Below are 44,157 nucleotides of genomic sequence, written 5' to 3'. Positions count from 1 at the left end.
CCCTCATCGCCATGGCCGCCCTCACCCGCGGCGGCCTCTGCCCACCCCTCCCCGGACGAACCTGATCACTCACCCACGGAAACAACACAAGGGCCGGGAAAGCTCTGCCGGTTCTCGATTGCGCCAGACGGCATTCTCGACATGCTCATCTCGCTCTTTCGGACGATAGGGCGATCACGGTGAGCCGTGAAGCGATTACCCAAAGAAGCCGCATGCCTTTCGGACGACGCGGGATTCAGCTGCTCTGACCGGCGTCGTCGACGGTGAGGGTGGTTCGGTCGATCACGCCGGCGCGGTAGGCGGCGCCGCCGATCGTCTGGGCGGTGATCGGCGCGGTGAGCAGTTGGAAGAACGCGACCAGGATCAGCGGGGTGGCGGCCGAGACGGAGCCGGTCTGGGCCGCAACCCCGGCGAGGATCAGCAGCAGCCCGATCGTCTGCGGCTTCGTTGCCGCGTGCAGCCGGGAGTGCAGGTCGGGGAACCGGAGGGCACCCAGGGCGCCGAGGGCGGAGAAGACGGCGCCCGCGGGCAGCAGGACGGCGGTGACGACGTCCCCGGCGCTCATGGGCTCTCCCCCCAGGCCCCCGCCAGGCGGGCGGCGCTGACCGAGCCCACGAAGCCGAGCATCGACACGACCAGCAGAAGCGTCGCGTACGCGGGTTCGCCCCAGTAGGCCGAGTGGACGGCGATGCCGCTGACCAGCAGGACGGCCATGACGTCCAGTGACATGATGCGGTCGAAACTGGACGGGCCGCGTACCAGCCGCGCGGCCGTCATCAGGAACGCGGCGCCCAGCAGCGCCATGGTCAGGATGTAGACGGTGTTCATCGAGGCTCCTCCTGTGGTGGTGCGTCCTCCCATGTCACGAATGCGCGCATCAGTCGCTCCTCCGTGCGGATCACGCCGGCCCGAGCCGAGTCGGCCTCCCACGGGCCGTGGACCGGCATGGCGTGGATGCGCAGGATGGCCCGGTCCAGATCCAGGTCGATCAGGATCGTGCCGGGACGCAGGGAGATGCTGGTCGTGACTCCCAGCAGGATGACTTCCGAGCGGGACCGCAGGTCCACGTCGATGATGGCGCTGCGCACCTGCCGGGGCCTGTACAGCGCGTGCCATCCGATGACCACGCTCGACGCCAGCAGGTCCCAGGCGAACTCGGCGACGGCCATGGCGAGGCGCAGCGGCCGTATGCGCCGGACGAGCGGTACCGCGGGCAGCCGGCTCGTCGCGTACACGCCGACGACGACGACGGCGCCGCCGGCCACGGTGAGCGCGTCGACCCGTCCCCACAGCAGCAACCAGATCCCGAGCAGCCACACGCCCATGAACAGGCGGGAGGCGACGCGGCGGGAGCCGTTCAAGACCCTCCCCCCTCCAGCACGGCGTTCCGGTACACCGCCGGGTCCAGCAGGTCGGCCGCGGCGCGGTGGCTCCAGGACGCCAGCGGCCCGGCGAACACGGCGATGAGCAGGCCGCCGACGACCAGGACGGCCGCCACGGTCCCCATGAGCCGCGTGCTTCCCTCCGGGTAGGACCCGGCGGCGGGGGGCTCGCCGGCCTCCTCGGGGCGGGGACGCCAGAACCCGAGCGTCCAAATCCGCGACATCGCCATCAGCGTGAGCAGGCTCGCCAGCACCGCCACGCCGGTGACGGCGTAGGCGATGTGGCGTCCCTCCCCCAGGCCCGCCTGGAACAGCGCGAGCTTGGCGATGAAACCCGAGGTCGGCGGCATCCCGCTCACGCTCATGGCGGGAATGAAGAACATCACGGCGATGAAGGGCGACAGGCGCGCCAGGCCGCCGAGGCGGCGCAGCGACGTCTCCCCGGTGCGCCCCTGCATCAGGTCGCTGACCAGGAACAGCGCCGCCTGCACGACGATGTGGTGGGCGAGGTAGAGGATCGCTCCGGTGAGGCCGGCGACGCTGTACAGCCCGAGGCCGAACAGCATGTAGCCGATGTGGCCCACCAGGACGAACGAGAACACCCGGTGGATGTCGTCGTGGGTCAGCGCGCCGAGGGTGCCGGCGAGCATCGTCGCGGCGGCGAGGACGAGCATGATCCACGACACCTGGTCACGGGGGAACAGCAGCGTCTCCACCCGGATGAGGGCGTAGATGGCGGCCTTGGTGAGCAGTGCCGCGAACACGGCCGTGACCTTGGTGAGGGCGGCCGGGTAGCTGTCGGGCAGCCACAGGTGCATCGGGGCGATGGCGCCCTTGATCCCGAACACGACGAGGAACAGCAGCCCGAGCGCCGTGCGGGTCCCCTCGGGCAGTTCGGCGACGCGCTCGGACAGGCCGGCGAGGTTCACCGAGCCCGTCGCGGCGTAGGTCAGGCCGATCGCGGCGAGGAACAGGATCGACGACATGAGGCTGACCACGGTGTAGGTCATGCCGGCCTGGAGCCGTTCCGCCGTCGGGCTGAGCGTCATCAGCACGTAGCTCGACGCCAGCATGATCTCGAACGCGACGAAGAGGTTGAACAGGTCGCCGGCGAGGAAGATCAGGCTGACTCCGGCGGTCAGCGTGAGATACGCCGGATAGAACACGCCCGGCTCGTGCCCGCCCATGCCTCCGGCGCCCTCGGCCACGGCGTGCAGCATGATCGCCAGCAGCACGCCGATGGACACCACGAGCAGCAGCGCCGACAGCCGGTCCGCGACGAGGGTGATGCCGAGCGGTGCGGCGAAGCCCCCCATCTGGACGGCGATCACGCCGTCGCGGGCCACGGCGGCCATCAGCGCGCCCGCGGCGGCCAGCGACGCCGTGACGGTCAGCGGGGCGAGGACCCGCAGCCACCTCTCCCGGCGGCGGCTGACCATCGTGAGCGCGGACCCCAGCAGCAGCAGGACGAACGGCAGCGGAACGAGGACGCTCACGCGCCGCCCCCCGTCTCGCCGTCCCCGCGCCCGGCGGCCTCCTGCTCGGCGTCCTCCTCGAACGGGTCGGCGTCGTCGTCCCAAGACTCGTCAGGGCGCTCGGCGTGGATCCGGCGGTCCTCGACGTCGTCGCGAACCTCGTCCTCCCCCAGGAGCATCCGGCTGCGGAACGCCAAGGCCAGCAGGAACGCCGTCACCCCGAAGGTGATCACGATCGCGGTGAGCACCATGGCCTGCGGCAGCGGATCGGCCATCGGCCGCTCGGACTTCCGGCCGAGCAGCGGCGGGGAACCGGCCGCACCGCCCGCCAGCAGAAGGAGCAGGTTGGCGCCGTGCCCGAGCAGCATGAAGCCGATCACGATCCGGACCAGGGACCGCTGCATCAGCATGTTGAAGCCCGCCGCGAACAGCACCGCGGAGGCCAGGATGAGGACGAGAGCGGGCCCCGTCACGGTCGCGCTCCTTCCGCCGTGTCGTTCTCGTCCGGGACGTCCTCTTCCAGGGCGTCCTCGTCGAGGCTCGCGCCGAGTGTGGTGAGGATCGTCAGCACCAGCCCGAGCACCAGCAGGTAGACCCCGACGTCGAAGAACAGGCTCGTGGGGATCTTGACGTCGCCGATCACGGGGAGCTCGGCGTGCAGGACCTCGTTCTTCAGGAAGGCGCCGTCCGCCATGCCGCCGAACGTCCACCCGGCCACACCCGTGGCGGCCGCCAGCCCGAGCCCGCCGCCGAGCAGGACGCCGGGCCGCACGGGCATCGCGGCGGCCAGTTCGCGCCGCCCGCCCGGCAGGTAGCGCAGGACGTACGCCATGGCCGCGACGAGACCGGCCACGAACCCGCCGCCGGGACGGTTGTGCCCCGCGACGAGCAGGTAGACGGAGAACACCAGGATCGCCGGGCCGAGCAGGCGGGCCGCGGCCGCCGCCGGCACCATCGGCGCGCCGCCGAGCGCCGGGCGGCCGGAGGTCGCGAGCCAGCCTCTCCCTCCGCCGGGCTCCCCTGCCGCCTCGCCGCCGGCGGGCTCCTCGCCGGACGGGCGCGGTATGCGGCGGCGGCCACTGAGCACCAGCCCGATGACGCCCATGGAGGCCACGGCCACCACCGTGATCTCGCCGAGGGTGTCCAGGGCCCGCGCCTCGACGAGGATCATGTTGACGACGTTGTCGGCCCCTTCCTCCGCGGCGAGTTCGGCGTAGCCGGGACCGGTCGGCGTGCTGCGGCGGCTCAGCGCCGCCACCACCAGGAACGTCGCGATGAACGCGCCCAGGCCCACGCTGATCAGGCTGGTCGCGACCCTGCCGGAGAGCTTGCGCCTGCGCGGCGGGAACCGTTCCGGGAGCCGCCGCAGCACGAGCACGAGGGTGATCAGCAGGAGCGTCTCGACGACGAGGTGCGTGAGCGCGAGGTCCGGCGCGCCCTGTGCCACGAAGAGCCCGCCGATCGCGTAGCCGACCCCGGCCATCAGCAGCGCCGCCGACAGCCTGCGGCGGGCCAGCATCGCCGCGAGCCCGCACACGATCACGATCAGGCCCAGGACCGTCTGCACCGGATCGTCCCAGCCGTGCAGGACGTAGTCCGCGACGTCGGGGCTCCTCTTGTCCGTCATCCCCGCGATGAGCGCGGAGCCCGGCACCACGAGCACCGTCGTCCCGATCACACCGAGGTAGACGGGGAGCGACCCGGCCTGGAGGCGCTTGGTGACCGCGTGCGCCCCCACGAGGACCGCGCGGACCACGCCGTTGTACCCCCGCTGACCGTCCGGGACGGGCCACCGCACCGGCTTGGCCGGATACGACCGTCCGGCGAGGAGGAACAGCCCGGCACCGGCCGCGACGGCGAGCGCGGACAGCGCGATCGGGAGCCCGAGACCATGCCAGAGCGCGAGCTTGTAGCCGGGATCTCCGCCCAGCGTGTTCGCGTACGGCGCGACCATCGTCTGCACCGGGCCTGATAGGAAACCCAAGGCGAACCCTGCGGCGGCGGGCACCGCCACCGGCACGGCCATCCCCCACGGGTCCGCCGCCCGCGCCCCGCCCCCGCCACCGGCGAAGGCGGCATGGAGGAACCGCAAGCCGTAAGCCGTGGTCAACGCCGCCCCCGCCACCACACCGGCGAGGACGACGGCGTCCAGCCCCCCATGCGCGAAGGCCTTGACGGCGGCCTCCTTCGCCACGAACCCCAGGAACGGCGGCAGGCCGATCATGGACGCGACCGCCGCCGTCGCGGCGATCGCCGTCACGGGCAGCCGCCGCCCCATCCCGGACAGTTCACCGGCGCGGCGCGTCCCGGCCTCGTGCTCGACGACGCCGGCGGCCAGGAACAGCGGTGCCTTGAACAGTCCGTGGGCCAGCAGCAGCGCGGTCCCCGCCAGCGCCGCCGTCCGGGTCCCGGACCCGAGGAGGACCATCAGGAAACCCAGCTGGCTCACGGTGCCGTAGGCGAGCAGCGCTTTCAGGTCGTCCTGCCGGAGCGCGATGACGCCGCCGGCGAGCAGGCTCACCAGCCCGACGCCGATCACCGCCGGGCGCCACAGGCCGGTGTCGGCGAACGCGGGCGTCAGCCGCGCCACCAGGTAGACGCCCGCCTTCACCATGGCGGCGGCGTGCAGGTAGGCGCTCACCGGCGTGGGCGCCACCATCGCGGCGGGCAGCCACGCGTGCAGCGGCATCTGCGCCGACTTGGCGAACGCGCCCAGCAGCACCATCACCAGGCCCGCCTCCGCCGCGGCGCCGCCCGGCGGGTCGACGAGCAGCGCCGAGATCCGGTAGGTCCCGGCGGCCTGGCCGAGCACCACGAACCCGGCGAGCATCACCAGCCCGAACGCGGTCGTCATCAGCAGCGCCTGGGTCGCCGCGCGCCGGTCCTCGGCCCGTTCCGGGCGGGTCGTGCCGATCAGGATGAAGGAGCTGAGCGTGGTCAGCTCCCAGAACACGTAGAGGACGAGCAGGTTGTCGGCGAGCACCAGACCGGTCATCGCCCCCGCGAACGCGACGAGCGTCCCGGTCATCAGTCGTTCGGAACCCTCGAAGTACCAGCCCGCGTAGCAGAGCGCGACGGCGCCCACGCCACCGACCAGCAGCAGCATGACGATGGACAGCGCGTCCAGCCGGAAGTCGAGTACGAGCCCGAGGTCGGCGGCCCACACGAGCTCCGCCGTGAGGTCGTCCCCGCCCGCCCGAGTCGCGGCCCACGCCGCCGTCGCCGCGGGTAGCACCGCCGCCGCGCACGCCATCACGCGCCGGTACCGCCCCAACGCCCAGGGCACGGCGACCGCAACGACGGCATAGGCCAGAAGAAGCGTCACCATGCCGCCCGCAGCCCCCCTCCACCAGGCACGCACAAGCCGATCTACCCGGCCAGCGCCCGCGAAACGGAGGCCCGGATGGGATACCCGGCAGCCCGAACGACGCGGCGTTACCGCGTCAAGGGCAGGGCGCAGCGATCAAGCCACGGAGGCCCCGCCGACCGACACCATGGCGGCGTGCGGGAAGACGGGACTCACCACCGATCCGAGTCGGAGTGTTCGTCGGGCCCGGCGATTAGGCGGACGCCGCAGCATCCGCCCGCACCCCAGAACCAAGAAGCCCGCCCCGAAAGGGGCGGGTGGGCGGGGGGTGGCGGAGGCCCACGGGGGGCTCCGGGGGGTCGCCCCCCGGGCGTCATGACGGGAGCGATCCGGCGAAGACGAAGCGAAGCTCGTCGAGTAAGGGGAGGCAATCGCTCCCGCGACTGGACTCGAACCAGTAACCTGCCGGTTAACAGCCGGCTGCTCTGCCAATTGAGCTACGCGGGATCGTTGGTCCGGCGGGGCCTCGGCCCCTGTCGGCGCCCCTAGGTTAGCGCATGTCGGGGGTTGCTCGCGCACGGTTATGGGTTGGGTCGGCGCTGGCGGGTATGGGGGTTGTCACGAATCCGCCGTCGGCAGGAGTTGGGCATGAAGACTCGCGTGATGTTCATGGCAGGGGCCGCGATCGGCTACGTCTTGGGGACGAAGGCCGGGCGTGAGCGGTACGAGCAGATCAAGAGGATGTCGCAGCAGGTGTCGGAGAATCCGAACGTCCAGGAGACCGCGGGGAGGCTGCGGGCGAAGGGCGAGGAGTTCGCCGGCAAGGCGGGGCATCTGAAGGAGCGGGTGCCGCAGCAGGTGCCGGGTCGCCACAAGGCCGCGGAGGAGCAGCCTCCGCAGGTTTACCCGAATTAGAGGCCCGTCTGGCGGCGCAGTTCTTCGAGGACCTGTTCGGCCTGGGCCCGCAGGCCCGGGTCGGCGGGGTCGAGTCCCGCCTCGAAGACGAAGGTCCAGCGCACGTCGCCGCCCGTGGTGGGGCGTCGGCCGGCGATGCGGACTTTTCCGCCGCCGGGCAGGACGGCCTGGTGGGTGACGGCGATGGTGGCGGTGACGCGTTCCCTGACGGTTTCGGGGACGGAGCCGGGGTCGGTGAGCCCGACGTGGTGTTCGGCGCCGGCGGAGGTCTCTTCGACGTGGAGCCACCCGTCCTTCCAGGTGGCGTGGTCGACGCGTTCCCAGGGGATGCGGGTGTATCCGCCTTCGGGTGCCGGGACGTGCAGCGCGGCCGTGGTGGCGGTCACGTGTGAGCCGCCGCGGGTGGGGGCGGCGGCGAGGACGCGTTCGCCTCGTTCGAGCGCGAGGGCGTCGCGAACCGCGGGCGGCAGGGAACCACGGCGTAGGCGCATGGCCCCACCGTAGGCGATGGGGCGGCGCGGCCGATCAGGCGGCCTGGGGCGCGCGGCGGGCCCCGAGCAGGTCGAGGACGAGTGCGGCGGACCAGGCGTAGTCGTGGCTGCCGCGTCCGGTGCCGTCGAACGGGTCGAAGAATTCGCGGAATCCGGATTGGCGGACGAGCCGCATGGTGGAGCCGTAGAGCAGGTCGGCGACGACGGGGATGCCGTGTCCGAGTGCGCCGTACCAGATGAGCCAGTTCGTGCTGATCCAGGTGGGGCCGCGCCAGTAGCCGCCGCGGTCGAACGCGGGTGCCTGGATGTCGCAGGTGGGGATGGGGTATCCGGCGGCGCCGGCGAACCGCGCCGACAGGAGCAGGTCGACGAGGTTGCGGACGATCGGGGCGGGCAGTTCGGGGTCGAGGAGGGGGCCGAAGGCGCCGACGGTGACGACGGGCAGGAGGCGGTCGTCGCGTAGGTCGCGGGCGCGGAAGCAGCCGGTTTCCGGATCCCAGAGCCGGTCGAGCATGGCCTGGTGGACGCGTTGCGCGTGTTCGCGGTGCGGGACGGGGTCGGCGCCGACGATGTCGGAGATTTCGGCGAGGGCGTGGGTCGAGGCCAGGTAGATGGCGTTGACGAGGGGGTCCTCGACGGCGAACGGGTGCGCTTCGCGGAGGTAGCCGGGCCGGTAGCCGGCCTCGCGCATGAGGGCGGCGAGCCAGACGTAGCGTTCGTAGTCTTCGCCGGTCGGCAGGGTGTGGGTGCGTTGTGCGGGCGCGTACGCGGTGGGCGGGAGCCGGAGGGCGCCGAGGGGGCGGTCCCAGGCGGGGCTGTTGTCGAGGCCCGACTCCCATGGGTGGCAGATGGCGATCAGGCCGCCGGCGTCGAGGTCGCGGGCGCGGCGGAGGTAGCGGTGCTGGGCGGCCAGCATGGGGTGCAGCCGGGTGAGGAAGGCGCGGCTGGTGTCCGCGTCGGGGGCGCATTCGTGGAGGCGGAGGGCCGTGAGGGCGTGCAGCGGCGGCTGGGTGAGGCCGGAGGTGTGCACGCCGTGGGGCGCGTCCGGCTGGTGTTCGCTGCGCCACAGTTCGGGGCCGGGGAAGTACGCGTGCCGGGCGAGGGTGGTGTTGAACACGATGTGCGGGAGCATCCCGTCGGCCCATTGGCCGCGGAACAGGGAGAGCAGTTCGGCTTCGGCGCGGTCGTGGCGGTGGCGGGCGAGGCCCATGCTGATGAACGCCGAGTCCCAGCTCCACTGGTGCGGGTAGAGGCCGGGCGACGCCGCGGTGGCCGTCCCGGTCCAGTTCGCATCGAGAACCCTGGCCGCGGCCTTCCACAGCGCGGTCTCGTCACCGGTCAGACGGGAGCTCATGCGTTCAGGGTGTCTCCTCCTCGGAGAGGGGTTCACGGTGATTGTGACCGCTGAACGCGGCCGCTGCGACCCCCTGCGGCGCGTCGCTTGTCAACGCTCTCCGGGGCGGCGCCGTGATTTTTCGCGCGTGTCCTCTCGCAGAGCCCGGGTCTATGGGGCGGTCGCTTGTTCCAGTAGCCAGTCCGCGATCTCCTGCCCGGCGAGGATTCCGCGTGCGGCGGTGACCGTGGTGGCCGGCGACGTCCAGCCGGTGTCGTGCAGTTCGCCGTGCGCGGGGCGGATGGACCGTTCGGCGGCTTCGAGGAGTTCGATGTCCAGGAGCGAGTCGCCGGCGGCCAGCATCGTGGACGCGCCCGTTCTGCGGGCGACCTCCGCCGCGGCGGCGGCCTTCGTCAGGCACGCGGGCAGGCAGTACACCTTGCGGCCTTGCAGGGACGTCCGCCAGCCGCGTTCGGCGCACCATCCGGTGAGGTCGTCCACCCACCCGGACGGCAGCGCGGCCCGGTCGACGACCGTGTAGGCGAACAGGCCTGACGCGTCGCGCCGTTTGAGGACGAAGTCGCCGCTGGTCCGGACGAGGTGTTCCCGGATCTCCGCGAGCGGCGCGCACCCGTCGGCGACGCGTGCCCGGACGGACGCCGCCCATTCCGGGTCGTCCGCGCCGTCCACGAGGAGGTGCCCGCCGTTCGCGGTGATGGCGTACTCGGCGGGCTTCTCCAGCAGGTTGATGCGCCCGTACTGCTCCGGTGTGCGCGTCGTCGTGGGGACGAACGCCGCGGCCGTCGAGAGGGCCTCCAGCATGCGCGCGGACGCCTCGGTCATGTAGGAGAGCGGCGCGCCCTGGTAGAACTCCACGCACAGCAGGCGCGGCATCGTCTCGTCGGGGCCGTCCAAGGCGAACGCGGCGGCGGAGTAGATGAGCGTGCGGTCGAGGTCGGAGCACACCAGGACGGTCACTGGACGGCTCCCTCGCCGAACCGGGGGTGGATGAATCCCATGCAGGCGTAGGGGAACCGGTCAGGTTCGACGTCGATGACGGGCACCCCGCGCTCGCCCGCGAGCAGCCTGATGTGCGACACCTCGGCACCGGCGTCGGCTCGCACGAGAACCTTCCACGGGACGCGGCGCAGCAGCACCCGGGTGGTCTCCCCGATCCCCGGTTTGACGAGGTTCAGGTCGTCGATGCCGTCGGCGGCGGCGCAGCGGCGGACGGCCTCCCACCCGGACCAGTCGGGTGTGCGGTCGGCGGCGCGCAGGTCCGGCAGGTCCTTCGCGACCCGCTCGGCGACGTCCCCGAACCGGGCGCACACGGTGTCGAGGAATACGGCGGACACGTCGTCGCCGGCGAGGCCGGCGTAGAACTTCGCGCCGTGGAAGTCTCCGGGGCCGATCAGGTCGGCGTTCAGGACGGTCCGGCTCACCAGCCCGGAAACGGTCGAGTTGAGGCAGGCGGACGGGATCAGGAAGTCGTCGCGCGTCCCGAACAGCGATGTGCACCGTCCCGGGTCGGCGAGCACCGCGAGGTCCGCGGGGAACGGGTGCGGGGCCAGCGCGGCGGTCAGCTCCCGCGTGATCGCGCCCTTGCCCGTCCAGCCGTCGACGAACATCACCGACGCCGGGTCGTGGTGCTCGGCGAGGTACCGCAGGGCCACGGTGTCGATGCCGCGGGCCCGGACGATGCTGACCGCGTAGTGCGGCAGGTCCAGGCCGTGCGCGAACCGCGCCCAGCGGCGCATCAGGATCCCGACGGGCGTCCCGGCGCGGGCCAGCGACACCAGGACGGCCTCCGGGCCGCGTTCGGCGAGGATCATCTCGGTGACCAGCCCGGTCGCGTACGCGATCCGCTCGGCGGACGCCTCCAGCGCCCGGTGGAACAGCCGCCGGTACTCGGGGCCCGGCTGGTATTCGACCGGCAGCGACTCGGCGTAGTGGGCGCGGCCCGCCTGGATGGCCGCCTCACGCTCCTCGACGGGCGCTTCGAGCCGCACCCGCGAGAGGTCCTTGAGCAGCCAGGTGACGTCCTCGGCCGGATAGCTGCCGAAGGACGGCCCGCGCAGCGGTTTCATTCGCCCCTCCTGGCGGGGATGGCCGCGACCAGGACCGGCGCGAGGGCGCGCAGGCGCTCCAGGAGCCCGCCGGAGAGCGCCGGGGTGTCACCGATGTCGTCCACCGTGAACACGATCCTGTCGAAGCCGTTCCCGTCCGACGCCGGGGAGACGTTGTAGGCGTACCGCTCCCCCGGCCCGTCCGCGGGGTCGTCGTGCGCCGGGAAGGCCACGCGGGTCCTGATCGCGTAGCCGGGGTCGTCGACGGCGAGCACCGGTGAACGGGTCGTCGTCGAGTACCGGACGTCCACGCCCGGCAGCGCGTCGGCGAGCGCCTCGGCGAGCCGCAGCGGCGCGTACATCAGCTCCTCGAACCCCAGGACGAGGACGCGGGACGCCCCGTCCCCGAGCCCGGCCGCCACGGCGTCGGCCATCCGCGCCAAATCCTTCTCCAGCCGCGTGCGGTGCTCGGGCAGGAATCCGTGGCGTCCTCCGTCCGGCAGCCCGGCGGGCCACTCCAGGGCGAGCCGGGACACCGTGAACCCGGCCGCCGCCTGGTCCGCGGGCGCGGCACGGGCGGTAAGGGCGGCGACGAGCGCCTCCCCCGTCTCCAGGATGTCTCCGGGAAGGTCGACGTGGCCTCCGGCGAGGGCCACGGCGTCGATGCGGGCCCCCAGCCGGGCGCCGAGATCGTCCATCCGGGCCCGGTCGGCGGGGCCGCGCAAGTCGACCAGCGCGGCGAGGACGTAGTGGTCCCTGGGGCGGACGGCGTGCAGGGCCGCGATGGTGTTCAGCACCGTCCGGCCGGTGGAGAGTTCATCGTCCACCAGGACCATCGGCACGTCGCGGTCGAGTGCGGCGGGGTTGGCGGGCAGCAGCAGGTGGCTCGTGGCGTGGCTGTGCTCCTCCTCGAACCCTCCGTACATGCCGAAGCCCGCGACGGGACGGCGTGTGGAGTGCAGGTAGTAGGCGCCGCCCAGAGCGTCCGCCACCGAATGCCCCAAAGCGGTCGCCGTCTCGGCGTAGCCGAGGACGATGGCGTCCACGGGAATCTGCGGCGCGCGCAGACGGTCACGCAGCCCCGCCGCACTCCCCGCCACGCCACGCAAGGCGTCAGCGAGAAGAGACCCGGGCTGGGAAGGCTCTTCACCGCGCAGGCGCGCGCGCACGAGCTCCCCCAGCAGAAGCCCCGACCCGTACACGAGCCGCGGGTCGGTCGGGACGTGCTTGCCCAGCACCGCCGAGACCAGCAGGTGCGCACGGCGCGGATTGCGCCGCACGGCCAGCCCGACGAGATCGGCGAGCCCGACGCCCACCGGACGCGGGCCGTCCGTGAGGCGCACCCCGAGCCGCGACGCCACCCACGAACCGGGCCGGGCGGGCGGGACGGCCGTCACCGGCTCCCCGCCGCTTCCAGCAGTTCGACGAACGTGACGTCCTCCGCCGCCACCCCGAACACCCGGGCGCGCAGCATCAACCGCTGGGCCCACGCGCGGTGCGGCTTGGCCTCGTTCATCTTGTTGGCGTACGCGCTGGCCATCGCCCCTCCCCCGGAGACACCGAGAATGTCGGCCGCGTCGCAGTACTCCTCGTGCGTCACCACCGACAGGGCGTGCACCGCCGCCACATGGCTCGGATGTATCACCGTCTTGCCGATGAGGCCGTTCGCCTTGTCCAGGTGCACCTCGCGGATCAGCCCGTCCAGATCGGACGTGATCAGGCGCTGCCGGAGCGGCGCCGCCCGCTGCGCCTCGAACGGCGACTGCCGCAGCTGCGGCTTGAACATCCGCTCCCCCGCCGAGAAGTACTCCCACACCGGCCCGGTCACGACATAGCCGGTGCCGTCGGCCCGGCCGAGGATGTTGACCACGTCGCAGATCACACCCGCGACGGGCCGGATGTCGTAGATCGTCAGGTCCGGCGGGCGGCGCAGCCCGTACGCCGCGGACATGTCCGTCGCCCCGATCCGGACGGCCAGGACCCGCGGCCGGTGCTTGGCGAGCAACCGCGCCACATCGTGCAGCATGTCCGTCCGGGACTCGGCGTACACCGCCTCCGGGCTCTCGATCACCGGCATCGCCAGCAGCCGCAGCCCGGTCCGGGCGGCCGCGTCCTCCAGCGCGTCGAGGAACGCTCCACCCGACGCCGCCGTGAACTTCGGCAGCACGAACCCGGTGACCAGTCCGGCGGCGTCACCGAGCCGGCCGACCAGGTCGCCGATCTGCCCGGCGTCGCGGACCCGGACGAACAGCAGCGGCACGTCCACGCCGCGCTCGTGGAGCGTGCGCAGCTGCGCCACCAGGTTCGACTCGCCGGCCGCGACCTCGTCGTCGCCGATCGCGTCCTCCAGGCACAGGACCATGCTCATCACGCCGCGGCGCGCCGCGGCCTCGACGTCGTCGGCGATGGCGGGCCGGGTGGACGGGCTGTACAGCGTCGCCCCCAGCGCCACGGCCAGCACCCCCGGATCATCGTGCCGGTCGAACGGCCGCGGCTGCCGGTGGAACAGGAGCTTGCGACGCGCGGCGTCGATGTGGTCGAAATGCCGCATGGACGCCCCGTCAGACGCGCCGTGTCATGAGATCGGGCACCGGGTCGTCGGGCCGGAGTCCCGCGTCACAGGTGCGCCGACACTGCCGGCAGCAGATGCTGGAACGTGCGGCCCGTCGCGGTCGCGCCGATCGCCGTCATCGTCCAGCCGTCGCCGTCCCGCGACACCTTCGCCATGATCTGCGCGTTGTGCTGCCCGGCGCCGCTCAGGTCGTAGCGTGCGATCTCCTGCCCGGTGCTCTCGTCCACCAGCCGGCAGAACGCGTTCGCGATCTGCGTGAAGTCCTGGCCGGTGAAGGAGTTCACCGTGAACACCAGCTGGGTGACGTTGGACGGGACGCCCTGCAGGTCGACGTTGATGACCTCGTCGTCGCCCTCGCCCTCGCCGGTCAGGTTGTCGCCGGTGTGCAGGACGGAGCCGTCCTTGCTGCGCAGCTGCCGGAACCACACCTGGTCGGCGAGGTTCCCGCTCCCGTCGAACAGCAGGCAGGACGCGTCCAGGTCGATGTTCTGGGTCTTGCCCTTGCCGAACAGGCCCTTCTTGACGACGGCGTCCCAGCCGAGGCCCATTTTGACCCGGGAGAGCGTTCCCCCACCGGGTTTGGCCAACGAGACCTTCTGGCCCTTCTGCAGCGAGATGGACATCGTTCGTCTCCTTCGATGATCGATGCTGTCGCGGGTGGGGGGTCAGACCTTACTGGAGTGGAGCTGCTTGCCGCCCTCCCCCGACGGTTCCTCCGGCCGGTCCCCGTCCTCGCCCCGGTTGCGGAGGATGGAGCTGGCGAACGCGGCGATGATCAGGCCGGCGCCGAGCCCGCCGGTGATCCACTCGGGGACGTGGTGGCCGATGCTGATCAGCATGCAGACCGCCAGTGCCCCGATCGCCCAGTGCGCGCCGTGCTCCAGGTACACGTACTCGTGCAGCGTTCCCTTGCGGACCAGGAACACCGTCAGCGACCGGATGTACATGGCGCCGATGCCGAGGCCCAGCGCGATGACGATCGGGTCGGTGCTGATCGCGAACGCGCCGATGACGCCGTCGAAGCTGAACGACGCGTCCAGCACCTCCAGGTACAGGAAGAGGAAGAACCCGGCCTTGCCGGTGGCCAGTGCCAGGTTGCTCGGTCCGCCGCGTCCCCGCTCGGTGTCCCGCGCCGCCTCCTGCAGGGCCTCCCGCGCGGTCGCCTTCGACCCGTCGGCGCCGGCCTCCTCGGCCTCGTCGTCCTCGCCGGGCTCACTCGCCTCGGAGAACAGCTCGCCGAGCCCGTTGACCAGGATGTAGGTCACCATGCCGAGCACGCCGGCGATCATGACGGTGCCGGGGTCCTCGGCGGCCAGCCACGCCACGAACGACAGGGCGCCGCCCGCGACCACCACGGCCAGCTGGTCCAGCTTGCCGATGCGGGCGAGCGGCCGCTCCAGCCACGGCAGCCACTTGTCGGCGCGCTCCTCGAACACGAAGTTCAGGAACAGCATCATCAGGAACATGCCGCCGAACGCCGCGATCGTCGGGTAGGCGTCGTTCATCAGATCGTGGTAGCGATCCGAGTCGTTGAGCGCCAGGTCGAACGCCTCGATGGGGCCCAGCTGAGCGGTGAGCCCCACGATCAGCAGCGGGAAGACCAGCCGCATGCCGAACACCGCGATCGCGATGCCGATCGTCAGGAAGATCTTCTGCCAGAAGGGACTCATGCGGTCGAGCACCTTGGCGTTGACCACGGCGTTGTCGAACGACAGCGAGATCTCGAGAACGGCCAGCACGGCGACCAGGGCCAGCCCGGTCGGCCCGCCGTAGAGCAGGGCGAGGAGCAGGCCGACGGCCGTGACGCCGAAGGACCAGCCGAAGGTGCGAAGAATCATGCGCGTATTTCTGCTAGAGAGGGCGGCCGGACGTGGCGGCCGGGATGCGGGGGCCGGTCGTCAGCCGACGTTCACGCCGAAGTCCATCGCAATGCCGGCCAGACCCGAGGCATACCCCTGGCCGACCGCCCTGAACTTCCATTCGCCGTTGTGCCGGTAGAGCTCCCCGAACACCATGGCCGTCTCCGTGGAGGCGTCCTCGGTGAGGTCGAAGCGCGCCAGCTCGTTGCCGTCGGTCCGGTTGACGATCCGGATGAAGGCGTTGCGGACCTGGCCGAAGCTCTGATGCCGGTTGTCGGCGTCGTAGATCGAGACGGGGAACACGATCCGGTCGCATTCGGCCGGCACCCCGTTGAGGTCGACGTTGATGGATTCGTCGTCGCCCTCTCCCTCACCGGTCAGGTTGTCGCCGGTGTGCTCGACCGAGCCCTCCGGGCTCTTCAGGTTGTTGAAGAACACGAAGTGATGGTCGGACATGACCTTGCCCGTGGCGGCGAGCATCAGCGCGGACGCGTCCAGGTCGAAGTCGGCGCCCGTCGTGGCGCGGACGTCCCAGCCGAGCCCGACGGTGACGGCGGTGAGGTTGGGCGCGGCCTTCGTCAGTGAGACGTTGCCGCCCTTGGCGAGTGATACTCCCATGTCCGGGCCACTCCCTTCCCTGTGAAGCTGATCCCTGGCTGAGGATCTTACTGAGACACGTGCCCGAGGTGACCGGGCCCGCGGTGACCGCGTTCCGCGTGGGCCGTCAGAGGTTGACGCCGAAGTCCATGGCGATGCCGGCCAGACCTGAGGCATAACCCTGGCCGACCGCCCGGAATTTCCACTCCGCTCCGGAACGGTACAGCTCACCGAAGACCATCGCGGTCTCCATGGACGCGTCCTCGGACAGGTCGTAGCGGGCCATCTCCGAGCCGTCGCCCTGGTTCAGCACGCGGATGTAGGCGTTGCGGACCTGCCCGAAGTTCTGGCTGCGGCTGTCGGCGTCGTAGATCGACACGGCGAAGGCCACCCGCTCGGCGGTGGCCGGCATCGCGCCGAAGTTGACCTGGAGCTGCTCGTCGTCGCCCTCGCCGGCGCCGGTGGTGTTGTCGCCGCTGTGCGCGACCGCGCCGTCCGGCGTGCGGAGGTTGTTGAAGAACACGAAGTGCTGATCGGTGATGATCTTGCCGGAGGCGTCCAGGACCATGGCGGAGGCGTCCAGGTCGAAGTCGGTGCCCGTGGTGGTGCGCAGATCCCAGCCAAGACCGACCGTCACCGCGGTCAGCCCCGGCGCCTGCTTGGTGAGCGAGACGTTGCCGCCCTTGCTGAGACTGACACCCACGGAAGGCCTCCAAGATCACATGGCATGGCGGACGCCGACGCGGCGCCCAGACTTATCGACGCTGCAGCGAGCCTATCCGTTCCATCCTCGGCGGACGCATTGCACGAGACCCGTGCCCACCGCGCGAAACCCGGCCCATCTGCGCCAGACTGGGCAGGGACGAAGGGAGGCTGCGTTGCGGGGAGCGGGCGACCAGCGGCGCCGGGGCAGGGGGGCGCAGGCGGCGGCCGGTGCCATCGAGGCCAAGGAGGCGGCGGCGACCGCCTTCTACGACATGGACCAGGCGCAGAAGTTCATCGACGGCCGCGTGACCGTGTTCGAGGATCTGGACGCCGGGGCCGCCGAGCCGGTCCGGCGGGAGTTCACCGGGCTGGCCGAGGCCGCCGACGCAGCCGCCCACGCGTACATCTCCGTCCTGGACGCGCACGACCTCGTTGACCAGGACCGGTCACCGGCCGAGTACGACGCGGCGCGGCGCGCGTTCGTCGCGTCCACCGAGCGGCTGCAGCAGCTCACCCGGAACCTGAACGGGTTCGCCGAGCGGCTCTCCCAGAAGATGTCCCGGCTCGAGGCCGCCCTCGACCAGCTACCGCCCCGGCTGACCGCCGCACGCGACGCCGTCATCGCCGCCGACGCCGCCGTGGCCGCCGCCGGGGAGGCCGGGATGGACGCCTCCGACCCGGAGGCGGAGCTGGCGCGGGCCAAGCGGATCCTGGCCCAGCTCGGTTCCCAGGGCCTCGGCGGGTTCGGCCTGGACGGGGCGATGCGCAAGGCCGACGAGGTCCGCGAGATCGCCGAGCGGGCGCGGGAGGCCGCCGCCGAACTGCCGCAGATGGCGCAGAAGGTCCGCAACTCGCTCGCCTCCGTCCGGACCCGGGTGGACGTCGTCGCGAACCGCGTGGGGCCGGTCAAGGAGGCGATGCGGGTCCTGCTGCGCGGCTACTCGCAGGCGTGCTGGCAGGACCTGAAGGGCGCGCCGGAGTCGATCGAGGCCGCCGCGACCCGGGCCCGCGAGCGGCTGAACGAGGCGTCCGCGCACACCGCCCGCGCCGAGTGGAAGCAGGCGCAGCAGGCGCTCACCGCCGCCCGGACCGAGCTGAACGCCGCCGACCGGCGCGCCGGCCAGGTCACCGGCCGGGTCGAGGAGCTGAAGGCCGTCGCCGCCGACCCGGCGGCGCCGGTGGAGAGCGTCCAGTTCGCCGTGCGGGACGCGCAGCGGCTCGCCATGGCCCAGCCGGGCGGGCCGGCGCCCGAGCACGTCCGGGTGCTCGACTCGCTCGTCGAGCGCCTGGAGAACGCGCCGGACCGCCTCACCGGCGCCCATCCGGACTACTGGGCCTACCTGCAAGAACTCGAATCCATCAAGACCGCCGCCGGCGACGTCGTCACCCGGATCCGCACCGAACGGGCACAGCAGTAGGGTTCCGCGGGCGGTCCGTCCACCCCACCGCCAAGGGGACCGCGATCAGGAACGCGGGCGGTCCTGGAGGCCCATCGTGAGGTTGCGGGCGACCATCGGGGGGCCGCCCGCCTGCGGGTCGCCGTAGGGCGGCATCTGGCCCTGCTGGGGGTGCGGCTGGTGCTGGGGCGCCTGGTCGCGGTGCTGCTGCGCGGGCTCGGCCCAGACGGCGGTGCCGTACGCGCAGACCTCGACGCCGCCGCCGACCGCGGCGGTGTCGAAACGCATGCCGACCACCGTGTTCGCGCCCTTGTGGCGCGCCTCCTCGCGCAGCCGGTCCACCGCCTCGCGGCGGGCGGCGGCGAGGCCGGCCGACGGCTGCTCCCCCGTCACCCGGAACGTGGCGCTGCTCCCGCCGTGCCCGGGATGCGGCGCACCGGTCTGGTCTGCCTGGACGGCCGTCCCGAGGACCTCCCCGAGCACGCTCCTGATCTCGTACCCCGCCACGCCATCAGTCGTCACGATCAGCATGACCACCACGGTAGATCAGGTCCCGGACGAAATGCGCCGCAATGCCGACAGAAGGCGCAGTCTTACAGAAGCCGGGCTCATTGCGGCTGTGCCCACCGGCATGCGACCGCCCTCCCGGCGGCGCGGCCGGGAGGGCGTCGCGATGCGGCGTGCTCGCCTCTCTCAGAAGCGGCCCCGTCAAGGGCCGGCGTTCACTCGAGATACTCCCTGAGCATCTGGGCGCGGGACGGGTGGCGGAGTTTCGCCAGGGTCTTCGACTCGATCTGGCGGATCCGCTCCCTCGTCACGCCGAACTCCCGGCCGACCTCCTCCAGGGTGCGCGGATGGCCGTCGGTCAGGCCGAAGCGCAACTGGATGATGCGCTGCTCCCGTTCCGACAGCGTGCCCAGGATGTCCTCCAGCTGGTCCTGCAGAAGGATGAACGCCGCGGCCTCGATCGGCACGACGGCGTCCGCGTCCTCGATGAAGTCGCCGAGATCGGAGTCCTCCTCGCCGATCGGCGACTGCAGCGAGACCGGTTCCTGCGCGATCCGCTGGATCTCGATGACCCGGACGGGCGACAGGCCCATCTCCAGTCCGATCTCCTCGGGGGTGGGTTCACGGCCGAAGTCCTGGTGCATCTGCCGCTGCACCCGGACCAGCTTGTTGATCGTCTCGACCATGTGCACCGGGATCCGGATGGTCCTGGCCTGGTCGGCGATCGCCCGGGTGATCGCCTGCCGGATCCACCAGGTGGCGTAGGTCGAGAACTTGAACCCCTTGGTGTAGTCGAATTTCTCGACCGCACGGATCAGTCCGAGATTTCCCTCCTGAATCAGGTCGAGGAAGAGCATTCCCCGGCCCACGTAGCGTTTCGCGATCGAGACCACCAGGCGCAGGTTGGCCTCGATCAGGCGTTGCTTCGCCCGCGTACCCTCGCGGGAGAGCAGTTCGAGATCGAGAAGTTCACCGCGGGCGAGGACGGCGGTACGCGCCATCTTCTCCTCGGCGAACAATCCCGCCTCGATCGATTTCGCGAGTTCTACTTCATCTTCTGCCGTGAGAAGCGGTACGCGACCGATCTCTCTCAGGTAGATCCGAACCAGGTCGCTCGTCGGCGCCCGCTTGCCGAGGTCACCCTCATCCGCTCGCGTGACGTCCTCGGTCTCCTGTTGAGACTCGAGGACCTCCACCCCCTGCTCTGCGAGCATCCGGACGACCCTTTCCAGGGAGTCGTCCGGCAAGTCCGAGCGATCGAGCGCGGCAGCGACGTCCTCGACGGTCACACCGCCGCGTTCTCTGCCACGTGCGACGAGGTCCGCCACCTGATCAACCGATGGCGCCTCGCTTGGCAGCACCGAAGGGCCCACGGAGACAGTCTGCGTCAAACGGGGCCTAGATCACAGGACCCATTTTGCGGTCTCTTGACTTACTGTGATCCAAGCCCTCGCTCCCGCAACACCCGTCTCTGCTGCTCAAGTGCGACAAGATCGCCGAAGAGCCGGCGGTACTCCTCGGGGGCCTCGACCGGATTCAGCCGCCCGAGTTTAGATTTCGCGTCGGCGATCATGCGGGTGAGCTGGCGTTCCTGTATTCGGGCGAGCAGTTCGATCGCATAACGGTCGTCCGATTCCTGGGCGGACCGTGTCGGCTCCACGCCGAGTTTCGTGATCAGGTCCCTGACCTGGTCGTTCGGTGCCAGCTCCAGAAGGCCGGCGACCCATTCGGCGACACCGCCCGCGGCCGCCACACCGCCCGCCTCCGCGATGACGGCGCGCACCGCGGCGTGCGGCGGCGCGATGAACGCCTCGGCCGGGACCTCGTCGAACACCGGGCCGACCACCGCCGGGCGCTGGACGGCCAGTTTCAGCAGTTCCCGCTCGCGCTGCACCTCGGGATCGTTCGGGTCGAACGCGGGCCGGTCGGGAACCGCCCGTCCGTCCCGTCCGTCCCGGCCGTTCTCGGCGCGGCCGTTGCCGGCACGGCCATTGCCGGCCTGGGAGCGGCCGTGCTTGCGGGCCGCCAGTTCGCGGACGCGGCGCAGCACGAACTGCTCGTCCATGATGCCGAGCCAGCGGTCGAGGTTGACCGCGTACATGTGCCGGCGCGACCGGTCCTTGATGGCGGCGACGACCGGGGCCGCGGCGTCCAGCGCGCTCAGCCGCCCCTCGACGGTGTCGAGGTCGTGCTGCTCGATCGCGCTGCGCACCGCGAACTCGAACAGCGGCAGCCGGGAGGCGACCAGGTCGCGCACCGCCGCGTCGCCGTGCCGGATCCGCAGGTCGCACGGGTCGAGCCCGTCCGGCTGGATGGCCACGAACGTCTGCGAGACGAATTTCTGCTCGTCGTCGAACGCGCGCAGCGCCGCCTTCCGCCCGGCCGCGTCGCCGTCGAAGGTGAAGATCACCTCGCCGCGGAACTCGTCCTGGTCCATCAGCAGCCGGCGCAGCACCTTGATGTGGTCGTCGCCGAACGCGGTCCCGGACGTCGCGATCGCCGTCGGGACGCCCGCCAGGTGGCAGGCCATCACGTCGGTGTAGCCCTCGACCACCACGGCCTGCCGCCGCCGCGCGATCTCCTTCTTCGCCAGGTCGGCCCCGTACAGCACCGACCCCTTGTGGAAGAGCGGCGACTCGGGGGTGTTCAGGTACTTGGGGCCGTCGTCGTCCTCGTAGAGCCTGCGGGCGCCGAACCCGATGACGTCGCCGCCCAGGTCGCGGATCGGCCACATCAGCCGTCCGCGGAACCGGTCCATCGGGCCGCGCCGCCCCTCCTTGGCGAGCCCGCCGGCGATGATGTCGCGGTCGGCGAAGCCGCGTCCGCGCAGGTGCCTGACCAGGCCCTCCCATTCGCGGGGCGCGAACCCCACGCCGAAGCGGGCGGCGTCCGCGGCCTCGAAGCCGCGTTCGGACAGGAACGTGCGGCCGATCGCACCTTCGGGGGAGGCCAGCCGATCGGTGTAGTACTCGGCGGCCGCCCTGTGCGCCTCGATCAGCCGGGCGCGCAGGCCGCCGTCCTGCCGGGGGCCGCGTCCGCCGCCCTCCTCGTAGCGCAACTGGAGGCCGGCCTGGGCGGCGAGCCGCTCCACCGCCTCGGAGAACGGCAGGTGCTCCATCTCCTGGACGAACTTGATGACGTCGCCGCCCGCCTCGCAGCCGAAGCAGAAGTACAGCCCGCGCGAGGGCGTCACGTTGAACGACGGCGACTTCTCGTCGTGGAACGGGCACAGGCCCTTGAGGTTGCCGCCGCCCGCACTGCGAAGCTGCAGGTACTCGCCGATCACGTCGGCGATGGACGAGCGCTCCCGCACGAGTGCGATGTCCTCATTGCGTATCCGGCCTGCCACGACGAAGGAGTCTACGGCGGGACCCCGACATCCGGCGCGCCGCACCCGAACCGGCCTGGACATGGTCCGCGGTTCCGGAGCCGCGCAGAGCCTGGATCCTCCTGGGGTGACCGAAATTCGGCGTTCCATGGCCGGACTCGGCCGGATCGGCGGTCGGTAAGAGCGGATTCACTCTGGACAACCTGCATCAACAAGCGATGTGATGACAGATCGAGATTTTGCTCACACCCAGGTGGACCGGATGACGGATGTTGTGCTTGACGGCGTCGACAAGGTGTACCCGAGCGGACAGGTCGCCGTCCGAAATGTCCGTTTGCGCATCAACGACGGCGAGCTGTTCGTCCTCCTCGGACCCTCCGGGTGCGGCAAGTCCACCATCCTGCGCATGATCGCCGGGCTGGAGGAGATCACCGGCGGCGACCTGTGGCTGAACGGATCGGTCGCCAACGAACTGCCGCCGCGCGAGCGGAACGTGGCGATGGTCTTCCAGGAGGGCGCGCTCTACCCGCACCGCACGGTCAAGGGCAACATGATGTTCCCCCTTGAGGTGTCGGGCGACGACCGCGCCGAAGCCAGCGCAAAGGTGGTCGAGCTGGCGCGCGCGCTCGGCATCAACAGCATGATCGACCGGATGCCGGGCACGCTGTCCGGCGGCCAGCGGCAGCGGGCCGCGATCGGGCGGGCGCTGATCCGGGAGCCGTCGCTGTTCCTGATGGACGAGCCGCTGTCGAGCCTGGACGCCGGGCTGCGCACCGAACTGCGCGTCGAGATCGCCGCGCTGGTGCGCTCCACCGGCACCACCACCGTCTACGTCACGCACGACCAGGTCGAGGCCATGACGATGGCCGACCGGATGGCGGTGCTGCGGGACGGCGTGCTGGAGGACGTCGGCAACCCCGAGCAGATCTACGAGGACCCGGCGACGGTGTTCGTGGCCGCGTTCCTCAGCTCGCCGCCGATCAACCTGCTGCACGCCACCCTGTGGGCCGTCGAGGGCGAAGGACTGCTGCTCGACTTCGGCCCGCAGCGGCTGAGCGTCCCGTGGAACGATCCCCGGGCGTCGTCGCTGATCAGCCACCACGGCCAGACCGTGATCGTCGGGATCCGCCCGGACACGCTGATGCCGATCGCGCCGGGCGCGCCGGCACCGCATGGGACCGTCCTGTCCGGCCAGGTCCGCGCCCTGGAGTTCCATGGGCACGAGTGGCTCGCCTACGCCGAGGCGGGCATCCCCTGCATCGACGCGACCGAGGTGGGACGGCCGCCGCGGCCCGAGACCCGGCCCGGGCAGCCCGGGCTGCGCGACCGGCTGCGAGACATGCTCGGCAGGCCGGCCCCCGAGGAGCCGGTCGAGGAGCACGCCGGCCACCACCGCCGCTCCGACCTGGTGTTCCGCATCGCGCCCGGCAACCGCCCGAACCGCGGCGACCACGTCGCGCTGAGGGTCGACCTCGACCGCGTCCTGTTCTTCGGCGCCGACGGGCACCGCGTCACGCCCGTCAACCGGTAGGGCCGGACCCGGCCCCCCGGCGGGCGCGGTCATCGGGCACCGACGAACCGGCGCAACCGGCGGAACCCCTCGCCGATCTCGGGCGCCGTGACGGCGCCGTAGCCGAGGACCAGGCCCCGGACCGGTGGGCCGGACACGGCGAACTCCGGCGGCGCCTTCCCGGCCGCCCTGGCGATCAGCTTCCACTTCGTCGACCTGGTCGTCCACGCGTGGGACGTCGCCGCGACCATCGATGTCCCGTGGGAGCCCGGCGAGGACCTCGTCGACGCGTCCCTCAAGGTCGCCGCCATCATCCCCGGCGACGGCCGGGGCCCCGGCGAGTCGTTCGCCCCGAAACGGCGGGCCGCCGCGGACGCGGCCCCCGGGGACCGCCTGCTGACCCTCCTGGGCCGGTCCCCGTCCTGGCGCTGAGCCGTCAGGCGGGCAGGCTCGCGCGGACCTCGCCGCTGTAGAGGCGGATCTTCCACTGGATGTGCTCCTGCTGCTCGCGCAGCCTGGTGATCTGCTCCTCCACCCGGCGGTCGTGGTCCTGCAGCAGTTCGAGCCGCTCCTGCGCCGTCCCGTCGCCGCCGCGGGCCAGCTCCGTGTACCGGAGCATCTCGGCGATCGGCATGCCGGTCTCGCGCAGGCACCGCAGCATGCCGAGCCACTGGAGGTCGCCGTCGCTGAACACGCGCCGTCCGGACGCGTTCCGCGCGATGCCGGGGAGGAGCCCGATCTTCTCGTAGTACCGCAGCGTGTCGATGCTGAAGCCGCTCTTCTCGGCGGTCTCGGCGGGAGAGTAGGCGCTCACGCCCTCCAGGATTTCACCTGGAGGGCACTCCAGGTCAACGCCCGCCGCCCGGCACCGCGTTTGACCCGGAGCGCACTCCAGGCCGCACAGTGGGAAGACCACGAGGTGAACCCGGCATCGAGGAACGAGAAGGATCTGCCATGCGCGTTGGACTTCAGGTCCCCAGCTTCACCTTCCCCGGCGGCCCCGGGCAGATCGGCCCGGTCTACGGCCGTATCGCCCGGGAGGCGGACCAGGCGGGGCTGCATTCGCTGTGGGTGATGGACCACTTCTTCCAGATCGGGATGGTGGGCGCCCCGGAGGAACCGATGCTGGAGAGCTACTCCGCGCTCGCCTACGCCGCCGCGCTGACCGAGCGCATCACGCTCGGGACGATGGTCACCGGCGTGACGTACCGGCATCCCGGCCTCCTGGTCAAGACCGTGACCACGCTGGACGTGCTGTCGGGCGGCCGCGCCTGGCTGGGCATCGGCGCGGCCTGGTACGAGGAGGAGTCGCGGGGCCTCGGCGTCCCGTTCCCGCCCACGGCGGAGCGGTTCGAGCGGCTGGAGGAGACGCTGCAGATCGCCCACCGGATGTGGAACGGCGACGAGTCGGCGTTCGAAGGCGGGCACTTCACGCTGGAGCGGCCGCTGAACTCGCCGCCCGCGCTGAACTCGCCGCATCCGCCGATCCTGATCGGCGGTGGAGGCGAGCAGAAGACACTGCGGTTCGTCGCCAGGTACGCCGACGCGTGCAACCTCTTCGACGGCCCGGAGCTGCCGCGCAAGCTGGACGTGCTGCGCGGGCACTGCGAGCGCGAGGGACGCGACTACGCCGAGATCGAGAAGACCTCGCTGGGCTACTTCGAGGGCACGCCGTCGGTGGACGAGGCCGTGGACACCATCGGGAGCCTGGCGGAGCGCGGCATCGACCACGCGATCTTCTCCCAGGGCACCGGCCAGGACCTGGCGGGCGTCCTCGGCGAGGCGCTGACGCAGACGGGGAAGACCGTCCCGGCCGGACGCTGAGTCGGCCCGGGAGAACTCGGCGATCTCGGCTCTTCCGTCGATCCGCCGAGCGCCCCGGCGCGATCACGTGATCAGGCGGCCACCGGGGTGAAGACCCACTTCTTGTACGACCAGTAGCGGAACGCGGCGCCGAACGCGACGCCCGCCAGCAGCCCGCCGTTGTAGGCGACTCCGCCGTGGAGCCCGAGGGTGTAGTAGGTGAAGCCGGTGCACAGCACCTGGATGAGCAGCCCGACGCCGTTCAGCGCGAAGAAGATCGCGACCTCGCGGCCGGAGCCGTCGCTGTCCCGGTGGCGGAACACCCAGAACCGGTTGAGCAGGTACGAGGCCAGTGTGGACACCACGGTCGGCACGACGACGCTCGTGACGGGGCTGCCGCCGAGCAGGGCGCGCATCAGGTTGGCGCCGAGGATCATGATCAGCGTGCCGACGACTCCCACGAAGCCGAAACTGAGCAGCTCACTGAGGAAATTTCGGTACGCCTGGGCGGTCTCGACCGTTTTGACGGGTCTTGACCGCTGCATGGTGCTCACTCGCCCAGACCTTACCTGAGTAGGACATATGCGAACCGCACAACCCCGCCAAAAGATCAACACCGCCGCGGCTCAGCGCTCCGCCGGGACGGCGGCGCAGGAGGTCGCCGGGGCCAGCAGGACGATCAGCCCGACCAGCCCGACCGGGACGGCCAGCGCCCACGCGAGCCCCACGCCCTGCGCGGCGAATCCGATGACGGGCGGGCCGCCGAGCAGCCCGAGGTAGCCGACCCCCGTGACCCGCGAGATCCCGGTCGCGGCGGGGACGCCGGGAATGTTCCCGGCGGCGCTGAACGTCACGGGCGCCACGACGGCGACGCCCAGGCCGAACAGCGTGAAGCCGGCCACGGCGGCCACCGGGTGCCCCGCGGCGAGCCCGGACCCGAGCCCCAGCGCGGCGAGCAGCGACCCGGCCCGCAGCACCGGGACGGGACCGAACCGCGCGACGACCCGGTCACCGGCGAGCCGTCCGGCGGTCATCGCGACCGCGCATCCGGCGTAGCCGAGGCCGGCGAAGCCGGGACCGGTGCCGAGGTCCTCCCGCAGGTAGATCGCGCTCCAGTCGGCCATGGCGCCCTCGCCGACGAACGAGCACAGCCCGATGACCCCGAGCATGACCAGCAGCCAGCGGGACGACGATCCGGCGACGGGGGCGGGGGCACGCTCGGCGGGCTCGACATGCTCCGCGAGTCCGGGGAGGGCGTCGGCCGAGCGGTCCAGCAGGTCGCGGCAGCCGATCGCCAGCAGCGCGGTCAGCACCGTGGCAGCGGCCGCCAGATGCAGCGGGACGGGAACACCGGCGTACGCCGCACCGGAGCCGGCCAGCGCGGCCAGCAGCGCCCCGATGCTGTACGAGCCGTGCAGGCCCGACATCAGCGGCCGCCCGTAGGCCCGCTCGACGGCGACCCCCTGGGCGTTCATCGCCACGTCCATCAGGCCCAGCGAGGCGCCGAGCAGCAGCAGGGCGAAGATCAGCGCGCCGAGGTTCCAGGCGAGCCCCAGCGGGATCAGCGACACCGCGCCCGCGACCCCGGCGGCGATCGTCGTCGCCCGGCTGCCCCACCGCGCGACGATCCGTCCCGCGAACCGCACCGCGGCCACGACGCCGATGGGCGCGCCCAGCAGGGCGACGCCCATCGAACCCTCGCTCAGCCCGAGATGCTCCTTGATCTGCGGGATGCGGACGACCCAGGCGGCGGACAGCAGGCCGTGCGCGGCGAACGCCACCGTGACGGCGATCCGCGCCCGGCCCAGCGTCGCGATCTTGTCCGTGACCACTCACCAGACTGTACGTGGCAGACCCGCACGCCAGACCCCGCCCGGGGCGGCCGCCGGCCGCCGCATCGCGGGCTCAGGCCACCTCGGCGAGCGGCACACCGGGATCGGCCAGGCGCGCGGCGTCCACCGGGGCCCCGGAGCGGATCAGCGCCTGGACGTCCCCGGTGACGTCCCACACGTTGACGTTCATACCGGCGACGACCCGGCCGCCGGACAGCCAGAACGCGATGAACTCCCGGGACGCGACGTCCCCGCGGTACACGACCTCGTCGTACTCCCCCGGCGACGCGGTACCGGACATCTCCATGCCGAGGTCGTACTGGTCGCTGAAGAAGTACGGGATGCGGTCGTAGACGACGTCCTGCCCGAGCATGGCGCGGGCCGCGGCGGGCCCGGAGTTCAGCGCGTTCGCCCAGTGCTCCACCCGGAGGCGGCGGCCGAGCAGCGGGTTGTAGGCGTTGGCGACGTCCCCGGCCGCGAAGACGTCGGGGTCCGAGGTGCGCAGCGACTGGTCGACGAGGATCCCGTCGGAGACCTCCAGCCCGGCCTCCTCGGCGAGCCGGGTGTCGGGCCGGACCCCGATGCCGACGATCACGACGTCCGCCGGGATCTCGGCGCCGCCGGAGGTGACGACCGCCGACACCTGCCCGGCGCCCCAGAACCCGGCGACGCCCTGGTCGAGCCGGAGGTCGACGCCGTGCGCGCGGTGCAGGTCGCCGAACATCCCGCCCAGTTCGGGGCCCATGGCGGCGTGCAGCGGCGTCGGCTCCGGATCGATGATCGTCACGTCGTTGCCGTGGGAGCGGGCGGCGGCGGCCGTCTCCAGCCCGATCCAGCCCGCCCCGGCCACCACGACCCGGCGGCCGCCGTGCGCGAGGGCCTGCTTCAGCGCCGCCGAGTCCGCCATGGTCCGCAGGTAGTGGATGCCCTGTAGCTTGGAGCCCGGCACGTCCAGCCGCCTCGGGGACGCGCCGGTCGCCAGCAGCAGCCTGGTGTACCCGATCGGCTCCTTCGTGGACAGGCGCACCTGGTGCGCGTCCCGGTCGATCGAGGCGACGGAGGCGCCCAGCCGCAGTTCCACGTCGTGCTTGTCGTACCAGTCCGCCTCGTGGACGTGTGCCTTCTCACGCGGTTCCTTGTCCAGCAGGAACCCCTTGGACAGCGGAGGCCGCTCGTACGGCCGCTCGATCTCGTCCCCGAAGAGCAGCACTCTGCCCGCGAAGCCCTCGTCGCGGAGCGTCTCCGCCGCCTTGGCACCCGCCAGGCCGGCACCGACGATGACGAACGTCTCCTCGGGCATGACAACCTCCTGTAGTCGACCTGTAGCTATCCCTACAGCGGCGTCTGTAACGAGACAAGGGCCATCGATGCGCGCGTCGATGCATATTCCGCTCGGAGACCGGCTCGCGGAGCCCGCGGGCGGCGATCAGGAACCGTCGGCCAGCACGCGGTGCCGCGCCATCGCGGACACGTCGGTCAGCGAGGCGACCTGGTCGATGACGGCGCGGAGCCGGCCCGCGTCGTCGCCGGCGTCCTCGAACGCGGCGCGGAAGCCGGGTTCGAGGGTTCCGGGCGCGCCGGCGAGCATCATCTCGGCCAGCTCGGTGATCAGTGTCCGCTGCCGGGCCCTGATCTCCTCGTGGCTGATCCACACGTAGTGCGCGGTGATCCCCTTGAGCAGGGCGTTCTCCAGCCGCTGCGCGCGCGGGACGATCAGCTCCGCCGCGTACCGGGTCAGCGGGCGGTCCCCGTAGGCGTCGCGGGTGGCGGTCTCGGCGGCCACGCAGAACCGCCCGATCAGCGTGCTGGTCAGGTTCTTGAGGGCGGCCAGGCTCCGCGGCGTCCCGTCGTAGCGGTCGGGCCAGTACGGCTCGGCGAGCAGCACGGCGAAGCGCTCCTCCAGCTCGGGCAGGTCGGCGTCGGGGCAGTACAGCTTGATCGCGGTGGCGGCGACGAGGCGGCGCTCGGCGGGGTCGGCGAGCCGGGCGAAGTCGATGTGCCCGGCGACCAGCGCGTCCTCCAGGTCGTGGACGGAGTAGGCGACGTCGTCGCTCCAGTCCATGACCTGCGCCTCGAAGCACGGACGGCCCTCTGGAGCCCCCTCCCGGACCCAGTTCGCGACATCCGTGTCGTCGTCGTACACGCCGAACGGGCCAACCCCGCTTGCGCGGGGACCCCGAGCCCGGGAGGAGTCCTTGCTCCACGGATATTTCATCACACCGTCAAGCGCGGCACGGGTCAGGTTGAGGCCGACGCTGCGGCCGTGCAGGGGCGGGCCGTCCACCGCGAACGACTTCGGCTCCAGCCGGGTCAGGATGCGCAGGCTCTGCGCGTTGCCCTCGAAGCCGCCGCAGTCGCGCGCGACGACGTCGAGCGCGGACTCGCCGTTGTGCCCGAACGGCGGGTGCCCGATGTCGTGGGACAGGCACGCCGCCTCCACCAGGTCGGGGTCGCAGCCGAGGGACTTGCCCAGCTCACGGCCGACCTGGGCGCATTCGAGCGAGTGGGTCAGCCGGGTGCGCAGGCTCTGCACGGTGTCGGAGCCGGCGTCCGCGCCCGGCGAGGCGACCTGCGTCTTGGCGGCCAGCCGCCGCAGGGCGGCACTGTGCAGGACGCGGGCGCGGTCGCGTTCGAACGCCGTCCGGTCGCGCCGCTTGGCGGGCTCGGGTGCCCAGCGTTTCCTGTCGCGCGCCGAGTAGGGGCCGGAGTCGCCGTGAATGGGGTTGCTCGTCATGTCCCTATCCAGGGTATGCGGGCACGATGACGTTCCGTTGACCTTTGGGAGGCCCCGGAGTGTCAGCGGCTCGGCGGCGGACCGGACGACGGCGCCGGCGCCGGCGCCGTGGATGAGGGCGGCGGCGTCCCGGACGGGTCGATGTGGATGCGCTTGACGGTCTCGCTCGGCGGCCGCACGCTCTTGCCCAGCAGCACGTACGACAGGTACGCGCCGGTCTCCCGGACGATGTAGTCGAGCTGGGTCTCGCGGGTCTGGACGCTGGGGCCGCTGCGGGTCGGGGAGGCGGCCGCCTCGATGCCGTTGTCCTCGGCCATCTTCTTCGACCGCAGCCCGTGCCACGGATCGGTGACGATCACGGCGGACGACCAGCGGTGCCGGTCGAACTCCCGGCCGACGGCCCGCATGCTCTCCAGCGTGTCCCGCCCGACGGGCACCGCGAAGACCTTGCCGGCGGGCACCCCGCCCTCCTCGATCAGCCAGGTGCGGCCGGAGCCGGCCTCGGTGTAGTTGTCGCCGGGGGCCTTGCCGCCGACGGTGACGATGGCGGGCGCGACACCGTCGCGGTAGAGGTCGAGGGCGTGCTGGAGCCGCCATTTCAGCGTCGGGGACGGCACCCCGTTGTACTGCGCGGCGCCGAGGACGATGATCGCGTCGGAGCGGGGCCGCTCGTCCTGGCGGGCCTGGTACCAGATTCGCGTCCCGACGGTGAGGGGCGTCAGCACGGCGATCGCGAGCAGCCCGAGGACGACGCTCATCGGGATCGTGAACCAGAGCGGCCTCCTGCGCCTGCGGCGCGGCCGCTCCCCGGGCTCGTCCGGCTCGTCCGGCCCGTGGTCCTCGGTCTGGGACTTCGGCAATTCCTCTTCCAACGTCATCGGTTCGACCACGTTAGTCAGATGGCTCGCGGAGCGCCCGAGTTCGCGCCGGCGGCGTGCCCGCCGTCCCGGCTCCGTCCGGGCGGCCGGTCCCCGCGCACGGAAGGGCGTGCGGGGACCGGCCGCAGGGACGGGTGTCAGCGGCTGTCGCCGCCCCCGGACGGGCCGCCCGCCGCCGCGATCGCGGCACGGCCGGCCTCCAGCCGGGCGATGGGGATGCGGAACGGCGAGCAGGACACGTAGTCGAGTCCGACCTCGTGGCAGAAGTGCACCGAGTCAGGGTCGCCGCCGTGCTCGCCGCAGATGCCGAGCTTGATGCCAGGGCGCGCTTTGCGGCCCTCCTCGGCGGCGATGCGGACGAGCCGCCCCACCCCGTCGCGGTCGAGGGTCTCGAACGGCGACACCCCGAAGATCCCGAGTTCCAGGTAGCGGCCGAAGAACGCGGCCTCGACGTCGTCGCGGGAGAAACCCCAGGTCGTCTGGGTGAGGTCGTTGGTTCCGAAGGAGAAGAACTCGGCGGCCTCGGCGATCTGGCCCGCGGTCAGCGCGGCCCGCGGCAGCTCGATCATGGTGCCGATCAGCGCCGGGACGTCGACCCCGGTGGCCTCCCTCACACCGTCCAGGATGGCGCGGGCCTCGTCGCGGACGGCCTCCAGCTCCTGCACGGCACCGACGAGCGGGATCATGATCTCGGGACGCGGGTCACCGCCCGCACGGCGCCGCGCCGCCGCGGCCTCGGCGATCGCGCGGACCTGCATGCCGAACAGTCCCGGAATCGCCAAACCGAGCCGCACGCCGCGCAGGCCCAGCATAGGGTTCTGCTCGTGCAGTCGGTTGACTGCTTCGAGCAGTCTCCGGTCCTTGGCGTCCGCGTCGTCGCCCGCGAGAGCGACCCTGACCGACAGCTCGGTGATGTCGGGGAGGAATTCGTGCAGCGGCGGGTCGATCAGCCGGATCGTGACCGGCAGTCCGTCCATGGCCTCGAAGATGCCTTCGAAGTCGCTCCTCTGCAGCGGCTCCAGGGCGTCCAGCGCGGCCTGCCGCTCCACGTCGTCCCCGGCGAGGACGAGCTTCTCGATGAGCTGCCGCCGGTCGCCGAGGAACATGTGCTCGGTGCGGCACAGCCCGATGCCGGCGGCGCCGAACCGGCGGGCCCGCGCGGAGTCCTCGGCGCTGTCGGCGTTCGCGCGGACCCTCAGCGCGGCCCGCGAGTCGGCGTGCCGCATGACGCGGTCGACGGCCTTGACGAGGTCGCCGCCCTCCTCGATGGACAGCTCGCCCTCGAAGTACCGGACGACGGGCGAGTCCTCGACGGGTACCTCGCCGAGGTACACGTCCCCGGACGTCCCGTCGATCGAGATGACGTCGCCCTCGCCGACCGTCACGTCGCCGGGTGCGGTGAAGTGCCCGTTCTTGACGTCGACGTCCAGCTCCTCGGCGCCGCAGACGCAGGTCTTGCCCATGCCGCGGGCGACGACGGCGGCGTGCGAGGTCTTGCCGCCGCGGGACGTCAGGACGCCCCTGGCCGCGACCATGCCGGCGAGGTCGTCAGGGTTGGTCTCGCGGCGGACGAGGATCACGTCCTCGCCCCTCCCCGCCAGCTCCACCGCGCGCTCGGAGGTGAACACCGCCTTGCCGACGGCCGCACCCGGGGATGCGTTCATGCCCTTCGTCAGCTTCCGGACGCCCTCGACCCTGCTGGCGAAGCGGGGGAACATGAGCTGGGCGAGCTGGTCGCCGGTGACGCGGCGGGCGGCCTCGTCCACGTCGATGAGATCCTGGTCGAGGAGCTGGCAGGCGATGCGGAACGCCGCGGCCGCGGTCCGCTTGCCGACCCGGGTCTGCAGCATCCACAGCTTCCCGCGCTCGATCGTGAACTCGATGTCGCACATGTCGCGGTAGTGGTTCTCCAGCGTCTCCATGATCTCGAGAAGCCGGTCGTAGGACGCCTTGTCGATCCGCTCCAGGTCCGTCAGCGGGACGGTGTTGCGGATGCCGGCGACGACGTCCTCGCCCTGCGCGTTCTGCAGGTAGTCACCGTAGATGCCCTGCTGCCCGGACGCGGGGTCGCGGGTGAAGGCGACGCCCGTCCCGGAGTCCATGCCCATGTTGCCGAACACCATCGAGCAGATGTTGACGGCGGTGCCGAGGTCGACGGGGATGCGCTCCTGGCGGCGGTACAGGATCGCGCGGGGCGCGTTCCAGGAGTCGAACACCGCCTTGACGGCCAGGTCCATCTGCTCGCGCGGGTCGGTCGGGAAATCCCTCCCCGCCCGCTCCCGGACGATCCCCTTGAACCGGCCGACCAGCTCTTTGAAGTCCTCGGCGGTCAGGTCGACGTCGTCATCGCTGCCCCGGGCGCGCTTGACGTCCTCGACGGCCTCCTCGAACAGGTCGCCGTCGATGTCCAGGACGGTCTTGCCGAACATCTGGATCAGCCGGCGGTAGGAGTCCCAGGCGAACCGCTCGTCCCCCGCCTGCGCGGCCAGACCGTGCACCGACTCGTCGTTCAGCCCGACGTTGAGGACGGTCTCCATCATGCCCGGCATGCTGAACTTGGCGCCGGAACGCACGCTGACCAGGAGCGGGTCGTCGCTCTGGCCGAGCTTCTTGCCCATCGCGGACTCGAGGGCGGCCAGGTGCGCGTTCACCTCGTCCGCCAGCCCCTCGGGCAGGTTCCCGTGCTCGAGGTAGTACCGGCAGGCCTCCGCGGTGATCGTGAACCCGGGAGGGACGGGCAGTCCGAGGTTGGTCATCTCGGCCAGGTTGGCGCCCTTGCCGCCCAGCAGATCCTTGAGGTCCTTGTTTCCCTCAGTGAAGTCGTACACGAACTTCGGCACGGGGAGCTCCTTCTCGCTCCGGTTCCACCCAGTGGCAGGTCCGGACCCGCCGCGGCGGGACGCGGCATCGCGTTCCCGCAGGCGGCGGCGGGTCCGCTGCCCTGTTTGCCGGGACTGTACCCGCGCCGTCCGGCCTTGCTCGGCGCCCGGTCGCGCGATGAGCGTTATCCCAGGTCAGCGGCCGGATAGTGGTCTATTCCAATGGGTACCCCGACGTACCCATCGCAAGGAGAGTGAATGATGGATCAAGGAGGTGAGGTTATGAGGCCGAGAGTCGCCGGCGGCCGGGCGGGTGATCCGTTCGCCCCCATCGCCGATTTCGGGTTCCTGTCCGACTGCGAGACGACCGCGCTGGTCGCGCCGAGCGGCAACATCGAGTGGATGTGCCTGCCCAGGATGGACTCGCCCAGCGTGTTCGGGTCGATCCTGGACCGCGACGCCGGGTACTTCCGGGTCGGCCCGGCGGGCGTCGAGGTGCCCGCCGCGCAGCGGTACATCCCCGGCACCATGGTGATGGAGACCACCTGGTGGGTGCACGGGGGCTGGCTGGTGGTGACGGACGCGCTTCTGATGGGGCCGTGGCACCACGAGACGGAACGGTCCCACACGCACCGCAGGGCCCCGACGGACTACGACGCCGACCATGTCCTGCTGCGGATGGTGCGGTGCGTGAACGGCCAGGTCCAGGTCCGCCTCGACTGCATGCCGGTGTTCGACTACGGCCAGACGCCCGCCCGCTGGGAGCACACCGGCGCCGGGTACCACGAGGCCGTCGCGCGCGGCAACGGCGTCGGGCTGCGGCTCAGCACCGACATGAACGTCGGGTTCGAGGGGTCGCTCGCGACGTCCCGGACGCTGCTGAAGCAGGGCGAGTCCCGGTTCGTCGCGCTGTCGTGGAGCGAGCACGCGGCGCCCGCGTCCTATGAGGAGGCGAACGAGCGGCTCGTCTGGACGGTCCACCACTGGCAGCACTGGCTGGACCGGGGCCGCTTCCCCGACCACCCGTGGCGCAGCCATCTGCAGCGCAGCGCCCTCACCCTCAAGGGCCTGACGTTCGCGCCCTCCGGCGCGGTGGCGGCCGCGGCGACGACGTCGCTGCCGGAGACGCCGGGCGGCGACCGGAACTGGGACTACCGCTACACCTGGATCCGCGACTCCACGATGGCGCTGTGGGCGTTCTACACCCTCGGCTACGACTGGGAGGCCAACGACTTCTTCTACTTCATCACCGATGTCGCCGAGGCCGCCGAGGGCAAGCTGCAGATCATGTACGGGCTGGACGGGCGGGAGGAGCTGCCCGAGTCCACGCTGGACCACCTCACGGGCTACGACAACGCCCGCCCCGTCCGCATCGGCAACGAGGCGTACATGCAGGCGCAGCACGACGTGTGGGGCGCGATCATCGGCTCCATCTACCTGTTCGTGCGCAAACGCGACCGGCTCGACGACCGGCTCTGGAAGATCATTATCAAGCAGGTGGAGGACGCCCTCGCCACCTGGCGGACCCCCGACTGCGGCATGTGGGAGGTCCGCGGCGAGCCGCAGCACTTCACCTCGTCCAAGATCTTCTGCTGGGTCGCGGCCGACCGCGGCGCCCGCCTCGCCCGCGTCCGCGGCGATCAGGACCGGGCCCGGCGCTGGCAGGCCGCCGCCGACGAGATCCACGCCGACGTGATGGCGAACGCGCTGGACGAGCGCGGCGTCTTCACCGCGCATTACGGCGCGACGGCACTGGACGCCTCGGCGCTGCTGATCCCGATGCTCGGCTTCCTGCCCGCCGACGACAAGCGCGTCCGCGAGACCGTCCTCGCCATCGCCGACGAGCTGTCGGAGGACGACCTCGTCCTGCGCTACCGGGCCGCGGAGACCGACGACGGGTTCGAGTCGGAGGAGGGCACCTTCACGATCTGCTCGTTCTGGCTGGTCAGCACGCTGGTGATGATCGGTGAGCTGGAACGGGCGCGGGCCCTGTGCGAGAAGCTGCTGTCCTATGCCAGCCCGCTGCAGCTGTACTCGGAGGAGATCGACCCGCACACCGGGCGCCACCTCGGCAACTTCCCGCAGGCGTTCACGCACCTCGCGCTGATCAACGCGGTCATGCAGGTGATCAGGGCGGAGAACAACGAACCCCAGCCGCCCCTGGCCTGACCCTTCGCCGTGGCCGGGCCGCAGCCCCGGCCACGGCGACCCCCTGGTCACAAGTCTGCGACATCCGCCGGAAATGCCTCGATTGCCGAGAATTCCCGGCCTACTGTTCGGCCGTGACCACGCCACCACCCTCTGACGATGTCCCGGACGACCCAGAACCGGCCACCCAATGGGCCCCACCCGACGCGCCCGCACCGGACGACACGACGGTGCCGGACGACACGGCGCCCGGCTCGCCGCCACCGGACGAGCACGTACCGCCCGCCGCCGAACCCGCGCCCGCGGGAACACCGGTGTGGGGCGCGCCTCCCGGCGTCCAGGGGCCACCGCCTCCGCCCGCCCCCGCCCGGACGAACCGGCTCGCCATCGTGGCGCTCGTCACCGGGCTCCTCGGCCTGATCCTGCTCGCGGTCGGCTTCGCCATCGCCGCACTCGTGCAGACCGGCCGCCGCGGCGAAAAGGGCAAGGGCCTGGCCATCGGCGGGCTCGCGGCATCGGTGGTCTGGGTCGTCGCCGCCGTGGTCGTCGCGGCCCTGACCGTGACCTCCGTGTTCTCAGTGGACCGCGACGACGAGGGCCGCGTCACCAAGAGCGGCAAGGTACTGGCATCGACCCTGCGGTCCGGTGACTGCTTCATCGGCGACGGCACCGGCTTCGTCACCGCGGTGCCGTGCACCCAGCCCCATGACAGCGAGGTCATCGCGACTTCGACACTCCCGGAGGAGCCGTACCCGGGCGACGATGCGGTCGAGATAGCTGTGACGCGGTTGTGCAATCAGCAGACCCTCTACCTACAGAAAAGCCGCCATTTCCGGGATCTGCGCTACCACAACCTGTTGCCCGACGAGCTGAGCTGGGAGAACGGCGACCGCAAGGCGACGTGCACCGCGCACTACATCGGCCCCGGAACGCTCACGTCACCGCTCGTCGCGACGGTGGACACCGACCTCAAGACCTACCGGGAACTCGCGGTGGGCGACTGCCTCAAGGACTGGGCGACGGACGCCATTGTCATGACAGCCGGCTCCTGCACCGAACCGCACGAGATCCAGATCTACGCCATCTTCCAGATACCCACGGAGGAGAACTACTTTCCCGGTGCTCCTCCCCCCTACCCCGGGGAGGAGGCGCTCGAGAAAGGGGCGACCCGCGGGTGCGAGAAGCGTGCGGAGAAGCTCTTCAGGAAGCATCCACCGCAGGTTCCGGTCGAAGCGGGGTTCGTGTGGCCGAACCGTCTGAACTGGGAGTACGGCAACACGCAGATCATCTGCATGGTCACAGGCGCGAACGGGGGGCTCCTGAAGCGGTCGGTGGTACCGCGCTGAGCCCGCCGCCGCCGTGCCGCCGGTGCCCGCGATGGGCACCGGCGGCACGGGCGGACGGCTAGACGACGGCGCCCGAGCTGTCGGACGTGCGGTGGACCGGCTTCTTGGGCTTGTCCTTGGGCTGCGGCGGCGGCGCCTTCGCGAAGCGCTCCAGGACGATCGCCACAGGCGTCGCGGTGAACACGCTGGAGTACGTCCCGACGACGATGCCGATCAGCAGCGCGATGGCGAAGTCCGTCAGCGAGTCACCGCCGAGGAAGGCCAGCGCCCCCAGGATGAACAGCGCGCCCATACCGGTGTTGATCGTCCGCGGGACGGTCTGCAGGGTGCCCCGGTTCGCGATGTCGGCGAACCGGCCCTTGGGGTTGGCGCCCCACAGTTCCCGGATGCGGTCGAACACGACGACCGAGTCGTTCACCGAGTATCCGATGATCGTGAGCAGCGCGGCGAGGAAGACGCCGTCGATCGGTTTGCCGAGCCAGGCGAAGACACCGGTGACGATCATGATGTCGTGGAACATCGCGACCACCGCGCCGGCGGCGAACGTCCAGCGGAACCTGATCGTCAGGTAGGCGAGCTGCGCGAGCAGGGCGAGACCGAGGGCGATCAGCGCGTTCTTCCGCAGTTCGTCGCCGAGGCTGGGCCCGATCAGCTCGTCGCGTTCCTTGGTGGCCTCGCCGCCCTTCTCCGCCAGGGCCTCCTGGATGTTCTTCACGTCCTGGTTGGTGAGGTCGGAGGTCCGGACGGAGATGTCGTCCTCCCCCGAGGTCTGCACGATGGCGCGCGGGAATCCGGCGTCGGAGACGGCGGAGCGGGCCACGTCGATGTCGATGGGGCGGCTCGTGGAGTACTCCACGATGCGCCCGCCGGTGAACTCCACTCCGAAGTTGAGGCCCTGGACGACGATCCCGGTCGCGGCGGCGACGATGGCGAGGCCGGAGATGCCGAGCCAGAGCGTCCTGCGCTTCATCAGGTCGGGGCCGCTCTCCTCCAGCCAGCGCCTGATGCGCCCGGCGCCGCTGAGACCGCCCGCCCTGCCCTTGGTGAGCTTGGGGAACCGCGCGGCGGCGGCGTCGGTGAGGACGCGGCTCACCAGCATCGCGGAGATGAGGGAGCCGATCACACCGATGGTGAGGGTGACACCGAAGCCCTTCACCGGGCCGGAGGCGAGGAAGAACAGGAGCGCACCGGCGAGCAGCGTGGTGACGGCGGTGTCGGCGATCGCCGACCAGGCCTTGTTGAACCCGGTCGCCAGCGCCGTTCGCGCCCGTCGTCCCGGATGCTCCGCGACCTCCTCTCTCGCGCGTTCGAAGGCGAGCACGTTCGCGTCGATCGCCATGCCGATGGCCAGGACGAACCCGGCCAGGCCGGGCAAGGTCAGCGTCGCCCCGATCGCGACGAGGGCGCCGTAGGAGATCAGCGCGTACCCGGCCAGCGCGACGGTGGCGAGCAGGCCGACGAGGCGGTAGACCGCGATGATGAACAGCCCGGTCAGGATGATGCCGATGACCGCGGCCTTGGCGCTGGCGTCGATCGCCTCGTCGCCCAGCGTCGGGCCGACCACCCGCTGCTCGATGATCTTCACGGGCACCGGGAGCGCGCCGCCCTCGATGAGGGCCGCGAGGTCCTTGGCCTCCTCGGGACTGAAGTCACCGGTGATCTGGGTCGATCCGCCGGTGATCCCGATGCCGCAGGCGACGCTCTGGGTGACCTGCGGCGAGGAGATCACCTTGCCGTCCAGGACGATCGCGACCCGGCGCTCGTCGCCGGTCGCGCAGGCGGCCTTGGCGGTCAGCTTCTCCCAGGTCGACCCGCCGCTGCCCTTGAAGTCGACGTTGACGGCCCAGCCGCCGAGGTTCTGCGGATCGTAGGAGGCGCTCGCCTCGCCGATGCCCTCGCCGGTGAGCGCCGGGGGGCCGATGAGGATCGGCTGCCCGCTCTCGTCCGGGATGACCTTCTGGCCCTTCTTCTCGTCGGGCTTGCCGGTGTTGGCGAGCACGGGGTGCGCGGTGAGCTGCGCGGTCTTGCCGATCGCCTCGGTCGCCCGGGTCGGGTCCTGGACGTCGGGCAGTTCGACGATGATCCGCCGGTCGCCGGACCGGGTGATCGACGACTCCGCGACGCCGAGGGCGTCGATGCGGCGGCGCAGCACTTCCAGGGCCCGGTCGGTGGACTCCCGGTCGGCCTTCACCGTCGGCGAGTTCTGCGTCTCGAGAACGATCTGGGTGCCGCCGCGCAGGTCGAGGCCGAGGCGGGCGGGTTCGGTAAAGGCGAAGTAGAAGGATGTGGCGAGTATGGCGAGAGCCAGTACCGCCCGCACCATGTTGGCGCGGTTCAAAGGGAGACCTCCACACGGGGATTCGGTTCCGCACCGCCGGGTGCGGAACCGCGGACGAAAGACTCAGATCCGTGTGGGCGCGGGCGGTGCGCGTCCGCGCGGCACGCCTTTCAGCACGACGCCCGGCGTGGTGAGGGCGGCGGCGGGGAGCCGCACGACGCGCGCGGACGGCGGCCGGACGTCGATGCCGGGCGCGGGGAACGTGGCGGGGGCGGGATGGGTGTCCGGCACCGCCGACGCGATGGCCTGCCGGGCCGCCACGGTGGTCACGGTCTGCGCTTGGACGCCGGGCCGCGGCTTGGCGGACGTCCGGCTCCGGGTGGAGGTGTGCTCGGCCACCCAGGTCCGGACGCCGGTGACGGCCCCGGTCGCGGCCGCCCCGCCTTGCGTACCGGACCCGGCGGGCCCGGCCATGAACCCGAGGAAACCCAGTGCGACGACGAGCAGGCGGGCGACGGGGAGGGACGGACGATGCAGCTCGCGCATTCCGCTCCTCCCTCGGTCCGTGGGTCGTCGTTCCGCCCGCGATGCCGGGGCGGCGGCGCGGGCGGTCCAGTCAAACTAACGCAGGTTCAGATTACGGGAGAGCGGTTCGCGCTTCGTCGGCGAAACACGGAGGCGGCGCTCCGTCAAGGCGACCCGGCGTGACAATGCCGTCGCCCCACCCGTCGCGGCGCCCGTACCTGCAGACACCAGTGCGTGTCCCAATCCGGCCAGGCCGGATTCGGCCTCCACCCATTGTCGGGGGGTGAAAAGCGAATTACTTTCGCGTACGCCCACCCCGAACCGGACAGAGGAGTTTCCGGTGGCACGTATCAGACAGGTCGTTGTCCTCGGCACGGCGGCGCTGACCGCCCTCACCGTGACAGCCGCCCCCGCCTCCGCCGCAACCACCACCATCCGCGCGGGCTCGGCGACCGCCAGCCCCTACTCCGGCAACGTCCAGGCGTCGCTGCTCGGCGAAGCCTCCGTCTCCGCGTCGATCGGCAGCGGCTCCTGTAGCGAGTCGACCATGACCGGCTCGATCAACTCCGACGGCACCGGCCTCGCCATCGACAGCGCCGGCTTCAGCGAATGCACCGGCACCGCCGGTGTGAGCATCACCGCGATGCAGCTGCCCTGGACCGGCGGCAACGTCACCTACGACGCGTCGCACACCAATGGCCGTGACGCCACGATCACCATCGCCAACTTCAGCGTCCGCGCGGTCGTGGACCTGTTCGGCGGGATCACCTGCAACTTCGGCGGCAACCTCACCGCCGACGCGTTCAACGGCGACAACGCCTCCCGGCCGGTCACCGACAACGGCGAAGCCCAGGTCGGCGTGGAGAACGCCACCGTGAACAAGCAGTCCGGCAGCAACTGGCTGTGCCCGTCCACCGCCCAGATCACCGCGACCTACGCGCTGCAGGGTGAGACCAGCGCCGGGTCCGGCACCTTCGACCAGTCCCTGTACGTCACCGGAAGCTGACGCTCCCGGACACGCTCCCGAAGACGCGCTCCCACAGAAGGACGCGGGCCGCCCCTGCGACAGCGGGGGCGGCCCGCGGCGGTTCTCCCGGCGGCGTCCGCGCGCCGGCCGCTCAGCAGCCGCTCAGCAGCCGACGAGCTGCGCGGCGAGGAACGCCTCGACCTGGCCCAGCCCGATGCGCTCCTGGCTCATCGAGTCGCGCTCCCGGATGGTCACCGCATCGTCCTCCAGGGTGTCGAAGTCGACCGTGACGCAGAACGGCGTGCCGATCTCGTCCTGGCGGCGGTAGCGGCGCCCGATGGCCCCCGCGTCGTCGAAGTCGACGTTCCAGTTGCGGCGCAGCCGCGCGGCGAGGTCGCGGGCCTTCGGCGACAGGTCGGCGTTGCGCGACAGCGGCAGCACCGCGACCTTGACCGGCGCGAGCCGGCGGTCGAGCCGCATGACCGTGCGCTTCTCCAGCTTGCCCTTGGCGTTGGGCGCCTCGTCCTCGGCGTAGGCGTCCATCATGAACGTCAGCGTGCAGCGGTCGACGCCCGCCGCCGGCTCGATCACGTACGGGACGTAGCGCTCACCGGACTCCTGGTCGAAGAACGACAGGTCGGCGCCGGACGCCTTGGAGTGCGTCGTCAGGTCGTAGTCGGTGCGGTTGGCGACGCCCTCCAGCTCGCCCCACTCGCTGCCGACGAAGTCGAACTTGTACTCGACGTCGACGGTGCGCTTGGAGTAGTGCGACAGCTTCTCCTGCGGGTGCTCGTACAGCCGCAGGTTGTCCTTGCGGATGCCGAGGTCGACGTACCACTGCAGGCGCTCGTCGATCCAGTACTGGTGCCAGTCCTCGTCGCTGCCGGGCTTGACGAAGAACTCCATCTCCATCTGCTCGAACTCGCGGGTCCGGAAGATGAAGTTGCCGGGCGTGATCTCGTTGCGGAACGACTTGCCGATCTGCCCGATGCCGAACGGCACCTTGCGGCGCGCGGACTGCTGGACGTTCAGGTAGTTGATGAAGATGCCCTGCGCCGTCTCGGGACGCAGGTAGGCCAGGCCCGACTCGTCCTCGACGGGGCCGAGGTAGGTCTTGAGGAGGCCGTTGAACATCTTCGGCTCGGTGAACGACCCCTTGACCCCGCAGTTCGGGCAGCCGAGGTCGGCCAGGCCGTTCGCCGGCGGGCGGCCGTGCTTCTCCTCGTAGGCCTCCTCCAGGTGGTCGGCCCGGAAGCGCTTGTGGCAGGACTGGCACTCGGTGAGCGGGTCGACGAACGCCTGGACGTGGCCGCTGGCCTCCCAGACCTCGCGCGCCAGGATGACGCACGAGTCGATGCCCACGACGTCGTCACGGCCCTGCACCATGGACTTCCACCACTGGCGCTTGACGTTGTTCTTCAGCTCGACGCCGAGCGGCCCGTAGTCCCAGGACGCGCGGAGCCCGCCGTAGATCTCGCTCGACGGGTAGACCAGGCCCCGCCGTTTGGCGAGGTTGACGATCGTGTCCAGCACATCGGAACGGCGTGCCATGAAAGATTCTCCATCCGGCTGGCGGTCGGCGGGACAGTGAGTGCGCCCCGGTCCCGCGACGGCGGCGGGCGGCGGCGAGTGTGATCCCCGGTGATGGTGCCCTGCGGCGCGGTCTTCGCCTGCGCCTGCGAGCGTTCCCAGCTTAGGGCACCGTAGCGGCTGGTAGGTGAATGCTAGTGGACACGGCCGTCGACGATGTTGCTGTCGATGTTGAGGGTGACGCCGCCGTGCCGTTCCCTGTGGTCGCCCCGGTACTGCTTGATGCGGCGGTGCGGGCGCCACCAGTGGTCCGGGATGAAGCGGTCGCCGTACACCTCGGCCTTGCCGTCCCAGTGGGCGAACCAGATGGCGGCGGGCTTGCTGATCCCGGTGGCGCGGCCCACGTCCCGGATGCCGGACGTGACGCTGCTGTAGAGGCAGGGCGTGTACCCGGCCCGCTTCAGCCTGCGGACCCAGTTGTCCACGAACCGCAGGACGGCGTCCCGGCAGCGGCGTTTCCCGGTGTCGTAGGCCTCCATGTCGAAGTAGATCGGCGCGCCCTCGGGGATGCCGAGCGCCTTGGCCTTGCGGGCGGCGTCCACCGCCGCCTTCCGGCCCTGTTTCGCGGCGTTCTCGGCGGTGAAGCGCTGCGGGCGGCTGCCGCAGGGGGCCTGCAGGCCGACGTAGGTGGGCGTGATGCGGTAGCCCATCTCGCGGACCTCGCGCACCCACGCCCGGGTGAGGTTGGGCTGCGCGCAGCCGCGGGCCGCGCCGCCGATGTAGATGTTGGTGACCTTGAACGAGGGCCGCCACGCCTTCATGGTCGCGAGGGACGGGGCCGTGCACGTGTCGAATCCCTTGCCCCGCACCCACTTCTCGTCCTCTGCGGCGGGCTCGCTCGCCACGGGCGGGCCGGGGGCCTCGCGCCTGATGCCGGTCCTGGACGGCTCGGGCGTGCTCGGCCCGGCGGACCAGTCCCCGGTGACCCGGGCGGCGCGCAGCATCCGCTGGAGGCGCGCCGGGTCCGTCCCGTACACGCCGGTGATCGTGACCCCGGCCTCGGGGAGCGCGAGGCTCATCTCGTGGTCGACGGTCGGCGTGATTCTGAGGGTGGCGAGCTCGTCGCCGCGCACGGCCGTCCGCGACGTCCGGCCGCCGCCGGCGGGCCGGACGTGGACGGCCTCGGTGCGGCCGACGATGCGGGCCGGGCAGTCGGGCTGCGGTCCCGGGCGGCCGAGGTAGACGGCGCGCCGGTCGTAGCGGACGCAGCGGGCCGGGTCCCGGTCGAGGCGGTGGACCTCCCAGCCGGCCGGGACGGTGATGCGCAGCCCCCGGTACTCGACGACGCGGGGGCCGGCCGGCGCCGCGTCCCCGGCCGGCGCGGCGCGGCGGGCCGGCGCGGAGGTCTCGCCGGGCGCGGGCCGCGCGGCGGCCGTCCCGAGGACGGCGAGGACGGGCGCGGCCGCCACCCCGCACAGGGCGGTGCCGAACAGGACGACATGGCGCATCTTCTCCCCCGGAAGGACACAGGATCCCCCGGGCGGGCGTCTCCCCGGAGGGCCACGGCATGATCGTGACGCGGCAAAGATGACCTTGACCGGGGACGTGAAACCGGGCGGGACGCTTCTTGCCGCATCCTTGACCCGCGGAATCAGGCGGAGCTGACGACCTCGTAGGCGCCGGGTTCGTCCACGGCCAGGGCGGCCAGGGGCATGAACAGCAGCCGCACCTCGTACACGCCGAGCGCGCGGCGGTAGTGCCCGGCGCCGTCCCATTCGGTGACCAGGGCCCACAGCCCGGGGTCGTCGACGGTCCTGGCGAGCCGGCCGGAGCGGAAGCCGGGGCTCGCCGAC

At 71.5% G+C, this 44,157-nt stretch carries 39 protein-coding genes and 1 tRNA gene (1 of these 40 only partly in view); 7 read left to right on the top strand and 33 right to left on the bottom strand.

Annotated features, from left to right (window positions below):
• Nucleotides 1-235: 235 nt before the first annotated feature.
• The 7 genes from mnhG to ACGFIS_RS11085 all read right to left on the bottom strand — a co-directional run bounded on the left by mnhG (nucleotide 236) and on the right by ACGFIS_RS11085 (nucleotide 6,671).
• The gene (mnhG, locus tag ACGFIS_RS11115) at nucleotides 236-565 is read right to left on the bottom strand and encodes a monovalent cation/H(+) antiporter subunit G (protein ID WP_392902337.1); all 330 of its coding nucleotides are present in this window, start codon (nucleotides 563-565) and stop codon (nucleotides 236-238) included.
• Nucleotides 562-828 carry a monovalent cation/H+ antiporter complex subunit F gene (locus ACGFIS_RS11110; RefSeq protein WP_392902335.1) on the bottom strand — a complete coding sequence of 89 codons (267 nt, stop codon included), beginning with the start codon at nucleotides 826-828 and terminating at the stop codon, nucleotides 562-564. The genes mnhG and ACGFIS_RS11110 overlap by 4 nt, the downstream gene beginning before the upstream one ends.
• Nucleotides 825-1,361: a Na+/H+ antiporter subunit E gene (locus tag ACGFIS_RS11105; protein WP_392970364.1), complete on the bottom strand. Its 537-nt coding sequence runs from the start codon at nucleotides 1,359-1,361 to the stop codon at nucleotides 825-827. Before ACGFIS_RS11105 ends, ACGFIS_RS11110 begins: the two co-directional genes overlap by 4 nt.
• Nucleotides 1,358-2,878: a Na+/H+ antiporter subunit D gene (locus tag ACGFIS_RS11100; protein ID WP_392902331.1), complete on the bottom strand. Its 1,521-nt coding sequence runs from the start codon at nucleotides 2,876-2,878 to the stop codon at nucleotides 1,358-1,360. Before ACGFIS_RS11100 ends, ACGFIS_RS11105 begins: the two co-directional genes overlap by 4 nt.
• Nucleotides 2,875-3,330, bottom strand: a complete 456-nt coding sequence (locus tag ACGFIS_RS11095) for a Na(+)/H(+) antiporter subunit C (RefSeq protein ID WP_392902329.1) — start codon at nucleotides 3,328-3,330, stop codon at nucleotides 2,875-2,877. The genes ACGFIS_RS11100 and ACGFIS_RS11095 overlap by 4 nt, the downstream gene beginning before the upstream one ends.
• On the bottom strand, nucleotides 3,327-6,185 hold the full coding sequence (gene mbhE / locus ACGFIS_RS11090) for a hydrogen gas-evolving membrane-bound hydrogenase subunit E (RefSeq protein ID WP_392970361.1): 2,859 nt from the start codon (nucleotides 6,183-6,185) through the stop codon (nucleotides 3,327-3,329). Before mbhE ends, ACGFIS_RS11095 begins: the two co-directional genes overlap by 4 nt.
• A 413-nt stretch (nucleotides 6,186-6,598) precedes the next feature.
• A tRNA-Asn gene (locus tag ACGFIS_RS11085) sits at nucleotides 6,599-6,671 on the bottom strand.
• A gap of 141 nt (nucleotides 6,672-6,812) precedes the next feature.
• Here ACGFIS_RS11085 and ACGFIS_RS11080 point away from each other — a divergent pair.
• Entirely contained in the window at nucleotides 6,813-7,079 is a 267-nt protein-coding gene (locus tag ACGFIS_RS11080) for a YtxH domain-containing protein (RefSeq protein WP_392902243.1), read from the top strand.
• Here ACGFIS_RS11080 and ACGFIS_RS11075 read toward each other — a convergent pair.
• The 10 genes from ACGFIS_RS11075 to ACGFIS_RS11030 all read right to left on the bottom strand — a co-directional run bounded on the left by ACGFIS_RS11075 (nucleotide 7,076) and on the right by ACGFIS_RS11030 (nucleotide 16,700).
• Nucleotides 7,076-7,570: a hypothetical protein gene (locus tag ACGFIS_RS11075; RefSeq protein WP_392902241.1), complete on the bottom strand. Its 495-nt coding sequence runs from the start codon at nucleotides 7,568-7,570 to the stop codon at nucleotides 7,076-7,078. The genes ACGFIS_RS11080 and ACGFIS_RS11075 overlap by 4 nt on opposite strands.
• Nucleotides 7,571-7,604: 34 nt before the next feature.
• Nucleotides 7,605-8,924, bottom strand: coding sequence for an amylo-alpha-1,6-glucosidase (locus ACGFIS_RS11070; protein WP_392902239.1), 1,320 nt, complete (start codon nucleotides 8,922-8,924; stop codon nucleotides 7,605-7,607).
• Nucleotides 8,925-9,074: 150 nt separating this feature from the next.
• Nucleotides 9,075-9,881, bottom strand: a complete 807-nt coding sequence (locus tag ACGFIS_RS11065; protein ID WP_392902237.1) for an HAD family hydrolase — start codon at nucleotides 9,879-9,881, stop codon at nucleotides 9,075-9,077.
• Nucleotides 9,878-10,990: a cysteine protease StiP family protein gene (locus ACGFIS_RS11060; RefSeq protein WP_392970358.1), complete on the bottom strand. Its 1,113-nt coding sequence runs from the start codon at nucleotides 10,988-10,990 to the stop codon at nucleotides 9,878-9,880. Before ACGFIS_RS11060 ends, ACGFIS_RS11065 begins: the two co-directional genes overlap by 4 nt.
• On the bottom strand, nucleotides 10,987-12,366 hold the full coding sequence (locus ACGFIS_RS11055) for a phosphoribosyltransferase family protein (protein ID WP_392970355.1): 1,380 nt from the start codon (nucleotides 12,364-12,366) through the stop codon (nucleotides 10,987-10,989). Before ACGFIS_RS11055 ends, ACGFIS_RS11060 begins: the two co-directional genes overlap by 4 nt.
• Nucleotides 12,363-13,520, bottom strand: a complete 1,158-nt coding sequence (locus tag ACGFIS_RS11050; protein WP_392970352.1) for an HpcH/HpaI aldolase/citrate lyase family protein — start codon at nucleotides 13,518-13,520, stop codon at nucleotides 12,363-12,365. The genes ACGFIS_RS11055 and ACGFIS_RS11050 overlap by 4 nt, the downstream gene beginning before the upstream one ends.
• A gap of 65 nt (nucleotides 13,521-13,585) precedes the next feature.
• The gene (locus ACGFIS_RS11045) at nucleotides 13,586-14,164 is read right to left on the bottom strand and encodes a TerD family protein (RefSeq protein WP_392902228.1); all 579 of its coding nucleotides are present in this window, start codon (nucleotides 14,162-14,164) and stop codon (nucleotides 13,586-13,588) included.
• A gap of 42 nt (nucleotides 14,165-14,206) precedes the next feature.
• A complete protein-coding gene (locus tag ACGFIS_RS11040) occupies nucleotides 14,207-15,379 on the bottom strand; it encodes a DUF475 domain-containing protein (RefSeq protein WP_392902226.1) in 1,173 nt (390 codons plus the stop codon).
• Between the two features lie 60 nt (nucleotides 15,380-15,439).
• Nucleotides 15,440-16,018, bottom strand: a complete 579-nt coding sequence (locus ACGFIS_RS11035; RefSeq protein ID WP_392902224.1) for a TerD family protein — start codon at nucleotides 16,016-16,018, stop codon at nucleotides 15,440-15,442.
• 106 nt (nucleotides 16,019-16,124) lie between these two features.
• Nucleotides 16,125-16,700, bottom strand: coding sequence for a TerD family protein (locus ACGFIS_RS11030; RefSeq protein ID WP_392902222.1), 576 nt, complete (start codon nucleotides 16,698-16,700; stop codon nucleotides 16,125-16,127).
• 175 nt (nucleotides 16,701-16,875) lie between these two features.
• Between ACGFIS_RS11030 and ACGFIS_RS11025 the strand changes: the two genes are divergently transcribed.
• Nucleotides 16,876-18,120: a molecular chaperone DnaJ gene (locus ACGFIS_RS11025; protein ID WP_392902220.1), complete on the top strand. Its 1,245-nt coding sequence runs from the start codon at nucleotides 16,876-16,878 to the stop codon at nucleotides 18,118-18,120.
• Nucleotides 18,121-18,165: 45 nt separating this feature from the next.
• Here ACGFIS_RS11025 and ACGFIS_RS11020 read toward each other — a convergent pair whose 3' ends face one another.
• The 3 genes from ACGFIS_RS11020 to dnaG form a co-directional block, all read right to left on the bottom strand.
• Nucleotides 18,166-18,630, bottom strand: a complete 465-nt coding sequence (locus ACGFIS_RS11020) for a YbjQ family protein (RefSeq protein ID WP_392902218.1) — start codon at nucleotides 18,628-18,630, stop codon at nucleotides 18,166-18,168.
• A gap of 191 nt (nucleotides 18,631-18,821) precedes the next feature.
• Nucleotides 18,822-19,967 (bottom strand): RNA polymerase sigma factor RpoD, encoded by a 1,146-nt coding sequence (gene rpoD, locus ACGFIS_RS11015; protein ID WP_392902883.1) that lies wholly within the window; start codon nucleotides 19,965-19,967, stop codon nucleotides 18,822-18,824.
• 71 nt (nucleotides 19,968-20,038) lie between these two features.
• Nucleotides 20,039-21,955, bottom strand: coding sequence for a DNA primase (gene dnaG, locus ACGFIS_RS11010; protein ID WP_392902216.1), 1,917 nt, complete (start codon nucleotides 21,953-21,955; stop codon nucleotides 20,039-20,041).
• A gap of 241 nt (nucleotides 21,956-22,196) precedes the next feature.
• On the opposite strand from dnaG, the gene ACGFIS_RS11005 reads away from it, so the two are divergent.
• A complete protein-coding gene (locus ACGFIS_RS11005) occupies nucleotides 22,197-23,465 on the top strand; it encodes an ABC transporter ATP-binding protein (protein WP_392902214.1) in 1,269 nt (422 codons plus the stop codon).
• Between the two features lie 29 nt (nucleotides 23,466-23,494).
• Here the strand turns inward: ACGFIS_RS11005 and ACGFIS_RS11000 are convergent, their stop codons facing one another.
• Together ACGFIS_RS11000 and ACGFIS_RS10995 are read right to left on the bottom strand one after the other, a co-directional pair.
• Nucleotides 23,495-23,695 carry a hypothetical protein gene (locus ACGFIS_RS11000; RefSeq protein ID WP_392970349.1) on the bottom strand — a complete coding sequence of 67 codons (201 nt, stop codon included), beginning with the start codon at nucleotides 23,693-23,695 and terminating at the stop codon, nucleotides 23,495-23,497.
• A gap of 185 nt (nucleotides 23,696-23,880) precedes the next feature.
• Nucleotides 23,881-24,258 carry a MerR family transcriptional regulator gene (locus ACGFIS_RS10995; RefSeq protein WP_392902210.1) on the bottom strand — a complete coding sequence of 126 codons (378 nt, stop codon included), beginning with the start codon at nucleotides 24,256-24,258 and terminating at the stop codon, nucleotides 23,881-23,883.
• Nucleotides 24,259-24,398: 140 nt separating this feature from the next.
• Between ACGFIS_RS10995 and ACGFIS_RS10990 the strand changes: the two genes are divergently transcribed.
• Entirely contained in the window at nucleotides 24,399-25,268 is an 870-nt protein-coding gene (locus ACGFIS_RS10990) for an LLM class F420-dependent oxidoreductase (RefSeq protein ID WP_392902208.1), read from the top strand.
• 71 nt (nucleotides 25,269-25,339) lie between these two features.
• Here ACGFIS_RS10990 and ACGFIS_RS10985 read toward each other — a convergent pair whose 3' ends face one another.
• The 6 genes from ACGFIS_RS10985 to ppdK form a co-directional block, all read right to left on the bottom strand.
• Nucleotides 25,340-25,792 (bottom strand): GtrA family protein, encoded by a 453-nt coding sequence (locus ACGFIS_RS10985; RefSeq protein WP_392902880.1) that lies wholly within the window; start codon nucleotides 25,790-25,792, stop codon nucleotides 25,340-25,342.
• 81 nt (nucleotides 25,793-25,873) lie between these two features.
• Nucleotides 25,874-27,079, bottom strand: coding sequence for an MFS transporter (locus ACGFIS_RS10980; RefSeq protein ID WP_392970346.1), 1,206 nt, complete (start codon nucleotides 27,077-27,079; stop codon nucleotides 25,874-25,876).
• 73 nt (nucleotides 27,080-27,152) lie between these two features.
• On the bottom strand, nucleotides 27,153-28,379 hold the full coding sequence (locus tag ACGFIS_RS10975; RefSeq protein ID WP_392902204.1) for an NAD(P)/FAD-dependent oxidoreductase: 1,227 nt from the start codon (nucleotides 28,377-28,379) through the stop codon (nucleotides 27,153-27,155).
• A 126-nt stretch (nucleotides 28,380-28,505) separates the two neighbouring features.
• Nucleotides 28,506-29,813 carry a deoxyguanosinetriphosphate triphosphohydrolase gene (locus ACGFIS_RS10970; protein WP_392902202.1) on the bottom strand — a complete coding sequence of 436 codons (1,308 nt, stop codon included), beginning with the start codon at nucleotides 29,811-29,813 and terminating at the stop codon, nucleotides 28,506-28,508.
• Between the two features lie 62 nt (nucleotides 29,814-29,875).
• Nucleotides 29,876-30,691, bottom strand: coding sequence for a YdcF family protein (locus tag ACGFIS_RS10965; protein ID WP_392902200.1), 816 nt, complete (start codon nucleotides 30,689-30,691; stop codon nucleotides 29,876-29,878).
• 137 nt (nucleotides 30,692-30,828) lie between these two features.
• On the bottom strand, nucleotides 30,829-33,531 hold the full coding sequence (gene ppdK / locus ACGFIS_RS10960; protein ID WP_392970343.1) for a pyruvate, phosphate dikinase: 2,703 nt from the start codon (nucleotides 33,529-33,531) through the stop codon (nucleotides 30,829-30,831).
• A gap of 261 nt (nucleotides 33,532-33,792) precedes the next feature.
• Here ppdK and ACGFIS_RS10955 point away from each other — a divergent pair, with 261 nt between their 5' ends.
• Together ACGFIS_RS10955 and ACGFIS_RS10950 are read left to right on the top strand one after the other, a co-directional pair.
• Nucleotides 33,793-35,679 carry a glycoside hydrolase family 15 protein gene (locus ACGFIS_RS10955; protein WP_392902196.1) on the top strand — a complete coding sequence of 629 codons (1,887 nt, stop codon included), beginning with the start codon at nucleotides 33,793-33,795 and terminating at the stop codon, nucleotides 35,677-35,679.
• 368 nt (nucleotides 35,680-36,047) lie between these two features.
• Entirely contained in the window at nucleotides 36,048-37,004 is a 957-nt protein-coding gene (locus ACGFIS_RS10950) for a septum formation family protein (RefSeq protein ID WP_392970340.1), read from the top strand.
• Between the two features lie 58 nt (nucleotides 37,005-37,062).
• On the opposite strand, the gene secD is transcribed toward ACGFIS_RS10950, so the two are convergent.
• Together secD and ACGFIS_RS10940 are read right to left on the bottom strand one after the other, a co-directional pair.
• Nucleotides 37,063-39,342, bottom strand: coding sequence for a protein translocase subunit SecD (gene secD / locus ACGFIS_RS10945; RefSeq protein ID WP_392902192.1), 2,280 nt, complete (start codon nucleotides 39,340-39,342; stop codon nucleotides 37,063-37,065).
• Nucleotides 39,343-39,405: 63 nt separating this feature from the next.
• Nucleotides 39,406-39,828, bottom strand: a complete 423-nt coding sequence (locus ACGFIS_RS10940) for a hypothetical protein (RefSeq protein WP_392970337.1) — start codon at nucleotides 39,826-39,828, stop codon at nucleotides 39,406-39,408.
• 319 nt (nucleotides 39,829-40,147) lie between these two features.
• Here ACGFIS_RS10940 and ACGFIS_RS10935 point away from each other — a divergent pair, with 319 nt between their 5' ends.
• Nucleotides 40,148-40,813 carry a hypothetical protein gene (locus ACGFIS_RS10935; protein ID WP_392902188.1) on the top strand — a complete coding sequence of 222 codons (666 nt, stop codon included), beginning with the start codon at nucleotides 40,148-40,150 and terminating at the stop codon, nucleotides 40,811-40,813.
• A gap of 123 nt (nucleotides 40,814-40,936) precedes the next feature.
• On the opposite strand, the gene ACGFIS_RS10930 is transcribed toward ACGFIS_RS10935, so the two are convergent.
• The 3 genes from ACGFIS_RS10930 to ACGFIS_RS10920 all read right to left on the bottom strand — a co-directional run.
• Nucleotides 40,937-42,325, bottom strand: coding sequence for a glycine--tRNA ligase (locus tag ACGFIS_RS10930; protein ID WP_392902186.1), 1,389 nt, complete (start codon nucleotides 42,323-42,325; stop codon nucleotides 40,937-40,939).
• Nucleotides 42,326-42,498: 173 nt separating this feature from the next.
• A complete protein-coding gene (locus tag ACGFIS_RS10925) occupies nucleotides 42,499-43,812 on the bottom strand; it encodes a DUF1906 domain-containing protein (protein ID WP_392902185.1) in 1,314 nt (437 codons plus the stop codon).
• A 143-nt stretch (nucleotides 43,813-43,955) separates the two neighbouring features.
• Nucleotides 43,956-44,157: the 3' portion of an antibiotic biosynthesis monooxygenase family protein gene (locus ACGFIS_RS10920; protein ID WP_392902183.1), read on the bottom strand. Its footprint extends 83 nt past the window's final position; only the last 202 of its 285 coding nucleotides appear in the window; its start codon lies beyond the right edge, outside the window — the gene reads right to left on this strand; the stop codon is at nucleotides 43,956-43,958.

It is taken from the genome of Spirillospora sp. NPDC048824, from assembly GCF_043198455.1.
In the GTDB taxonomy this organism is placed as follows: domain Bacteria; phylum Actinomycetota; class Actinomycetes; order Streptosporangiales; family Streptosporangiaceae; genus Spirillospora.
Note: the sequence above shows the minus strand (reverse complement) of the source record. Positions and strands in the feature narration are given on the sequence as shown.

Coding starts and splice junctions, on each gene's coding strand:
- ACGFIS_RS10985 (WP_392902880.1), bottom strand. CDS start 25,792: ATGCAGCGGTCAAGACCCGTCAAAACGGTCGAGACCGCCCAGGCGTAC.
- ACGFIS_RS11080 (WP_392902243.1), top strand. CDS start 6,813: ATGAAGACTCGCGTGATGTTCATGGCAGGGGCCGCGATCGGCTACGTC.
- ACGFIS_RS10990 (WP_392902208.1), top strand. CDS start 24,399: ATGCGCGTTGGACTTCAGGTCCCCAGCTTCACCTTCCCCGGCGGCCCC.
- ACGFIS_RS10970 (WP_392902202.1), bottom strand. CDS start 29,813: ATGACGAGCAACCCCATTCACGGCGACTCCGGCCCCTACTCGGCGCGC.
- ACGFIS_RS11020 (WP_392902218.1), bottom strand. CDS start 18,630: ATGCTGATCGTGACGACTGATGGCGTGGCGGGGTACGAGATCAGGAGC.
- mnhG (WP_392902337.1), bottom strand. CDS start 565: ATGAGCGCCGGGGACGTCGTCACCGCCGTCCTGCTGCCCGCGGGCGCC.
- ACGFIS_RS11110 (WP_392902335.1), bottom strand. CDS start 828: ATGAACACCGTCTACATCCTGACCATGGCGCTGCTGGGCGCCGCGTTC.
- mbhE (WP_392970361.1), bottom strand. CDS start 6,185: ATGGTGACGCTTCTTCTGGCCTATGCCGTCGTTGCGGTCGCCGTGCCC.
- ACGFIS_RS11070 (WP_392902239.1), bottom strand. CDS start 8,924: ATGAGCTCCCGTCTGACCGGTGACGAGACCGCGCTGTGGAAGGCCGCG.
- ACGFIS_RS11005 (WP_392902214.1), top strand. CDS start 22,197: ATGACGGATGTTGTGCTTGACGGCGTCGACAAGGTGTACCCGAGCGGA.
- ACGFIS_RS10975 (WP_392902204.1), bottom strand. CDS start 28,379: ATGCCCGAGGAGACGTTCGTCATCGTCGGTGCCGGCCTGGCGGGTGCC.
- ACGFIS_RS10955 (WP_392902196.1), top strand. CDS start 33,793: ATGAGGCCGAGAGTCGCCGGCGGCCGGGCGGGTGATCCGTTCGCCCCC.
- ACGFIS_RS11040 (WP_392902226.1), bottom strand. CDS start 15,379: ATGATTCTTCGCACCTTCGGCTGGTCCTTCGGCGTCACGGCCGTCGGC.
- ACGFIS_RS10965 (WP_392902200.1), bottom strand. CDS start 30,691: ATGACGTTGGAAGAGGAATTGCCGAAGTCCCAGACCGAGGACCACGGG.
- ACGFIS_RS11035 (WP_392902224.1), bottom strand. CDS start 16,018: ATGGGAGTATCACTCGCCAAGGGCGGCAACGTCTCACTGACGAAGGCC.
- ACGFIS_RS11045 (WP_392902228.1), bottom strand. CDS start 14,164: ATGTCCATCTCGCTGCAGAAGGGCCAGAAGGTCTCGTTGGCCAAACCC.
- ACGFIS_RS10940 (WP_392970337.1), bottom strand. CDS start 39,828: ATGCGCGAGCTGCATCGTCCGTCCCTCCCCGTCGCCCGCCTGCTCGTC.
- ACGFIS_RS10925 (WP_392902185.1), bottom strand. CDS start 43,812: ATGCGCCATGTCGTCCTGTTCGGCACCGCCCTGTGCGGGGTGGCGGCC.
- ACGFIS_RS11000 (WP_392970349.1), bottom strand. CDS start 23,695: ATGGTCGCGGCGACGTCCCACGCGTGGACGACCAGGTCGACGAAGTGG.
- ACGFIS_RS11075 (WP_392902241.1), bottom strand. CDS start 7,570: ATGCGCCTACGCCGTGGTTCCCTGCCGCCCGCGGTTCGCGACGCCCTC.
- ACGFIS_RS10930 (WP_392902186.1), bottom strand. CDS start 42,325: ATGGCACGCCGTTCCGATGTGCTGGACACGATCGTCAACCTCGCCAAA.
- ACGFIS_RS11050 (WP_392970352.1), bottom strand. CDS start 13,520: ATGCGGCATTTCGACCACATCGACGCCGCGCGTCGCAAGCTCCTGTTC.
- ACGFIS_RS11060 (WP_392970358.1), bottom strand. CDS start 10,990: ATGAAACCGCTGCGCGGGCCGTCCTTCGGCAGCTATCCGGCCGAGGAC.